Genomic DNA, 57671 nt, shown 5'->3' on the forward strand with positions numbered 1-57671 from the left:
CGTCGAGACCGCGCCCGCGCCGACGGATACGTCGGCCGCCGAAGCGTCGGCCGCCGATGCGTCGGCCCCCGAAGCCCCCGCCGCCGCGGACAAGCCCGCCTCGGCCGAACCGATGCCGGCGCGCGAAGCCAGCAGCACCACGTCCGCGCCCGCCCCCACGCAAGCCGCGCCGCATTCGTCGTCGGCTCTCGTCATCACCAAGCCGCTGCGCTCCGGCCAGCGCGTCTACGCGCGCCACACGGACCTGGTCGTGATCGGCATGGTCAGCCAAGGCGCGGAAGTCATCGCCGACGGCAACGTGCACGTCTATGGACCCTTGCGCGGCAAGGCCATGGCCGGCGCGCGCGGCGACACGTCGGCGCGGATCTTCACCACGCATCTGGACGCGGAGCTGCTTGCCGTGGCCGGCGTGTATCGCGTGGTGGAAGACAAACTGGACCGGACGCTGCAAAACCAGCCGGCGTTGATTCGCCTGGACGGCGATACGCTGCGCATCGAAGCGCTGAAAGCCTGACGGGTTTTTTGCGCGGCGACGCGAACGTCTCAACACATTCTGTAAGAAGCCTTACATCGGCTTTTTGCTTTACGATAACGCGATTTATTCGAACATAAGGGTTTGATCGTCATGACACGCATTGTTGTGGTGACTTCCGGCAAAGGCGGCGTGGGTAAAACCACGACGAGCGCCAGTTTTTCTGCGGGCCTCGCGATGCGGGGCCACAAGACCGCTGTCATCGACTTCGATGTCGGCCTGCGCAATCTCGACCTCATCATGGGCTGCGAGCGTCGCGTGGTGTACGACTTCGTCAATGTGATCCAGGGCGAAGCCACCCTCAACCAGGCGCTGATCAAGGACAAGCAGCTTGAAAACCTGTTCATCCTGCCCGCCTCGCAAACGCGCGACAAAGACGCGCTGACGCAGGACGGCGTGGAAAAGGTCATCAACGACCTGAAGGAAATGGGCTTCGAATACATCGTCTGCGACTCGCCCGCCGGCATCGAGACGGGCGCGCTGATGGCGGCCTATTTCGCCGACGACGCGCTGGTCGTGACCAACCCGGAAGTCTCGTCGGTGCGCGACTCCGACCGCATCCTGGGCATCCTGGCCGCCAAATCCAAGCGGGCAGTGGACGGCGGCGAACCGGTGAAAGAATTCCTGCTGCTCACGCGCTACAACCCCAAGCGCGTCGTCGACGGCGAAATGCTGTCGCTGGGCGACATCGAGGACATCCTGCGCATCAAGCTGATCGGCGTCATCCCCGAATCGGAAGCGGTGCTGCAAGCGTCGAACCAGGGCTTGCCGGCCATCCACCTGAAAGAAACCGACGTTTCCGAGGCCTACAAGGACGTCGTGGCCCGTTACCTTGGCGAAGACAAGGCCCTGCGCTTTACCGACTACGAAAAGCCCGGTCTCCTGAAACGCCTGTTCGGAGGCAAGTAAGCAATGTCCTTCCTGTCGTTTCTGCTCGGTCAAAAGAAATCTTCCGCCTCCGTCGCCAAGGAACGGTTGCAGATCATCCTGGCCCACGAGCGGGGCCGCGGCGACTCGCCCGACTACCTGCCGCAGTTGCAGCAGGAACTTATCGCCGTGATCTCGAAGTACGTGAAGATCAACCCCGAAGACATCAAGGTGCACCTGGAACGCCAGGACACGCTGGAAGTGTTGGAAGTGAAGATCGAGATGCCGCAAAACGAAGCGCCCTGACCGCGCTTGCATCGCGACGATAAAAAAAACGCCTGGCGATGCCAGGCGTTTTGCTTTGGGCGCAGGGGCTTAGTGCTTGCCGACCTGGTCGCCAATCACGCCGCCGATCGCCGCTCCGCCCACCGTCCCCAGGACGCCGCCATTGGTGATCACGGCGCCTGCGACCCCGCCCAATGCGGCGCCGCCGACCGTACTCTTCTGACGATGGCTCATGCCGTCCCAGGACGAGCAACCCGCCATGGCGGCGGTCATGGCCAGTGCCACGCAGATTTTGGAAAGCGATGCGATTTTCATGGTGAGACTCCTATTCTTGTACCCCGGGGCCGCACCATGAACCAGACGCGAGCGCGCGGTCCCCTTTTTGGGTTTGGAACTGTCAGGATCTCAAAATACCGGTGCGGGCGGTGTGAGGTTTGCCCAGGAATTGTGTCAAACGGCGAGTGAATCTTTGCACGCCCCAGGGACAGTGTTGCAGCCCGTACCGGCTATTTGACCAGACGTAACACATCGCGGAAGCGCGGATGCTCGCAGGTCTCCATCCACTCGAAAATCGCCATTTCAGACGTGACGATTTCAGCGCCATGCGCACGCGCGCGGCGCAGCGCCGCATGGTGGTCGGAAGGCTTGCGGGAACCCGCCGCATCCGACACCAGTACAGCCTTGTAGCCCATGTCCGCCAAGCCGATCACGGTTTGCAGCACGCAAATGTGCGCCTCGCAGCCCGCCACCAGGATCGTCTTGCGCGCCGCCGGCAGCCACGCTTCGAAACCGGGTTCGCGCGCGGACGAGAAGTGCATTTTCTGGAACGTGGCCTGCACGACCTCGCGCAGCGGCTCCACCGTGACGCCCAGCATCTTGCTGTGGTGCTCGGTGGCGATCACCGGCACATCCAGCAGCCGCGCTGCCTGCGCGAGCTTGTGCGTGGTGTGCAGCACGGCCTCATGGTCATGAATGACCGGCATCAGCCGGCCCTGCATATCGACGATGAGGAGTGTGGAATCGGAAGCTTGCAGCAGCATTGGATATCTCCGGAAATCCTGCGGATAGCGTGTCGAGTCGAATCAGCGGCCGGGCCTGAGAACCTGCCGACGCAAAGTCAATGATATAGCGGCGGCTCGACGCACAGTTTCAAGTCCATGGCGACGGACCGTAGCCGCTTGTCCCGCGTCCACAGCGATGCGCCCGGAGTCAGCCGCGTGGACGCAAGCAGGTGCAAATCAACATAGCCAATTCCCTTGCCAGACAGTCTTTCGGCGTGGAGGAAATGCAGCGCCTCGTCGTGGCTCGCCCGCACGGCCTGCGGCAAGAGCGTCAGCGCGCCCAACACCAAGTCTCGCTTGTTCAGCGATCCAAGTGCCAGTTCGCCGACGATGAACGGATGCATCAGCACGTATTCATGGTTCAGTAACTTCACCAGCCGAGGCTCGCCGGCCGCCCCCAGATGATCAATCCAGATCGACGTATCAACCAGGATCATCGGACGTCCCGGTTTGCCGCCTGGGAGCCGGCTTCAGCTTGGTCGAGCTGCCGCCCAGTTTGGCCAGACGCTTGGCTGCCTCTTTCTGCACAAGATTGACCAGTGCTTGCTGCACGAGTGCCGACGTCTCCTGGATACCTGTATAGGTCCGCGCCTGCTCAAGCAATTCGTCATCCAGCGTCACCGTGGTTCGCATGTTGCTCTCGCCAGGAAGTGAATAAAAAAGTACATCATTTGATGCGTTTTTTGATTCTATCCCCGCAAAAAAATCCCAGCGCATCGGCTGGGATTTCTCAGACTGCTTTACGGGCCAAAGCTTACTTCAACGCCTTGTAGCGCAGGCGCTTGGGCTTGGCGCCCTCTTCGCCCAGGCGGCGCTTCTTGTCGGCTTCGTACTCTTGGTAGTTGCCGTCGAAGAACACCGCTTGCGAATCGCCTTCGAATGCCAGGATGTGGGTCGCGATGCGGTCCAGGAACCAGCGATCGTGGCTGATGACCATGACGCTGCCGGGGAACTCCAGCAGGGCGTCTTCCAGCGCGCGCAACGTTTCCACGTCGAGGTCGTTGGACGGTTCGTCCAGCAGCAGGACGTTGCCGCCGGCGATCAGCGTCTTGGCCATGTGCAGGCGGCCGCGTTCACCGCCGGACAGCTGGCCCACGACCTTGTTCTGGTCGCCGCCCTTGAAGTTGAAGCGGCCCAGATAGGCGCGCGACGACATTTCGAACTTGCCCACCGTGAGGATGTCGGCGCCGTCGGCCACCGCATCGAACACCGTCTTCTTGTCTTCCAGCGCATCGCGCGACTGGTCCACGTAGGCCAGCTTCACGGTCTGGCCGATGTTGACTTCGCCCGAATCCGGTTGCTCGCGGCCCGCGATCATGCGGAACAGCGTCGACTTACCGGCGCCGTTGGGGCCGATGATGCCGACGATGGCGCCCGGCGGCACCTTGAAGCTGAGGTTGTCGATCAGCAGGCGATCGCCGTAGGCCTTGCTGACATTGTTGAATTCAATGGCCTCGTTGCCCAGGCGCTCGCCCACCGGAATGAAGATTTCCTGGGTTTCGTTGCGCTTCTGGTATTCGTAGGACGACAGTTCCTCGAAGCGGGCCAGACGCGCCTTGGCCTTGGCCTGGCGGCCCTTCGGGTTCTGGCGCACCCACTCCAGTTCTTTCTTGATGGTCTTCTGGCGGGCGGATTCCGAGGACTCTTCCTGCTTCAGGCGGTCTTCCTTCTGCTCCAGCCACGAGCTGTAGTTGCCCTTCCACGGAATGCCGTAGCCGCGGTCCAGTTCCAGGATCCATTCGGCGGCGTTGTCCAGGAAGTAGCGATCGTGGGTCACGGCGACGACCGTGCCGGGGAACTTGTGCAGGAATTGCTCAAGCCACTCCACGCTTTCGGCGTCCAAGTGGTTGGTGGGCTCGTCCAGCAGCAGCATGTCGGGCTTGGACAGCAGCAGGCGGCACAGGGCCACGCGGCGCTTTTCACCACCCGACAGGTTGCCGACGATGGCGTCCCAGGGCGGCAGGCGCAGCGCGTCGGCGGCGATTTCCATCTGGTGTTCGATATCGTCCGAACCGCTGGAGGCGGCAGCCGAGATGATGGCTTCGAGTTCGGCCTGCTCGGCGGCCAGCGCGTCGAAATCGGCGTCCGGCTCGGCGTAGGCGGCGTAGACTTCGTCCAGGCGCTTCTTGGCGGTGACGACGGCGCCCAGGCCCTCTTCGACCGACTGGCGCACCGTGTGCTCGGGATTCAGTTGCGGTTCCTGCGGCAGATAGCCGATGTTCAGGCCCGGCATGGGAATGGCTTCGCCTTCGATCTCTTTATCGACGCCAGCCATGATCTTCAGCAGCGTCGACTTGCCCGAGCCGTTCAGGCCCAGCACGCCGATCTTGGCGCCAGGAAAAAACGAAAGCGAGATGTCACGCAGAATCTGCCGCTTGGGCGGCACGATCTTGCCGACGCGGTTCATGGTGTAGACGTATTGGGCCATGGGCTCGTATAAGGAAAGAAAGCTGATGAACCGTCGATTGTAGGCCGGAACCCTGACAGGCGCGCGTCAGGCCCCGGCGGAAGCGTTCAACCCGCCGCTTTGCCCGGGCGCAGCCCCAGCCGCGGGGTCCGCATTTGCGCCAGCATCACGCCCGCCAGCGCCAGCGCGCCGCCCACGATATGGAAGACGTGTGGCTTTTCGTCCAGGAAAACTGCCGCGATCGCCACCGTGCCCACCGGCATCAGGTTCAGGAAGATGCTGGCCCGGTTGGGCCCCAGGTGCTTCACGCCCTGCATCCACAGGAACGGCGCAAAGAGAGACGGGAAGACCGCGGCATACAGCACCAGCGGCACGTTGTCGGCATTCAGCGGCGACGGCGCGGCCATCAGGAAGGCCGGCAGCTGGAACAGCACGCCGAACGCCACCTGCACGTACAGCGACTGCCACGGCCCGACCGGCAGGCCCCAGCGGCGCAGCAGCACGCCATACAGCGCATAGGCCAGCGCAGCCAGCCCCATCAGCAGGTCGCCGGGGTTCGCGCCCACCGAGAGCAGGCGCGCCGGGTCCCCTTCGCCGATCAGCAAGGCCAGCCCGGCCAGCGACACCAGGCCGCCCAGCATCGCCATCACCGTGGGGCGCTGGCGCAGCACCACCGCGCCCACCGCGATGGTCAGCAGCGGGATCATGGCCGTGATGATGCCCATGTTGGTGGCCGTGGTGCTGGACGCCGCCACATAAGCCAGCCCCTGGTACAGCGCCATCCCCAACCCGCCCAGCACGGCGAACTTGGGCAGGTACGGCACGATGAGGCGGCGCTGCGCCCATACCCCCGGCAAGGCGAACGGCGTCAGCATCGCGCCGGCGATCGCCCAGCGGTAGAAGCCGATGACGGCGGGCGAGATCACGTCGGCGGCCATCTTGGTCACGATCATGTTGACCGACCAGATCAGGGCCGCCAGCAGGGGGAACAGCAGGTAGCGGGCGGGAATGTGGGGCGTGTCGCGCGTCATGGACGAGTCTTGCAGGGTAAGGACAGGCGGCCAGTGTAGGCGCTGTCCGAGACGGCGTATATAATGAAAAACAGACAAACTCGCACGAACTTCCGACATGGAACTGGCCGAACCCGCGCCCATCCTGGCCGGCCACCTGCCCTATCCGCTGGCCTGCCGCATCCTGCATTTCACGCCGCATTCCAGCATGCAGCGCCACAGCTCGCCCTGGGCGGAACTGAATTTCGCGCTGTCGGGCATCATGGAAATTGGCATCCACGGCGTCACCTACCTGTCGCCGCCACAATACGCCATCTGGATACCCCCGCATGTGGAGCACTGCTGCCAGAACGAAGGCGAAGTGCATTACGCCTGCATCGACATCCCGGCCGAGGCCTGCGCCGGCCTGCCCGATACGCCTTGCACGCTGGAGATCAGCGCCATCACGCGCGCAGTCCTGGCCGACTTCGAACGGCGCGGCATCCGCTATCCGGCCACGCCCGAAGACCGGCGCCTGGCGCAGATCGTCATCGACCAGCTGCGCCAGGCCCGTGCTTACGCCAGCTACCTGCCGTCAAGCACCGATCCGGTGCTGGCCCCCATTCTGTCGGCGCTGCAGCGCAGCCCCGGCGACAAGCGCGGCGCCGCCCACTGGGCCGCCAGCGCGGGCATCACCGAGCGCACGCTGCTGCGCCATTGCCAGCAGCACCTGGGCATGTCGTTCAACGACTGGCGCCAGCGCCTGCGCGTGGTCTCGGCCCTGGGCATGCTGGACGCGGGCCGCCCCGTGCAAGCGGTGGCCCGCGAACTGGGCTACAGCACGCCGTCCGCCTTCATCGCCATGTTCCAGCGCCTGACCGGCGAATCCCCCGACAGCGCCCGCAGACGCAGCGCCGCAGCCCCCGCCTGACGACGCTGACGGCGTCGTCATCCAAGCGTCCGATGCATTGCAACGCCGATCGCGCGACAATAACGCCTCACCTCATGTATCTTGCCGTGCCGTCGCGGCTTCATCGCGCCCAGGAATCCTCTTCATGTCCGCCTCTGCCACCCCTCCCGCCTCCGTGACCCGCTTCAGCACATCCGAACTGGACATGCTGGCCAAGACCGCCGACGCGCTCAGCGCCTATCTGGGCAAGCCCGTCCTGGCCGAAGTGATCCTGGGCGACGAAGGCACCGAATGGGTCACCTACGGCGTGCCGCTGGACGAAAACGCCAAAGCCGAAGAAGACCAGACCCACGTCCAGCTAGGCGGCCCCGGCGCCCGCATCCTGGGCAACCGCGGCGGCCTGCCCCACGCCGACGACGACTCCTACGACTGCCTCTACCTCTGGGCCGTCCAGATTTCCATGAACGAAGGCGAACGCTTCGTCAAACTGGACCACGACGGCGAAGAATCCGCCTGGTCCGACAGCCTGGAAGACGTGCTGCCCTTCGCCCTGACGGAAGCACCGCAACCGGAGCCGACCGAGGACGAGGAAGAAGACGAGGATGAAGACGACGAAGACGACGAAGACGACGACACGCCCTACGAGCGCGTGGAAGAGCCGCGCCATTGATTTGATGCAGCCCGGCGCCGCCGGGTGACGGGTTGCGCGCGATAGTCGCCAGCGCCACGGCAAAGGCAGATCAAACCGAGATCCGCCCCTCCTCCACGGCATGGCAAGCCACCACCGACACCCCCGCCAATCGGGCCACGGGCGCCTCCGCCCGGCACCGGTCATTCACATGCGGACAGCGTGGATGAAACGTGCACCCTGACGGCGGATTCAGCGGATTCGGCACTTCCCCGGCCACCGCGGTGCGCGGCTTGCCCGCCCCGTTGATATCCGGAATCGCCTCCAGCAGCATCCGCGTATACGGATGCCGCGGCCGCGCGAACAACTCGTCGCGCGGCGCCACCTCCACCATCCGCCCCAGATACATCACCCCCACCCGGTCGGCCACGTGATGCACCACCGCCAGATTGTGGGAAATGAACAAGTACGTCAGCCCAAGCTTGCGCTGCAGATCCTTCATCAGGTTCAGCACCTGCGCCTGCACCGACACGTCCAGCGCCGACGTCGGCTCATCGCACACCAGGAATTCCGGATTCACCGCCAAGGCCCGCGCAATGGATATGCGCTGACGCTGGCCGCCCGAAAACTGATGCGGATAGCGCCCCTGGTCCGCCGGGTCCAGACCGACCTGCTTGAGCAGTTCGCTGACCCGCGCCACGCGCTCGTCCGGCGTCATCTGCGTATGCGTCAACATCGGCTCCGCGATGATGCGGCCCACGCGCCAGCGCGGATTCAAGCTGGCATAGGGATCCTGGAAGATCATCTGCAACCGCTTGCGCAAGGCCCGGCCGCCAGGCTCCGACATGCGCGACAGCGGCTGCCCGTCGAAACGGATATCGCCGCGCGTCAGGCCATACAAGCCCACCAGCATCCGCGCGACCGTCGATTTTCCACAGCCTGATTCGCCCACCAGCGCCAGCGTTTCGCCCCGGGCGATCTCGAACGACACGCCGTCCACCGCCCGCAGCATCACTTTCGGCTTGCCCGCCAGCTTGCGTTCCAACCACGGCGGCGACACATCGAACCAGCGCGCCGCGTCCTTCACTTCCACCAGGGGCGCGCTCATGCTGCCTCCTCCGATCTTTTGCCGCCAGGCTGCCCCAAGGCAGAGGCATCCCCGTCATGCAACCAACAGGCCGCGCGGGACGTGCCCGCCGGCAGCAACTCGGGACGCTCCACCGCGCATCGCGGCAAACGCTGCCCGCAACGCGGATTGAACGCACAGCCCGCCGGAATCGCATTCAGGCGCGGCATGCTGCCGTCGATCTGAACGAGGCGGTCCCGATGGCCTTCCAGCGACGGGATCGACCCCATCAGGCCCGACGTATAGGGATGGCGCGGCTTGTGGATCACGTCCGCCACCGGGCCGATCTCGGCCACGCGGCCCGCATACATCACCGCGACGCGGTCGGCAGTTTCCGCGATCACGCCCATATCGTGCGTGATCAGCATCACCGCCGTGCCGTGTTCGCGGCACAGGCGCTTGAGCAGTTCGATGATCTGCGCCTGGATGGACACGTCCAGCGCGGCGGTCGGCTCGTCGGCCACCACCAGCTTGGGTTCGGCCGCCAGCGCCAGCGCGATCACCACGCGTTGCCGCATGCCGCCCGAGAACTGATGCGGATAGTGGTCGATGCGCTCGCGCGATGCCGGGATGCCGGTGGACGCCAGCAGATCGACGGCGCGGTTGCGCGCCTGCGACCACGTCATGTCCAGGTGCGTGACGATGGTCTCCGCCAACTGCCGGCCCACCGTGTACAACGGATTCAAGGACGTGAGCGGGTCCTGGAACACCGCGCCGATTTCGCGGCCGCGCACGCGGCGCATCTGCTCGTCGGGCAGGTTGTCGATGCGGCGGCCGGCCAGCAGGATCTCGCCTGCGGCAATGCGCCCGGGCGGCTCCAGCAGGCCGATGATGGACGCGCCGGTCAGCGATTTGCCGGCGCCCGATTCCCCCACCACGCCCAGGACTTCGCCCGCCTGGATGGAAAAGGACACGTCGTCCAAGGCGCGTAGCGTGCCGCGGCGCGTGGGGAACTCCACGCGCAGATTGCGGACTTCTAGAAGTGCGCTCATGGTTACCTCAATTCAGCCGCGGGTTGAGCGCATCGCGCAGCCAGTCACCCAGAAGGTTGACCGACAGCACCAGCAGCACCAGCGCCGCGCCCGGGAAAATGGTGATCCACCATTCGCCGGAAAACAGGAAATCGTTGCCGATGCGGATCAGCGTGCCCAGCGACGGCGCCGTCGGCGGCACCCCCACCCCCAGGAACGACAGCGTCGCCTCGGTGATGATGGCGGTGGCCAGGTGCACCGTGGCCAGCACCAGCACCGGCCCCAGCACATTGGGCAGCACATGGCGGAACATGATCACGGGCGACGCCACGCCGATCACGCGCGCAGCCTGCACGTATTCGCGGTTCTTCTCCACCAGCGTGGAGCCGCGGACCGTGCGCGCATACTGCGGCCAGCCGGCAAGCGCGATGGCGCCGATCAGCACCGGGAAGGCGATCAGCTCATGCATCTCGCGCGGGACGGCGGCACGCGCCACCCCGTCGATCAGCAACGCGATCAGGATCGCGGGGAACGACAGCTGCACGTCGGCGATCCGCATGATGAACGCATCGATGCGCCCGCCCGCATAACCCGAAATCAGCCCCAGCACGATGCCGATCAGCATGGACAGCACCACCGACGCCAGACCGATCAGCAGCGACACGCGGGTGCCGTACAGGATGGCCGAATACAGGTCCCGGCCCTGGCTGTCGGTGCCCAGCAGATAGGTCTGCTGGCCGTTGGCCTCCCAGGCGGGCGGCAGCAACGCGTCCAGCAATTCCACCGTGGTCAGGTCGAAGGGGTTGTGCGGCGCGACCCAGCCGGCTCCGAACGAGCCGATCAGCAGCGTCGCCAGCATCAAAGTCGCCACGATGGCCACGGGCGCCCGGCGCCAGGCCCAGGCAAGGTCGCTGTCCCACCAGCGTTTCAGTACGGCGCGCATCAGTGAGCTCCCCCGGCACGGGTCATGCCCGAACGCAAGCGCGGGTCCACGACGAAATACAGAAGATCGACGATCAGGTTGATCACCACGAACACCAGCGCGATCAGGCACAGGTACGCGGCCATGACCGGCACGTCGGCGAATTGGACCGCCTGGATGAACAGCAGGCCCATGCCCGGCCACTGGAACACGGTCTCGGTGACGATGGCGAAGGCGATGATGCCGCCCAGCTGCAGGCCGGTGATCGTGATGACCGGCACCATCGTGTTCTTCAGCGCATGGCCGAAGTGGATGGCGCGGCGCTTCAGGCCACGGGCGCGCGCGAACTTGATGTAGTCCGAACGCAGCACTTCCAGCATTTCCGAGCGCACGAGGCGCAGCACCAGCGTCATCTGGAAGAGCGACAAGGTGATGGACGGCAGGATCAGGTGCTTCCAGCCGGTGGCCGTGAAGAGGCCCGACGTCCACCAGCCCACGCTGACGGTATCGCCGCGCCCGTAGCTGGGCAGCCAGCCCAACTGCACGGAGAACACCAGGATCAGCAGGATGCCGATCAGGAAGGTGGGCAGCGACACGCCCAGCAGGGAGCCCGCCAGCAGCATCTGGGACACCAGGCTGTTGCGCTTGAGCGCCGTGTACACGCCCAGCGGCACGCCCACGACCAGCGCCAGCAAGGCCGCCACCATGGACAGTTCCAGCGTGGCCGGCAGGCGGGATTTCAGCAAGGTGGAGACCGGTTCGCTCTGCCGCAGGGAGATGCCGAAATTGCCCTGCGCGGCGTTGACCACGAAATGGCCGAATTGAACGATGGCGGGCTCGTTCAGCCCCAGGCGTTCACGCAGCTCGATGCGTTCGGCATCGGTGGCGTCCTGCCCCAGCATGATGGTGACAGGGTCGCCGACGTATTGAAAAAGCACGAAGGCCAGTAGCGCGACGGTGAGCATCACCGCTACGGCCTGCAACAGGCGACGCAGTATGAAAGCAAACATAGGCGGGAAAAACCAAAAGCAAAACGGCGGGAGCCGGGTAGGCTCCACGCCGTCTGGTTAGCCGGGATCAGTCAACCTTGACCCAGTCGGCAACAAGGCGATTGTCGGCGCGGTGGATGACCGTGACGTTCTTGCGCATCGCCCAGGGGATGACCTGGTCATGCAGCGGGATGTGGCCGAAGTCCTTGGCATGCCCTTGCAGCACGGTGATGATGTCGGCGTCGCGCTTGGCCGGATCGGTTTCGGTCTTGATGCGATCGATGATCACGTCAAGTTCCTTGTTGCTGTAGCCGCCCAGGTTGTACATGCCGTCCGCGCCTTCGCCCTTGGTGCGGATCAGGTTCTGCAAGGAGTACATGGCGTCGAACGTGGGCACGCCCCAGCCGAACAGGAAGGCGCTGGTGTCGAACGACTGCACCTTCGGGAAGTACGTGGAACGCGGCATGGCGTTCATCGTGGCCTTCACGCCGACCTTGGCCCACATGCCGACCACGGCCTGACAGATGGCCTCGTCGTTGATGTAGCGGTTGTTCGGGCAGTCCAGCGTGAAGTTCAAGGTGCCGTCGTAGCCGGCGTCCTTCAGCAGCGCGCGGGACTTCTCGGGATCGTAGGGCACGCGCTTGTGCACCGATTCCGCCCAGCCGTGCACCTGCGGCGCGATCATCGTGCCGGTCGGCGCGGACAGCCCGCGCATCACGGCGCGCTTGATGGCGTCCACGTCGATGGCGCGGTACAGCGCTTCTCGCACGCGGATGTCCTGGAACGGGTTCTTGCCCTTGATGTTCGAGTATTGGAGTTCCGGACGCTTCTGGTCCAGGCCCAGGTAGATGGTGCGGTATTCGTTGCCTTCCACCACCTTTTGCGACTGGCGCAGGCGCTCCAGATCCTGGGCGGCCGGGTCCAGCACGAAGTCGATCTCGCCCGACAGCAGCGCGGCAGTGCGGGTGGCGTTCTGCTTGATCGGCGTGAACACCACTTCGGTCACGTTGCCGACCTTGCCGGCCTTGTTCCACCAGTCCTTGTTCTCTTCAAAGACCGTACGCACGTCCACTTCGCGCGACTTCAGCTTGTAGGGGCCGGTGCCGTTGGTGTTGCGCGCGCCGTAGGTCTCTTCTTTGTTGACGTAGTCCTGCGGCTTGGCGATGTTGTTCTTTTCCGACCAGGCCTTGTTCATGATGAACACGTTGGTCAGCTGGCGCAGCAGCACGGGGTTGGGCGCCGACGTCTCGATCTCGATCGTCAGGTCGTCGACCTTGCGCGCTTCCTTGATGCCCGTGGTGTAGGCCTTGTAGTTCGACGTGGGCGCCATGGCGCGGTGGATCGAGAAGACCGCATCGTCCGCCGTGAAGGCGGCGCCGTCATGGAACTTCACGCCCGGGCGCAGCTTGAAGCGGTAGAGGGTGGGCGACAGCTGTTCCCACTCCGTCGCCAGGCGCGGCACCACCTTGAACGTCTTGTCGTAGTCCACCAGCGGTTCGTAGATGTAGCTGTTGGCGGCGATCGTCATGCCTTCGTTCTGCGAATGCGGATCGAAAGTAAGGATGTCGCCCTGGGCAGCCCAGCGGAAGGACTTGGCCTGCCCGATCGAGGGCACAGCCACGGCGGCGGCGATCGCGATAGCAATCAAGGTGCGGCGCATAGGGGTTAACTCCTGACATTAGTCTGAATACCGGCGCGAGTGTGCCTACGCGCCAGACCCCCGTCAATTCAGGGTTTATGCGTACCGGAGACGGTTTTTATAGAGGGGAAGTAATGAGGGACATATATGCTTGTAACAAAATAATTGAAGCGAACACTGTTCGAATGCGCGCTTGCAACGGACTTACTCGTCCGCGTCGATCGGCAGTTCAAGTGGCACATGCTCCGTCATCAGCACGCCCAGCATCTCGATCAGCAGCGCGGCCCGCTCCTCGCCGAAAGGCGCCAGCACCGCTTTCTGGTGCTGCAGCGCCTGTTCGCACAAGGCGGCGATCAGGTGGGTGCCCTTGGTAGTGATGCAGACACGCGTCTGGCGGCGGTCCGCGCGCACGCCGGTGCGCGCCACCAGCCCTTCGGCCTCCATGCGCTGCACCACCTTGCTCAAGGTGGGCTGCTTGGTGATAGCCAGAACCGCCAGCGTGCCGATGGTTTCGCCGGGGCTGCCTTCCAGGCTGGCCAGCACCCGCCATTCGGTCACCGACAACCCCGCCGCCTTCACCTGCAGATGGAATTCGGCCGAAATGCGCTGGCTGGCCTGCGCCAGCAGATAGGCCAGATAGCCATCGACGAAACGCGGCCCCGCCGCGCCCCGACCTGTCAGAAGCGTGTCCCGCTGCTTGTCCAACCGCATGTTGCTTTGCTCCCACGCACCGAATTCATATTTGGCCGATGGCCCAAAAGCGCATTGCACCACGACGGCGCAACCCCGCGCCATGATGGGCCGCAATGCTGTTGCGCAGCACAGGGTATACCCCGAATCGCAACCCGTTTTTGCACCATGACGGCGCTGAAATGCCGCCATGGAACTAGAGAACAACCAGTATATACACCCTTGTTTTAGCGTGATATTTTTTGATTTCCATGAAATTTCATCTTTTTTGTTGACAGCTAAAACGTTGACTCCTAAAGTATTTTTCAGATGAAAGTTTCGTGACGTGGTGATGCTGCAAAGCAGCAAGGCTTGAGGACCGGCATGCCGGCCCGCACAGGAGTTCGAGATGGCTGAAAGGTCTTTCAAGAAAGAAGTCCAGCAGTTGCGCATCGGCGAAGGCGAAGAGTTTCGCGGCGAGGGCATTCTTGCCGTCACGAAAGGGCTGCTGCAATCCGGCGTGGGCTATGTGGCGGGCTACCAGGGGTCGCCGATCTCGCACTTGATGGACGTGCTGGCCGACGCCAACGACATCCTGCAGGAATTGGGCGTGCACTTCGAGGCCAGCGCCTCGGAAGCCACCGCCGCCGCCACGCTGGCCGCCTCCGTCATGTACCCGATCCGCGGCGCCGTCACCTGGAAATCCACCGTGGGCACCAACGTCGCCTCCGACGCGCTGGCCAACCTGGCCTCCGGCGGCGTCACGGGCGGCGCGCTGGTCATCGTGGGCGAAGACTACGGCGAAGGCTCGTCCATCATGCAGGAACGCTCGCACGCGTTCGCCATGAAGTCGCAGATCTGGCTGCTGGACCCGCGCCCCAACCTGGAAAGCATGGTCCGGGCCGTGGAAGACGGCTTCGAATTGTCGGAAGCCAGCAAGACGCCCGTCATGCTGCAGCTGCGCATCCGCGGCTGCCACGTGCATGGCCGCTTCATCGCCAAGGAAAACAAGCGGCCCGCCTTCTCGCTGGCCGAAGCGCTGGAAAACCCGGCGCGCGACACCAGCCGCATCGTGCTGCCGCCCGCCTCGTTCCTGCACGAACAGGAAAAGATCAAAGACCGCTGGCCCGCGGCCATCCGATACATCAAGGAACACAAGCTCAACGAGCACTTCGACGGCGACCAGCAGGACATCGGGCTGATCCTGCAGGGTGGCCTGTACAACGGCGTCATCCGTTCGCTGCAGCTGCTGGGCCTGGCCGACAACTTCGGCAACAGCCGCATCCCACTGTATGTCATGAACGTGACCTATCCCGTCATCGAAGACGAGGTCATCGATTTCTGCCGCGACAAGCGCGCCGTGCTGCTGCTGGAAGAAGGCCAGCCCGACTACATCGAACAGAACCTGCACGCGGTGCTTCGCAAAGCTGGCGTCGACACCCACCTGTCCGGCAAGGACGTGCTGCCGATGGCCGGGGAATACACCACCCAGGTCATGCGCGACGGCGTGCGCGAATTCCTGAAGCGCCATCGCCCCGAATCGCTCCAGACGCACCCTGCCGTGGCGGCGGACGCCGAAGCCGGCGCGCGCCAGCTGGAAATCACCGAAGTCTCGCGCCCCAAGGCGCCCAAAGCGGCCACGCCCGCCGAACAGCCCATCACTTTCCACAAGCAGGTCGACGGCCTGGCGTCGGTGGTACCGCCGCGCCCCGCCGGCTTCTGTACGGGCTGTCCGGAACGCCCCATCTTTTCCGCGCTGACGCTGGCGCAGGAAAAGCTCGGCCAGCACCATATCTCCTGTGATATCGGCTGCCACCTGTTTTCCATCCTGCCGCCCTTCAACCTGGGCGCCACCACCATGGGCTACGGCCTGGGCGCCTCCAGCGCGGCGGCCTTCAACGTGCCCGCCGCCAAGCGCCCGATCTCGATCATGGGCGATGGCGGCTTCTGGCATAACGGCTTGTCGTCGGGCATCGGCAACGCGGTGTTCAACAAGTACGACGGCGTCATCGTCATCGTCGACAACTTCTACGCGTCGGCCACCGGCGGCCAGGACATCCTGTCGTCGCGCGCCGAGAACCCCGACCGTTCCACCAACAATCCCATCGACCATGCCGTGCGCGGCGTGGGCGTGAAATGGGTGCGCACGCTGGACCACACGTATGACGTCGCACGCGTGCGCGCCACGATCGAAGAGGCGCTGACCACTGACATCAAGGGGCCCAAGGTCATCATCGCGCAGTCCGAATGCATGCTGAACAAGCAGCGCCGCATCAAACCGCTGTTCAACAAGGCGGTCAAGGAAGGCAAACGCGTCGTGAAGGAACGCTTCGGCGTGGACCCCGACGTGTGCACGGGCGACCACGCCTGCATCCGACTGTCGGGCTGCCCCTCGCTGTCGGTGAAAGACAGCGGCGACCCCTTGAAGGAAGACCCCGTGGCGCATGTGGAAAGCAGCTGCGTCGGCTGCGGCAATTGCGGCGAAGTCGCCCATGCCGCCGTGCTGTGCCCGTCTTTCTACCGCGCCGACATCGTGCACAACCCGACGGGTAGCGACCGCTTCCTGGCCCGCATGCGCGGCGCGGTCATCGGTTTCCTGCAACGCCGCCGCGCGGCGCGCCTGGCCCAATACGCCCTGTAAGGAAGACAGCTTCATGAACCCGGTGGCACTGCAACAAGGCAACCCGATCAAGATCGCCATCCTGGCCATGGGCGGCCAGGGCGGCGGCGTTTTGGCCGACTGGATCGTCGACATGGCCGAACACGCCGGCTGGTGGGCGCAAACGACGTCGGTGCCGGGCGTGGCCCAGCGCACCGGCGCCACGATCTATTACCTGGAACTGCTGCCCGAGGCCGACGTGCAGCGCGCCGGCCGCGCGCCCGCGCTGGCGCTGATGCCCACGCCGGGCGATGTGGACCTGGTGGTGGCCGCGGAACTCATGGAAGGCGGGCGCGCCATCCAGCGCGGCCTGGTCACGCCGGAACGCACGGTGCTGCTGTCTTCGTCGCATCGCAGCTACGCCGTCAGCGAAAAGTCCGCCCCGGGCAACGGCATCGCCGATCCCAACAAGGTGCTGGAGGCCGGCCGCGCCGCCGCCAAGCGCTTCCTGTGCTTCGACCTGCAAGACCTGGCGGACCGCGCCGGCAGCGTCATCAGCGCCAGCCTGTTCGGCGCCGTCGCCGGCAGCGGCGCCCTGCCCTTTTCGCGCGAAGACTATGAGGCCACCGTGCGCCGCGCCGGCCTGGGCGTGGACGCCAGCCTGCGCGCCTTCGCGCTGGGCTTCGACGCGGCCCGCGACGCGCCCGCGCAACCCGCCGCCATCGACCTGGCGCGCCCGGTCCCCGACGTGCCCGACCGCGCCGCCAGCCCCAAGGCGCAGGGGCTGCTGGACACCATCAAGCGCGACTTCCCCGCCTGTGCGCAGCCGATGCTGACGGCCGGCGTGCGCCGCCAGCTGGAATTCCAGGACGCCGCCTACGCCGCCGACTACCTGCGCCGCATGAAGGCGCTGCGCGACCTGGACGCCCAATATGGCGGCGACGCCCGGCAGTGGGCGCTGACCTGTGCCGCCGCCCGCTACGTGGCCACGGCCATGGCCTACGACGACGTGATCCGCGTGGCCGATCTGAAGACGCGCGGCACGCGTTTCGACCGCGTGCGCCGCGAAGTGGGCGCGCGCCCCGAACAACTGGTCATGACGACCGACTACATGCACCCCCGGCTGGAAGAGATCTGCGGCACGCTGCCCACGCGGCTGGGCCGTTGGCTGGAAGGCTCCAGGGCGTTCGGCGGCTTCGTCGAACGCCGGCTGGGCAAAGGGCGGCTGATGCAAAGCAGCACGTTAAGCGGCTTCCTGATGCTGTATTCACTGGCCGGCATGCGGCGCTTCCGCCGCAGCACCTTGCGCCATCAGATCGAATCCGCCGGCCTTGAACAATGGCTGGAGCTGGTCGCGCGCCTGACGCCGCAGGACTATGCGCTGGCGGTAGAGACCGTCAACTGCCGCCGCCTGGTCAAGGGCTATAGCGACACGCACGTGCGCGGCGGCGGCAAGTACCGCCAACTGCTCGCCGCGGCCACGCAACTGGTGGGCCGCCCCGATGCCGCCGACACCTTGCGCGCGCTGCGCGACACCGCGCTGGCCGACGAGAAGTGCGGCCCCATGGAACGCCAGCTAGCCGAAAAACTGGCCGCCTGACAAGAACACCGAACGAGACAAACGCCGTGCAGACACTCAAACTGATCGTCCGGGAAGTCCGGCAAGAGTCGCCGCTGATCCGGTCCTTCCGCCTGGCCCGCGAAGACGCCGGCCCGTTGCCCGCCTTCGGGCCCGGCGCGCACCTGAAAGTGACGGTGCCCGGCCTGCGCGACCCGCGCTGCTATTCGCTGGTGCAGCTGGCGCCCGAGGCCGGGCAGTTCGCCCAGCCCGTGGAGTACCGCTTGGGCGTGCGGCTGGAAGCATCCAGCCAGGGCGGGTCCCGCCACATGCATGCGCTGGCGGAAGGCGACGTGCTGACCGTCGAAGGCCCGAAGAACGATTTTCCGCTGCATGAATCGCCTGCCGGCGACGACCCCGTGGTGCTGATCGCGGGCGGTATCGGCATCACCCCGGTGGCGTCCATGGCCGCGGCGCTGAAAGCCGCCGGCCGCGCCTTCCATCTGCACTACTGCGGCCGCAGCAAGGACCAGTTGGCCTTCCTGCCCGAACTCGATGCCCTGGCGGGCGGCGACCTGACCGTGCATGCCGACGACGACCCGTCATGCCGCTTGGACCTGCACGCGCTGCTGGCGTCGGCCTCGCCGCGCCAGCATCTGTACGTCTGTGGGCCCAAGGGCCTGATCGACGCCGTCATCCACGAAGCGCGCGCGCGCCACTGGCCCGACGCCCATATCCATTTCGAACTGTTCGTCACCGCCGCCCCGCAGGCCGGCGACCAGGCGTTCGACGTCGAACTGCGCCAATCGGGCCGCACGCTGACCATCCCCGCCGACAAGACCATCGTCGACGTCATGGAGGAAGAAGGCTGCGACCCGATGTACGACTGCAAGCGCGGCGAGTGCGGGGTCTGCCAGGCCACGGTGCTGGAAGGCGAACCCGACCATCGCGACTATTACCTTTCGGACACGGAAAAGGCCAGCGGCAAGATCATCCAGATCTGCATCTCGCGCGCGAAATCGGCGCGCCTCGTGCTGGACCTTTAAGGCTGGACAAGGAAGCGACCATGGCCAAATACCGCGACAACCCCGACGCCATCCGCGCCCTGCTGCGCGACACGGAAGTCCACAAGGACCTGTTCATCGACCAGGAACTGTTCGACCTGGAGATGGAACGCCTGTACGCCAACACCTGGGTCTTTGTCGGCCACGACAGCCAGGTGCCGAACCCGGGCGACTACATCACCACCACGGTCGGCAACCAGCCCGTGGTGATGGTCCGGCACAGCGACAAGAGCGTGCGCGTGCTGCACAACCGCTGCCCGCACAAGGGCACGATGGTGGCGGGCGAAGCCTGCGGCAACACCGGCAAGTTCTTCCGCTGCCCCTACCACGCCTGGACCTTCAAGACGGACGGCAGCCTGCTGTCGATCCCGCTGAAGAAAGGCTACGAAAACACCGGGCTCGAGAACTGCGAAGCCAGCCAGGGCATGGCGGCCGTCAAGGACGTGAAGAACCATCGCGGTTTCGTGTTCTGCCGCCTGAACCCGGAAGGCCAGTCGTTCGAGGACTTCTTCGGTGAATCGCTGTCTACCCTGGACAACATGGTCGACCGCTCGCCCGAAGGCCGGCTGGAAGTCGCCGGCGGCGTGCTGCGCTACATGCATCGCTGCAACTGGAAGATGCTGGTCGACAACCAGACCGACACCTGCCATCCCATGGTGGCGCACGAATCGTCGGCCGGCACGGCGGTGAAGGTCTGGGAACAGGCGCCGGAAGGCACGCCCAAGCCGATGGCCGTGGAACTGTTCGCGCCCTTCATCTCGCCCTACGAGTTCTTCGAGAACATGGGCATCCGCGTGTGGGAGAACGGCCACGGGCACACCGGCGTATCGGACTCCATCCACGCGTCCTATTCCGGCGTGCCGGGCTATTGGGAGGCGATGGTCTCAGCCTACGGCGAGGAACGCGCCAAGCAGATCCTGGGCGACGTCCGCCACAACACCGTGTACTTCCCCAACATCATGGTGAAAGGCCCGATCCAGACGCTGCGGATCTTCAAGCCCGTCTCCGCCGACCGCACGCTGGTGGAATCGTGGACGTTCCGCCTCGTCGGCGCGCCCGACCTGCTGCTTGAGCGCACGCTCATGTACAACCGGCTGATCAACGCGCCCACCTCGGTCGTCGGTCATGACGACCTGGAAATGTACGAACGCGCGCAGGACGGCCTGAATTCCCGCGCACGCGACTGGGTGAACGTCGGCCGGCTGTACACGCCGGGCGAAGCCGGCCAGAAGAACGTGACCACCAACGGCACCAACGAATGGCAGATGCGCAACCAGTACCGCGCGTGGGGCCGTTACATGACCGGACCGGAGTCGGTATGAGCGCAAGCGACCGCGAGTTGATCGATTTTGTCTACACCGAGGCGCGCCTGCTGGACGAATTGCGCTTCGAGGACTGGCTGGACCTGTACACCGAAGACGGCTACTACTGGATGCCGCTGACGCACGGCCAGACCGACCCGAAGCTGCACGCTTCGCTGATGTACGAAGACAAGCTGCTGCTGCGCGTGCGCGTGGAACGGCTGGCCGGCCAGCGCACGTTTTCGCAGCAGCCGAAAAGCCGGTGCCATCACCTGCTGCAGGCGCCCACGGTCGAACACGGCCATCCCGAGGCCGCGCCCGGCGAGGGCCGGCATGTCGTGCGCACCGCCTTCCACTATGTCGAAACCCGTCAGGACGCGCAGACGCTGTACGCGGGCTGGACCACGCATCACCTGGTAGAACAGGACGGCGCACTGCGCATCCGCTTGAAACGCGTTGACCTCGTCAACTGCGATGCCGCCTTCGGCAATATCCAATTGTTCATGTAGGAGCGGCTTGTGAGCACCACGGTCCATCAGGCTTTCCGCGACACCGCGCAGCGACACGGCGCCCAGCCCTTCCTGTGCATCCTGCCGGAAACGGCCGGCATCTACGGCATCGAGGCGGGCGAGCTTTCCTACGCCAAGGCGGCGGATGCCATCGAATCGCTGCGCGCCGCCTATGAACGCGCGGGCTACGGGCACGGCCACCGCGCCGGCCTGCTGCTGGAGAACCGCCCGTCGTTCTTCCTGCACTGGTTCGCGTTGAATGCGCTGGGCGTGTCGGTCGTGCCGATCAACCCCGACCTGCGCGCCGCCGAACTGGAATACCTGACGGGCCATTCCGAGATCGCGCTGGCCGTCGCCTTGCCCGAACGCCACGCCGATCTGCTGGCGGCCGCCGCCCGCGCGGACCGCCCCTTGCGCGTGATGGGCCCGGACGACGTGCCGCCCGCCGCGCCTTTCGCGCCGCCGCTGGGTGACGCCGCGCCGACCGAACTGAGCGAATGCGCGCTGCTCTACACGTCGGGCACCACCGGCCGCCCCAAGGGTTGCATCCTGCCCAACCGCTACTTCCTGCACGCGGGCGGCTGGTACGCCCGCATCGGCGGACTGGCCGCGTTGCGGCCCGGCCAGGAACGCATGCTGACCCCGCTGCCGCTTGTCCACATGAACGCGATGGCGTATTCGGCCATGGCCATGGTGCTGACGGGCGGCTGCCTGATTCCGCTGGACCGCTTCCACCCCAAGACCTGGTGGAGCAGCGTGCGGGAATCCGGCGCCACCGTCCTGCATTACCTGGGCGTCATGCCCGCCATCCTGATGAAGGCGCCGCCGTCGGGCACCGACCTGCAACCCGCCATCCGCTTCGGGTTCGGCGCAGGCGTGGACCGCAAGCTGCACGCGCCGTTTGAAGCGCGCTTCGGCTTCCCGCTGCTGGAAGCGTGGGCCATGACCGAAACCGGGGCTGGGGCCGTCATCATCGCCAACCAGGAGCCGCGCCACATCGGCACCAGCAGCTTCGGCCGCGAGGAAGACGACGTGGACGTGCGCATCGTGACCGACGCCGGCCAGCCGGCCGCCGCGGGCGAGCACGGCGAATTGCTGGTGCGCCACGCCGGCGGCGACCCCCGCTACGGCTTCTTCGCCGGTTACCTGAAAGACGAGGCCGCCACCGCCGAAGCCTGGCAGGACGGCTGGTTCCATACCGGCGACATCGTGCGCCGCGAGGAAGACGGCGCGCTGCGTTTCGTCGACCGCAAGAAGAACGTGATCCGCCGCAGCGGAGAGAACATTTCGGCCGTGGAAGTGGAAAGCGTGCTGATGCAGCACCCGCTGGTCAAGGCCGTGGCGGTCGCCGCCGTGCCCGATCCCGTGCGCGGCGACGAGGTGCTGGCCTGCGTGGTGCCCGAATCCCTGCCGGCGGACGCCGCCGCCATGGCGGAGGCCGCGCGCGGCATCGTGCAGTGGTGCCTGGAACAGCTGGCGTACTACAAGGCGCCCGGGTACGTGGCCTTTGTGGACAGCCTGCCGCTGACCACCACCAACAAGATCCAGCGCGGCGAGATGAAGGCGCTGGCGCCGACGTTGCCCGGCACCGCCAGTTGCGTGGACACGACCGGCATGAAAAAGCGCCAGGAGGCGCCGCGATGAGCCGCCTGGGCTATGACGGCATCGTGGCGGCCCTGCCCGTCACGATCCCGTACGAACGCTACTCCACGCACGCCGCCCACTGGTGGCTGGGACGCGCGCTGGGCGCGCTGATCCGGCAGGCGGGCGTGGCCAAGGCCGATGTCGACGGCCTGTGCGTGTCCAGTTTCACGCTCGCGCCCGACACGGCAGTGGGCCTGGTCCAGCATCTGGGCATGAGCCCGCGCTGGCTGGACCACATCCCCATGGGCGGCGCCAGCGGCGTGGCGGCCCTGCGCCGCGCGGCTCGCGCCGTGCAGGCCGGCGACGCGAACATCGTGGCCTGCATCGCGGGCGACACCAACCATGTGGATTCCTTCCGCAACACGGTCAGCCAGTTCTCGCGCTTCGCGCAGGACGCCGTCTACCCCTATGGCGCGGGCGGACCGAACGCCAGTTTCGCGCTGCTGACCGCGAACTACATGCGCGCGACCGGCGCTACGCGCGAAGACTTCGGCAAGCTGTGCGTGGCGCAGCGCGACAACGCGCTGCGCTATCCGCACGCGCTGATGAAAAAGCCGCTGAGCTTGCAGCAATACCTGGACGCGCGGGTCATCACCGACCCGATCCACCTGTTCGACTGCGTGATGCCCTGCGCGGGCGCCGATGCCTTCCTGGTAATGCGTGAAGAACAGGCCCGCGCGCTGAACCTGCCGTATGCCCGCATCCTGTCCACCATCGAACGGCACAACGCCTGGATCGACGATCCGATCCAGACGCGCGGCGGCTGGACCCTGGACATCGACGAACTCTACGGCCAGGCCGGCGCCACGCCCGCCGACATGGACTTCCTGCAAGCCTATGACGACTACCCCGTCATCAACCTGATGCAGATCGAAGACCTGGGTTTCTGCGAAAAAGGCGCCGCGCCGGAATTCGTCCGCGACAACACCTTCACCGTCGACGGCAGCTTCCCCTTCAACACCAACGGCGGCCAGCTGTCGGTGGGCCAGGCGGGCGCGGCGGGCGGCTATCTGGGCATGGTCGAGGCGCTGCGCCAGCTTGCCGGCACGGCCGGTGGCACCCAGGTGGCCGATGCCCGCATCGGCATGGTCAGCGGCTTCGGCATGATCAATTACGACCGCGGGCTGTGCACCGCCGCGGCCATTCTGGCCAGGAGCGACGCATGACCGAGCCGCTAGCCAAGCCGCCCCGGAAGAACCCGGTTGCGCGCACCCGCCAGCCCACGCTGCCGCCCGGCTGGCGCAGCCGCAGCGCGTTGGGGTTGACCGCCGCCGCCGCCGAGGGCCGCTTCGACCTGCAGACCTGCGCCGACTGCGGCGCGGTCCAGTACCCGCCCCGCGAGGTCTGCGGCCATTGCCTGTCCGAGCACCTGCCGTGGCGCCCGGCCGATCCCAACGGCGTGCTGCTGGTCAGCACCGTCCTGCACCACAGTAACGACCTGTACTTCCGCGAACGCCTGCCGTGGCGCGTGGGCACCGTGCGCATGGACGCCGGCCCCTCCGTCGTGGCCCACGTCCACCAGGACTGCGCCGACGGCGCGCGCGTGCGGCTGACGCTGAAACTGGACCGCGGCGGTCAGGCCGTGATGATCGCCCTGCCAGAAAGGAATACCCCGAACATGGAAGACGACAAGACCTTGCGCGAGACCTCGTGCGATCCGAAGTTCCGCCGCGCGCTGGTCACGGACGGCAAGTCCGCGGTCGGCCAGGCGGTGGCGCGCGCCCTGCTGGACGCGGGCTGCCCGGCCGTGTTCCTGGGCGATCCCCAGACCTGGAAGCGCGACGACGCCTTCGACGCCCTGGCCGCCGACCCGCGCGTGCAGACCGTCGCGCTGGACGTCACCGACACCGATTCGGTCGAACGCGTCGCCGCTTCGATCGGCGGCAAGGTCGAGATCCTGGTGAACACCGCCGATCTGGAACGTGAAGGCGGCCTGCTCGGCCGCAAGGACGTAAACACCGCGCGCGACGCCATGGACGTGAACGTGCTGGGCCTGATGCGGCTGGCGCAATGCTTCGGCCCGGCGCTGTGCGGCCGCGCCGCCGACGGGGTGAACAGCGCGACCGCCTGGGTCAACGTGCTGTCCATCTACGCGCACATGAACCTGCCGGCGCGCGGCATGTGGTCGGCATCCAAGGCCGCCGCGCTGTCGCTGGCCCAATGCCTGCGCGCCGAAATGCGCGGCGCGGGGGTGCGGGTGGTGAACGTGTTCCCCGGCCCCGTGGACCACGAATGGGAACAACGCACGCCCCCGCCGCGCGTGGCGCCCGCCGCAATCGCCGCCGCCATCGTGCGCGCGCTGAAGGACGGCATTGAAGACGTGTACGTCGGCGACGTCGCGCAGGAATTCCGCGCCCGGCTGGCCGAGAACCCCAAGGGACTGGAACGGGAACTGGGCGCCTGACGGCCCCTTTCCCGATAACGCACGAACCAAGAGGAACAACAGCATGAGCCAGAACATTCTTGCCCAATTCATGTCGGAACTCGTGTCGGGCCGCATCGGCCTGGTGGACCTGACCGAAACACTGACGCCGGAATTCCCCACCATCGTGCTGCCGCCGGAATTCGGCCAGGCATGGCCGTTCCGCATGGAAGAGATTTCGCGCTACGACGAACGCGGCCCGGCCTGGTACTGGAACAACTTCTCGTGCTCGGAACACACGGGCACGCACTTCGACGCGCCGGCCCACTGGGTCACGGGCAAGGACCAGCCCGACAACACCGTGGACACGATCCCCATCGAGTCTTTCATCGCCAGCGCCTCTGTCATCGACTGTTCCGCCGAAGCCCGCGACAACCCGGACTTCCTGTTGACCATCGACTTCGTGAAGAAGTGGGAAGAGACGCACGGCCGCATCCCGGCACGCTCTTGGGTGCTGATGCGCACCGACTGGTCCAAGCGCGCCAAACCCGCCGAATACCTGAACATGCAGGCGGACGGCGCGCACTCGCCCGGCCCCGACGCCGACGTCGTGCCGTGGCTGATCAAGGAACGCGACGTACACGGCTTCGGCACCGAATCCGTCGGCACCGACGCCGGGCAGGCCCATCACCTGAATCCGCCCTACCCCTGCCACTACTACATGCACGGCAACAACCGCTACGGCCTGCAGTGCCTGACGAACCTGGATCAACTGCCGCCCACCGGCGCGGTGATCTTCTCGGCGCCGCTCAAGATCCGCAGCGGCTCGGGCAGCCCCCTGCGCGTGCTGGCGCTGGCGCCCAAGGCCTGACCGGCCGCGGCCACAACGAACAAAGGGATTCCATGACACAAGCGAATGTTGCCCTCGTCACCGGCGGCAGCGCCGGCATCGGCGCTGAAATCTGCCGCAGCATGCTGGACGCGGGCTACGAAGTGATTTCGATGGCGCGCCGCGCCGCCGACTTCACCCACCCGCGCCTGCACAACATGCAGGTGGACCTGCTGGACGCGGATGCCACCGCGCAGGCCGGCCGTGAGGCCGCCGCCAAATTCCCCATCAGCCACGTCATCCACAACGCGGGCGTCATCTGGCCGAACCTGCTGCCGCAGGTCACGCAGGAAGAGCTGCACGGCCTGACGCAGATCCATCTGGGCGCCGCGATATCCCTGGTGCAGGCGGCGCTGCCCGGCATGCAGGAACGCCAGTTCGGCCGCATCGTGATGATGTCGTCGCGCGGCGCGCTGGGCCTGCCCACCCGCACCGCCTATTCGGCCACCAAGGCCGGCATGGTCGGCATGGCGCGCACCTGGTCGCTGGAATTGGCGCCTTACGGCATCACGGTCAACGTGGTGGCGCCCGGCCCCATCCAGACGGACATGTTCTACGAAGTGATCGAACCCGGCAGCGAACGCGAAAAGCAGCTGGCCAACGGCATCCCGGTCAAGCGCCTGGGCCGTTCGGACGATGTGGCGCGCGCCGTGATGTTCTTCGCCGACCCCGCCAACAGCTTCGTCACCGGACAGACTTTGTTTGTGTGCGGTGGCGCCAGCGTCAGTTCCATCACCATCTGACCAAGCGCGGCGTCCCTCTGTCGTCGGGTTTTAACGGATAGGTAAGCATCAGTACCACGTCTACAGTGCTCATCCTTGCGTGTTAGAAATTTTAAGCAACAAGTAATTCCCGCAGTTCCCCGTTTTCTCCGCTTTTCAACCGCACGCCCATTGCTCCCTATCCGGAGGTTTTGCCATGCTGTCGAAGAAACTCCCCCTGGCCGCGGCCGCCGCCGTCGCCGCCCTGTTCGCCCTGCCCGCCCTGGCCCAAGTCAAAGTGGGCGTCGTCACGTCGTCCACCGGCCCCACCGCGCTGGTCGGCATTCCGCAGAAGAACACGGTGCCGCTGCTGCCCAAGAAGATCGGTGACCTGACCATCGAGTACATCTCGCTGGACGACGCCAGCGATTCCACCAACTCGGTCACCGCCTTCAAGAAGCTGATCTCGGAGCAGAACGTGGACGCGCTGATCGGCCCGTCGGGTTCGCCCAACGCCATGGGCGTGATCCAGTTCGCCGCGGAAGCCGGCGTGCCGATGCTGGCCCCGGTAGGCACGGCAGCGGTCGTGCTGCCCATGAACGAACAGAAGAAGTGGGTGTTCAAGACCACGCAGAACGACGACATCATCGCCCGCGCGCTGGTGGACCACATGGTCAAGACTGGTGTGAAGACGGTCGGCTTCATCGGCCTGAACGATCCCTACGGCGAGAACTGGTCCAAGGTCTTCTCGGGCCTGGCCGCCGAAAAGGGCATCAAGGTCACCGCCAACGAACGCTATCTGCGCTTTGACAGCTCGGTCACCGGCCAGGCGCTGAAGATCCTGGCCGCCAAGCCGGACGCCGTGCTGGTGGCCGCCCCCGGCGCCGCCAGCGTGCTGCCGCAGACGACCCTGTTCGATCAGGGCTACAAGGGCAAGTTCTACCAGACTCACGGCGCTGCGTTGCCCGACTTCCTGAAGCTGGGCGGCAAGAAGGTCGAAGGCACGGTGCTGGCCGCCAGCCTGATGCTGGTGCTGCCGGAGATGCCGGACAGCAACCCGTCCAAGCAGGTCGCCAGCGACTACATCGCGGCCTACGAAAAGCTCAACGGCTCCAAGCCCGCCACCTTCGGCGCCAACGTCTACGACGCCGGCCTGCTGCTGGAGAAGGCCGTGCCGTTGGCGGAAAAGGCCGGCAAGCCGGGCACCAAGGAGTTCCGCAGCGCGTTGCGCGATGCGCTGGAACAGACCAAGGAGCTGGTGGGCACGCAGGGCGTCTACAACATGAGCGCCGCCGACCACAGCGGCTTCGACGACCGCGGCCGCGAACTCATCACCGTGAAAGACGGCAACTGGACGCTCGTCAAGTAACGCCACGGACCACGCATGAATGCTCAGATCGCCTTGATACTTGGGCAGGACGGCATCACCAACGGCGCCATTTACGCGCTGTTGGCCTTGTCGATCCTGCTGGTCTTCACCGTTACCCGCGTGCTGTTCATCCCCCAGGGCGAATTCGTCGCCTTCGGCGCGCTGACCATGGCGGCCATCCAGGCCGGCAAACCCGTGCTGCTGGTCTGGCTGCTGCTGGCGTTCGCGCTGGCTGAGGCCGCCGCCGACCTGGTGGCGCGCGCCAGGCGCCCGGGCCGCGCGCGGGGCCTGTGGCGCATCGCGGCCAAGGCGATCTATCCGCTGGTGCTGGCGGCGCTGCTGTATCGGCTGCCGCTGGCGCAATTGCCCATGTCGGTGCAGGCGCTGCTGACGCTGCTGCTGGTGGTGCCGATGGGCCCGCAGCTGTACCGGCTGTTCTACCAGCCCATCGCGTCGGCCTCGACGCTGGTGCTGCTGATCGTGTCCATCGCCGTCCATCTGGCGCTGGTCGGCCTGGGCCTTCTGGCTTTCGGCGCCGAAGGCGCCCGCACCGCGCCGTTCAGCGACGCGAGCCTGGCGCTGGGCCCCATCAATATCAACAGCCAGGCGCTGTGGGTGGTGGCGGTATCGGCGGTCCTGATCATCGTGCTGTACCAGTTCTTCGAACGCTCGATGTACGGCAAGGCCTTGCGCGCGGCCGCCTTCAACCGGCTGGGCGCGCGGCTGATGGGCATTTCCCCCATCTTCGCCGGCCGCGCCACCTTCTTCCTGGCGGCGTTGATCGGCACGGTGTCGGGCATCCTCATCGCCCCCATCACCACCATGTATTTCGACTCCGGCTTCATGGTCAGCCTGAAGGGCTTCGTGGGCGCCATCATCGGCGGGCTGGTCAGCTATCCGCTGGCCGCGGCCGGCGCCATCCTGGTGGGTCTGATCGAAGCCTTCTCGTCGTTCTGGGCCAGCGCCTACAAAGAAATCATCGTGTTCACGCTGATCATCCCCGTGCTGCTCTGGCGCTCGCTGAAAAGCCATCACGTCGAGGAAGAAGACGAATGACCCCCCGCATCATCCTCTTCGTGTTCCTGGCGCTGCTGGCGCTGGGGCCGCTGGCCTTGCCGCCGTTCTATGTGACCTTGCTGAACTACATCGGCCTGTATGCGCTGGTGGCGCTGGGCCTGGTGCTGTTGACCGGCGTGGGCGGCCTGACAAGTTTCGGGCAGGCCGCCTTCGTGGGCGTGGGCGCCTACACGACGGCGCTGCTGACCACCCGCGCGGACTCCTTGCCGGCCTGGCTGGCCTGGTTGGGCGCGTCCCCCTGGCTGACCTTGCTGGCCGGGCTGGCGCTGACGCTCGTCATCGCCTATCTGCTGGGCGCGATCACGCTCAAGCTGTCGGGTCACTTCCTGCCGCTGGGCACCATCGCCTGGGGCTTGTCCTTGTACTTTGCCTTCGGCTCCGTCGAAGGCCTGGGCGGCCACACCGGCATTCCTGACATCCCCGCGATCAGCGTGTTCGGCTGGTCGCTGAACCAGGGCGGCAGCATCTATTACCTGATCTGGGCGTTCCTGCTGGTGGCCGTATGGTCCACGCAGAACCTGCTGGATTCGCGTGAAGGCCGCGCCATCCGCGCGCTTAAGGGCGGGCGCGTGATGGCCGAATCGATGGGCGTGGACACCGCGCGGTCGCGCATGGTGATCTTCATCATCGCCGCGCTGCAGGCGTGCGCGTCCGGCTGGCTGTACGCGCACATGCAGCGCTTCGTGAACCCCAACCCGTTCGGCCTGCAGATGGGCATCGAATACCTGTTCATGACCGTCATCGGCGGCGCGGGCCACGTCTGGGGCGCGCTGGTCGGCGCGGGCGTGTTCACCGTGCTCAAGCAATGGCTGCAAGACTGGCTGCCCAAGCTGCTGGGCCAGACCGGCAACTTCGAGGTCATCGTCTTTGGCTTCGGCATGGTGCTGCTGCTGCACCGCGCCCGCAGCGGCCTGTGGCCGGTGCTGACGCGCTGGGTCCGCGTGAAAAAGCCCGTGCGCCGGCTGGACATGGAGGCGGAACCCCTGCCCCGCAAGCCCATGCCGCCGCGCGGCGAGGTCGTGCTGAAGGCCGTGGACGTGACGCGCAAGTTCGGCGGCCTGGTCGCCAACAACGCCATGAACCTGGAGATCCGGGCGGGCGAGATCCTGGCGCTGATCGGCCCCAACGGCGCCGGCAAAAGCACGATGTTCAACCAGATATCGGGCGTGGACACGCCGACGTCTGGCCAGGTCACGCTGCTGGGCCACCTCGTGGCGGGCGCCGGCGCGCGCAGGATCGCGCGGCTGGGCCTGTCGCGCACGTTCCAGCACGTGCGCCTGCTTTCCCGCATGAGCGTGCTGGAGAACGTGGCCATCGGCGCCCACCTGCGCGGGCATCGCGGCGTGCTGCCGTCCGCGTGGCGGATGGACCGCCCCGAGGAAGCGCGCCTGCTGGCCGAGGCCGCGCGCCAGGTCGAGCGCGTGGGCCTGGGCAAGCATCTGCATGACGAAGCCGGTTCGCTGGCGCTGGGCCAGCAGCGCATCCTTGAGATCGCGCGCGCCCTGGCCTCCGACCCGTGCATCCTGCTGCTGGACGAACCCGCCGCCGGCCTGCGCTATCAGGAAAAACGCGAACTGGCCGAACTGCTGAAGAAATTGCGCGCCGAAGGCATGGCCATCCTGCTGGTCGAGCACGACATGGACTTCGTGATGGGCCTGGTGGATCGCGTGGTGGTCATGGACTTCGGCGAGAAGATCGCCGAAGGGCTGCCTGCCGAGATCCAACACAATCCCGCGGTGCTGGAAGCCTATCTGGGCGGAGTGGAATGATGACTGCGAAACTGCTGGAAGTACGCGACCTGCATGTCGCCTACGACAAGGTGGAGGCCGTGTCCGGCATCAGCCTGGCCGTGGGCGAAGGCCAGATCGTGACCGTGATCGGCCCCAATGGCGCCGGCAAGACGACCCTGCTGTCCGCCATCATGGGCGTGTTGCCCTCCACCGGCCAGATCCTGTTCGGCGGCAAGGCGCAGGCGCACGCCGAGATCGAGGAAATGGTGGCGGCCGGCATGAACCTGGTGCCGGAAAAGCGCGAGCTCTTCGCAGAGATGACCGTGGAAGACAACCTGATGCTGGGCGCATTCCACCGCTTCCGCTGCGGCCAGCGCGACCACGACAAGACGCTGGCCGAGGTCTACGAGTTGTTTCCCCGCCTGAAGGAACGCCATGCGCAATTGGCCGGCACCCTGTCCGGCGGCGAACGCCAGATGTTGGCCGTAGGCCGCGCGCTGATGGCCAAGCCGCGCCTGCTGATGCTGGACGAACCCAGCCTGGGACTGGCGCCACGCATCGTGCGGGAAGTGTTCCGCATCGTCGCGCGGCTGCGCGAGATGGGCGTGTCCATCCTGCTGATCGAACAGAACGCCCGCGCCGCGCTCCAGGTGGCCGATTACGCGTATGTGCTGGAGACCGGCACGGTCACGCTAGAGGGGCCGGCGGCGGAAGTCGCGGTGGACCCGCGCGTGGTCGAGGTGTATCTGGGGCTGGGCCACGGCGCGCCGGCGGCGGCGCCTGCTTGAGCGCTAGGCGACGCCGCGCCGGCGGTCGCGGCGGTACAGCGCGTAGCCCAGGGGCCACATCGCCGCCACCATGAAGGTCGCGGCGGGGTTCGTCAGCCGGTAGGCCTGGACGGCCGTGGGCACGCCGGAATGCTTCAGGTGCAGGCGGAAACGCGTATAGCGCGCGGCCGCCATGATGAACTCGCGCGGCCGGAAGCGGAAGAATTCCAGGTGGTGCTGCAGCATGTCCCAGGCCAGCAGGTACAGGCCCTGCGCATTGTTGGCCACCGACACGGCCCCCTGGCTCAGGCCCCCGGGCGTGTCGTGATAGGTGCGCACCACGCGGTTGATGAAGCGGCTGAGATAGCCCGCGCGCGCCACGGCCCACCACACCAGGCTTTCCGGCACGAAGCCCGCGACGTCTTCGGGAAAGGGGTACTTCCTGAGGATATCGGTGCGCATACAGCCGAATTTCTCGCCCTTGATGCGATAGCGGAAATACACATCGACGGCCGTGCTGTCGAACACGTCCTGCGGATAGCGGTCGCCGACGATGCTGCCGTCGGGGCGTGCGCACAGGCCGGTCACGGCCACATAGGAATCGCGCCGCGCGGGCGGAATGCTCTCCCAGGCGTCCTTGAACGTGGCCAGCGCGTCCGGCGGCATTTCATCGTCGCTGTCCAGGCCGACGATCAGGTGGCCGCGCGCCTCGCGGACACCGCGGTTGAAGGCGGTCTTCTTGTGCTGGTTGTTCTGCCAGATGTAGCGGATCGGGAAATCGGCGCGCGTCTGCCATTCCAGAATGGAATCGTGGGTGTTGTCGGTGGAACCATCGTCCACCACCACCCATTCGAAATCCCTGAATGTCTGCCGGGAAAGCGATTCATACACCCGGTGCAGCGTACCCGCCCGGTTGTAGGTGGGCGTCAGAACGGTGAAAAACGTTGGTGTATCGGTCATGCCTGCTGTGCCCCTTTGCGATCGCCATGCCACCGCTGCGGTCTTGGTCTAACTGTTTTCGCCTGAAGTGTAGGGGATATGCCAGCACGAACCGATGCCGGCGCATTCGAATTTGCAATCAAATCTGTCAACCTCTGCGTTTTTGGCGATTATTCCGGACCTTTATGCGTTGGGCGGCGTACGGGAGTGGCGTAAACTCGGGCGGCCAAATCCGGAATGCCTATGGAAGCTTCGAACGTCCAGCTCAATGACATCGCCTTGTTCGTCGAGGTTGCCAAGCGCAAGAGCTTCAGTCTGGCCGCGCGCGCGCTGGACATGCCCACGTCGACGCTGTCGCGCCGCATCAATGAACTGGAGCGCGCGATCGGCCTGCGGCTGATCAACCGCAATACGCGCAGGCTGGACCTGACCGAGGCCGGCGCGGCCTACATGCGCCGCTGCCAGGGCCTGATCGACGAAGCCCGTCTGGCGCACGAGCAACTGCTGTCGCTGTCGGGCGGCCCGACGGGCAACCTGCGGGTGTCCATGCCCTACAGCCTGGCGATCTGGCTGCTGCCGGAAACCATCAACGACTTCACCGACCGCTATCCCGAAGTGGAGTGCGAGTTCGACCTGAGCATGATGACGGCGTCAGACGCCCAAGGCACGCCCTTCGACGTGGTGCTGCGCTTTGGCCGCGACACCGACTATCCGTTGTCCACGGTGGACACGGGCAATGGCAACGGCGCGGCCGTTCCGCGCAGCGACGGCGCCGTGGTGCAGGAACTGGTATCCCTGGACAACTACCTGTATGCGTCCGACCGCTACCTGGAACGCTACGGCGAACCCAAGACGCCCGCCGACCTGACGCAGCACCAATGCCTGCGGACCACGATCGACGACGCGCATTCGCACTGGACCCTGCACAACGGCACGGTCAGTGAAAGCGTGCCGGTCAGCGGTCATCTTGCCGCCAACAACATGAGCATCGCCGGCACCCTGGCCGGCCTGGACCTGGCCATCACGCGCATGCCGCACTGCCAGGCGCTGGATCCGATCATCAAGCGCAACTCGTTGCGGCGCGTGCTGCCGGGCTGGTCGGTGGACCCGATCTCGATCTACGTGGTGTATCCGTCAAGCATCCAGCCGGCGAAAACCCGGGCGTTCATGGAATTCATCAAGCCGAAGCTGGGGCCGACCGTCGATTGAGGTCGGACTTTCAACCTTCTGCCTTCGACCGCAAGACGAAAAAAAACCCGCTTGGCAAAAGCCAGCGGGTTTTTTCAGATCAGGGCGTTGATTAGACGCGCTTGATCTTTTCCAGCATCTTGAAAACACCCTTGGGCGACTTGACGAACAAGCGCTTGAAAGCCTTGCCCAAGCAACGACGTTCCAGGGTGTTACGACGCACGCGTTTGCGTTCAGCCATGTTGATTCTCCTGTTGAATTTGCGGAAAGTGGCCCGCACAACCGGAAATAGGGCTGGCGGAAAAAATTCGGATAACTTGCCATTTTAGCCTGAAATCCCCAGGCCGCGCCAATCAGGGCGGAAAACGGGGTGTAGCGGCCGTGACGTGATCCGTCCCTGTCAGTGGCCGCCCCGGTTCGCCCCTAACCTGCCAGCGACTTCAGCCGTTCCTGGACCTGTTCCGCGCGGGGCAGCGGATCGACTGCACCATAGCCCAGTGTCGACAGCGCTGCCGCGGCATTGGCGTAGCGCACGGCGTCTTCCCAGGAATCGCCCTGGCAACGGCGCGCAAGGAGACTGCCCGCGAAGCAGTCGCCGGCGCCGGTGGCGTCGACCGCATCCACCCGCAAGGCCGCGACCGGCGTGCGAGTGTGGCCGTCATCGATGATGGAGCCGTCCTTGCCCAGTTTCAGCACCACCACGCCCGCCGCGCCGCCGTCGCGGATCCAGTCCAGCGTGCGCTCGGGGTCGTCGTTGCCGGTCAGGTGCTGCATGTCGTCCATGCTGGGCAGGAACAGGTCGGCTTCGCGCATGGTTTCGCGCAGGACGGCGCGGGCGCGGTCCACCGGCCACAGGCGCAGCCGCAGGTTCGAATCCAGGCTGACCTGCGCGCCCGCGGCATGCGCGCGGGCGATGGCGGCAAAAACCGTGTCGCAGGCGCTGGTGCTGATCGCCATGCTGATGCCCGACACGTGCAGGAAGCGGCTGCGCTCGATCAGGCCGCTTTGCAGCAGCGCCGGCGTCATCAGGCTGGCGGCCGAGCCGCGCCGCAAATAGCTGAACGCGTGGCCGTCCGGGCCGTGTTGCACGAAATACAGGCCGGTGTGCGCGTCATCGTCCGTCTGCACGCCCGCCGTGTCCACGCCTTCGGACCGCCACAGGTCCAGGAACTGGGCGCCGAACGCGTCGTTGCCCACGCGGGTCAGGTAGGCGCAGCGCGCGCCTTGGCGGGCCGCCGCGATGACCGCATTGGACGTATCGCCGCCAAAGCCCTGCAGGTATTGCAGCTGGCCTTTGTGCGTCTGGTTCAGTTCGACCAGCGGTTCGCCCAGCGCGACGATGTCGAAATCAGCCATGGGCGGCCTCGCGGGTACGGGTGATCTGGGCGACCAGGGCCGCCGTGTCGCGCGCGGCGAACGCGGCCTTGTCGTACAGGTTGCTGCCGATGCCCACCAGCCCGGCGCCGGCCGCGAAGTACGCGCCCATGTTGTCCTGGGTGATGCCGCCCGTGGGGCAGAAGATCGTGTCGGGGTAGACCGACTTCAACGCGGCCAGGTGCTTGGGGCCGCCGGTGTCGGCCGGGAACACCTTCACCACGTCCACGCCGGCGCGGCGGGCGGCCAGCACTTCGGTGGGCGTGAACGCGCCCAGCAGGCACAGGGCGCCAGCGGCGTGCGCCATGTCCACGATCTCGGTGGCCAGGGCGGGCGACACCAGGAAATCGGCGCCGGCCACCAGCGCGTCGCGGGCCTGGGCTTCGTCCAGCACGGTGCCCACGCCCAGCAGCAGGCTGGCGCCGTGCTTGTCGCGCAGCGCGCGCACCAGGTCGGTCACGCCGGGAATCGTCCAGGTCAGCTCCAGCGTGGTGCAGCCGGCCGCTACGGCGACTTCGGCGGCATAGGCGGCGGTGGCCGCGTCCGTATAACGCAGCACGGGCACGACCCGGGCGGCCAGCAGGGCGGAAAGCTTGGAGGCGATGGGAGCGGATGCGGTCATGGAATTCCTTTGAGGCGGGCGGTCAGACGCCGCCGGACGATGCCGGCAGGACGGCGAGTTTGGCCGCGGCGGCGTCGCGCAGCCGCAGCAAGGGATCGATATAGGCGGCTTGCGGGTCATCGCGCCGCCGGAACAGCAAGGTGCTGACGCTGACGCCCGCCACGGGCCGGCCGGCCGCGTCGCACAGCGCCACGCCGTAGCAGACGATGCCGGCTTCGTTTTCTTCGTTGTCCATGGCGTAGCCACGCGCGCGGTCGCCGTCCAGCACGGCGCGCAGGGCCGGCAGGCTGGTCACGGTGCCCGGCATGCGCGCCGGCAACGGCAGGTCGCGCAGCAGGCGCTCGCGGGCCGTATCGTCCAGGGCGGCCAGATAGGCCTTGCCGACCGCGCTGGAATGCAACGCCACCGACGAGCCCACGCGCGACACCATGCGCACCGGGCCGGGGCTTTCCAGTTTGTCGATATAGATCATCTCCTGGCCGGCGGGCACCGCCAGATGCACGGTTTCGCCGGTGGCGTCGCGCAGCGCCTGCAGGTCGGGCGCCAGCGCGGCGCGCAGGTCGAACTGCGACCACGCGCCGCTGGCAAGCGACATCAGGCGCGTGCCCAGGCGGTAGGCGCCACCGGTTTCCGCCAGCATGCCCTGCTCGGCCAGCGCCGCCACGATGCGATAGACCGTGGGACGCGGGTAGCCGCAGCTGCGAGCGAGCGAGGCCGCCGTGGGCGGCTCGGGCGCATCGGCCACCGCCTGCAGCACCGTCATGAATTTGGCGAACGCCGCAGCGCCCGCGACCTTGGTTTCCGACAAGAACGTCCCCAAATAGTGGCAACCGGCCTTTAACTATGAACAAACAGATTTCGCAAGGCAAACAGCGCGAATATCAGACGAATCTGCGATACTGTTTATTTGTACAGTTAGTGATCCCGTGATTGTCCATATTATGGACTCGTGACTCACTATGTAGGCAATTATTCCATATCGCCGCGCTCGAAACCAGCGAAGGGTCATCGCTCGGGCAGGCGGCTTCCTCAGGCTACGATACCGTCCATGAGCTCCCAAATCCGCATCGTTGGCGCACGCCAGAACAATCTCAAGAACCTGGACCTGACCATCGCCACCGGCGAGTTGGTCGTCGTGACGGGCGTGTCGGGCTCCGGCAAGAGTTCGCTGGCGTTCGACACGCTGTACGCCGAAGGACAGCGGCGCTACGTGGAAACCTTCTCGCCCTATGCGCGCCAGTTCCTGGACCGCATGGACAAGCCACAGGTTGACCGCATCGAAGGCATCCTGCCGGCCATCGCCATCGACCAGACCAACCCGGTGCGCAGCTCGCGCAGCACGGTCGGCACGATGACCGAACTGAACGATCACCTGAAGCTGCTGTTTGCGCGCGGCGCCCGGCTGTACTGCCGCGGCTGCGGCAAGGTAGTGCGCCGCGACACGCCGGACTCCATCTACCACTCGCTGGCCGAACGCGCTGCGGTGGCCGGCGACCCGCGCCTGGTGGTGACCTTCCCCATCGCCGTGCCCGCCAACTTCACCGAAGACGAAGTGCGCGGCTTTCTCGAGCAGCAGGGCTATACCCGCGTACACGCCGAGGAAACCGCCGTGCCACGCGCCACCGCCCCGGCCAAGGGCGCGAAGGGCGCCAAGAAGGGCAAGGCAGCCAAGGATGCCGGCGAAGCACGCCGCATCCTGCACGTCATCCAGGACCGCTTCCGCTTCGCGGGCACCGAGCGCGAACGCGTGATGGAAGCGCTGGACACGGCGCTGCGCATGGGCGCCGGGCACTTGGCCGTCTACGTCATGGACGCCGAAGGCGCCGACGCGGCGATCTGGAAATACAGCGACCGCCTGCATTGCGCCGACTGCAACATCGAATACACCGACCCGCTGCCCAGCAGCTTCTCGTTCAATTCGCCGCTGGGCGCCTGCGAGTCCTGCCGCGGCTTCGGCCGCGTGATCGGCATCGATTTCGGCCTGGTGATCCCGGACGAGAACAAGACCCTGCTGGAAGGCGCGATCAAGCCGTGGACGACACCCTCCTATAAGGAATGCCAGGACGAGCTGCAGAAGTACGCGCCGCGCGCGGGCGTGCCGCTGGGCGTGCCCTGGAAGTCGATGAGCGAAGAGCACAAGCGCTGGGTACTTTACGGCACCCCTGACTGGAAGGGCGGCAACGACGCCTGGAAGCACCAGTGGTACGGCGTGCAGCGCTTCTTCGACTGGCTGGAAACCAAGGCCTACAAGATGCACGTGCGCGTGCTGCTGTCGAAGTACCGCAGCTACACGCCCTGCCCCACCTGCAACGGCGCGCGCCTGAAACCCGACGCGCTGCTGTGGCGCCTGGGCACCAAGGAAGAGGCCGACACGGTGCTGCCGCCGGAAGACGGCCGCTACCAGCGCTTCATGCCGGTCGGCGCCGACTGGACGCGCGACCAGCTGAACCATCTGGGCGGCCTGTCGATCCATGACGTGATGCTGCTGCCCATCGAGCGCGTGCGCCGTTTCTTCGACGAGCTGTCGTTTTCGGGCGCGCTGGACGCGGCCACCGACCTGCTCATGACCGAGGTGCGGGCGCGCCTGAAGTTCCTGTGCGACGTGGGCCTGGGCTACCTGACGCTGGACCGCCAGAGCCGCACGCTGTCGGGCGGCGAAGTGCAGCGGATCAACCTGACCACCGCGCTGGGCACCTCGCTGGTGAACACGCTGTTCGTGCTGGACGAGCCGTCCATCGGCCTGCACCCGCGCGACATGCACCGCGTGGTCGAAGTCATGCACCGGCTGCGCAACGCCGGCAATACGCTGGTGGTGGTGGAACACGACCCACAGGTCATGGTGGCGGCTGACCGCATCATCGATATCGGCCCCGGCCCCGGCGAACGCGGCGGCTACATCGTTTTCGACGGCACGCCCAAGCAACTGCGCGCGGCCGACACGTTGACGGGCAATTACCTGGGCGGGCGCCAGCGAGTGGAAGCGCCGCGCCCGATGCCGGTCGCCAAGAACACGCCCCGGCTGCTGCTGGAAGGCGTCAACGCGCACAACCTGAAGAATGTCTCGGTGGAATTGCCGCTGGGCCGGCTGGTCTGCGTGACCGGCGTGTCCGGTTCAGGCAAGTCCACACTGGTGCAGGACGTGCTTTACCCTGCACTGCTCAAGCAGAAGGGCAAGCCGTCGGAAGCGCCGGGCGCCTTCGAGCGCCTGCTGGGCGCCGAGCAGATCGCCGACGTCGTCATGGTGGACCAGACCCCCATCGGCAAGACAGCGCGCTCCAACCCCGCCAGCTATGTGGGCGCATTCGACGCCGTCCGCAAGCTGTTCGCCCAGGCCCCGCTGGCGCGCGAACGCGCCTACACGGCCGGCACGTTCAGCTTCAACGGCGGCGACGGCCGCTGCCCGACCTGCGGCGGCACCGGCTTCGAGCACGTGGAAATGCAGTTCCTGTCCGACGTGTACCTGCGCTGCCCGGATTGCGACGGCAAGCGCTTCCGCCCCGAAGTGCTGGAAGTGCGCGTCGAACACCTGGGCAAGAGCGCATCCATCGACGAAGTGCTGGCCATGACGGTCAGCGAAGCGCTGGACTTCTTCAAGGGCCTGCGCGACGTGCAGACAGGCCTGGCGCCGCTGGCCGACGTGGGCCTGGAATACGTGCGGCTGGGTCAGCCCGTGCCGACGCTGTCGGGCGGCGAGGCGCAGCGCCTGAAGCTGGCCGGCCACCTGGCCGAAGCCGCGCGCAGCGGCATTTCCACCGCCAAGGTCGCCAAGAAGGGCAGCCTGTTCCTGTTCGACGAGCCCACCACCGGCCTGCACTTCGACGACGTCGCACGGCTGATGCGCGCCTTCCGCAAGCTGCTGGCGGCGGGCCACACGCTGCTGGTCATCGAACACAACCTTGACGTGATCCGCGCGGCCGACTGGCTGATCGACCTGGGCCCGGAAGGCGGCGACGCCGGCGGCCTGGTGCTTGGGGTGGGCACGCCGCAAGACCTGATGGACAACCCCGCGTCCCACACGGGCGCCGCGCTGCGCGACTACGAGGTCAGCATCCTGCCGACCGACGTGGTCGTGACCAGCGATGCCGACGCGCAGGAAGTCGAGCAGGCCGGCCTGACGGCCCGCATCGCCGAACCCGCCGCGGCCTATGGCGAGGCGGACGGCACGGGCGAAGGCACGCCGCTGCAGTCCGTGATGCGGGCGCGCCGCCAGGGCAACATGGCGATCGAGATTCGCAACGCGCGCGAACACAACCTGAAGAACATCAGCGTCGAGATCCCGCACGACAAATTCACCGTGATCACCGGCGTGTCCGGCTCGGGCAAGTCCACGCTGGCCTTCGACATCCTGTTCAACGAAGGCCAACGCCGCTACCTGGAATCGCTGAACGCCTATGCGCGCGCTATCGTGCAGCCGGCCGGCAAGCCGGATGTGGACGCCATCTTCGGCATCCCGCCCACGGTCGCCATTGAACAGCGCACCAGCCGCGGGGGCCGCAAGTCCACCGTGGCCACGATGACGGAAATCCACCATTTCCTGAGGCTGCTCTATGTGAAGCTGGGCACGCAGTACTGCCCGGACTGCAATGTGGCCGTCGAACCGCAGAACACGGACCAGATCGTGGCCCGCCTGCTGCGCGACCACAAGGGCGAGCACATCGGCCTGCTTTCCCCACTGGTCACGGCCCGCAAGGGCTATTACACGGACCTGGCCAAGTGGGCCGGATCCAAGGGCCATTCGCACTTGCGCGTGGATGGCGAGTTCATCCCCGTGGCCCCGTGGCCGCGCCTGGACCGCTATAAGGAACACACCATCGAACTGCCCGTGGCGGACGTGGTGGTGGACCCCGCCAACGAGGCCGACCTGCGCGCCGCGGTCAAGAGCGCGCTGGAAAACGGCCAGGGCGTGATGTCGGTGGTGTGGCCGGTGAACAAGCTGCACGAAGCGCTGAACAGCGAACTGCAGCAGCAGCACTTCTCGGTCAAGCGCGCGTGCCCGTCTTGCGGCACCAGCTTCCCCGAACCCGATCCGCGCCTGTTCTCGTACAACTCCAAGCACGGCTGGTGCACGGGCTGCTTCGGCACGGGCCTGCAATTGCAGGGATTCGACGAAGAGCAGACCGGCGAGGAAACCGCCTGGAACGCCTGGTATGAAGGCGAGGCCGGCGCTTGCACGCAATGCGACGGGCAGCGCCTGAACCGCGTGGCGCGCGCCGTGCGCTGGCGCGACAAGTCGATCGCCGAACTGGCGTCGCTGCCGGTGTCGGACGCGCACACCTTCTTCACGGGACTCGTGGCCCGCGGCCGCGAAGGCGAGATCGCCCGCGACATCCTGTCCGAAATCCGCGGCCGCCTGAACTTCATGCAGGAAGTGGGTTTGAACTACCTGGCGCTGGACCGCGCCGCCCCGACGCTGTCCGGCGGCGAGGCGCAGCGCATTCGGCTGGCCGCGCAGCTGGGCTCCAACCTGCAAGGCGTCTGCTATGTGCTGGACGAGCCCACGATCGGCCTGCATCCGCGCGACAACCGCATCCTGCTGAACGCATTGGCCCGCCTGGAAGAAAACGGCAACACGCTGGTGGTGGTCGAGCACGACGAAGACACGATCCGCCGCGCCTCGCACGTGATCGACATCGGCCCGGGCGCGGGCATCCGCGGCGGCCGCGTCGTGGCCGAAGGCTCCGTGCAGGACTTGATGGACGCCCCGGAATCCATCACCGGCCGGTATCTGAAAACACCGCTGCAACACCCGCTGCAAGGCCGTCGCCCGGTCGAAGCCGACACGCCGATGATCGAGATCCGCGGCGCGCGCCTGCACAACCTGCGCAGCGTGGACGCCAAGATCCCGGTGGGCCGCCTGAGCGTCGTGACCGGCGTGTCCGGTTCCGGCAAGTCGACGCTGGCGCGCGAAGTGCTGCTGGACAACCTGAGCCAGGCTGTTTCGCAAGGCAAGTCGCCGGGCTGGGCGGGCTGCGAAAGCATCAAGGGATGGGAAGCCATCGACCGCGTGCTGGAAGTGGACCAGACTCCCATCGGCAAGACGCCGCGCTCGTGCCCCGCCACCTATGTGGGCTTCTGGGACGACGTGCGCAAGCAGTTCGCCGATACCCGCGAAGCCCGCATGCGCGGCTGGACGGCGGCGCGCTTCTCGTTCAATACCGGCGACGGCCGCTGCCCGATCTGCGAAGGCCAGGGCATGCGCACCATCGAAATGAATTTCCTGCCGGACGTGAAGGTGCCGTGCGACGCCTGCTACGGCGCGCGCTTCAACAGCGATACGCTCAGCGTGCAGATGCGCGGCAAGAACGCCGGCGAACTGCTGTCCATGGAAGTGGACGACGCCATCGGCTACTTCGCGGCGCACCCGAAGATCCACCGCCCGCTGCAGCTGATGCAGGACGTGGGGCTGGGCTACCTGACGTTGGGCCAACCGTCGCCCACCCTGTCGGGCGGCGAGGCGCAGCGCATCAAGCTGGTGACCGAGCTGTCCAAGGCGCGCCTGACCGACGGCCTGATCAAGACCGGCCGCGCCTCGCGCATCCCGCACACGCTGTACGTGCTGGACGAGCCCACGGTGGGCCTGTCCATGGCCGACGTGGAGAAACTGATCCATGTGCTGCACCGCCTGGTGGAAGCGGGCAACACGGTCGTCGTGATCGAGCATAATCTGGACGTCATCGCCGAAGCCGACTGGCTGCTGGACCTGGGCCCCGAAGGCGGCATGGGCGGCGGCAAGCTGGTTGCCGAAGGCTCGCCGGAACATGTGATGACCCTGGCCGACCACTCCCACACCGGGCGCGTCCTGACGGAGTTCCTGGCGCAACAACAACCGCAGTAACACGCATGGATTGTCGTTTTGAAGACCGGCTGGCCGGCCGCGCGCTGCGGTTCGAGGGCTTTTGCTCCCGGATCGAAGCACGCGCCGCGGCCGACGTCGCCCCCGCGCTGGCGGCCATCGAGGCCGCGCGCCGGCAAGGGCGATGGGTCGCCCTGTTGCTGGATTACGAACTGGGCGAATGGCTGTTGCCCGAAACCGTGCTGGCCGCGCCCGCCGGCCCCTGGACGCCCCCGCGCGACGACGGCCGCCCGCGCCTGACCGCGCTGGTGTTCGACCGCAAGGTGGACGAAGCCCCCTGGGGGGCGCCGGACGCTGGCAGCGCGCCCGCCTCCATCAGCCTGCCCCAACCGCGCATGACCGAAGCCGGCTACGTGCGCCAGGTCGACGCCATCCGCGGCCTGATCGGCGACGGCGAGCTGTATCAAGTCAACTTCACGCAACCGCTCGACCTGCAATACCAGGGCGACCCGGCCACGCTCTACCGCCGCATCGCCGCCCGCAACCCGGTGGCCCACGGCGCGTTCATCCAGGACGGCGACCGCACGGTGCTGTCTTTTTCACCCGAACTCTTTGTCCGGCGCGAAGGCCCGCGCCTGACGACCCGCCCGATGAAAGGCACCGCGCCGCGCCATCCCGATCCCGCCGAGGATGCGCGGCTGGGCCAGGAACTGCTGGCCAGCGAAAAGAACCGCGCGGAAAACCTGATGATCGTGGACCTGCTGCGCAACGACCTGGGCCGGCTGGCCCAGCCCGGGTCGGTCAAGGTGGACGCGCTGTTCTCGCTGGAACGCTACCCCACCGTCTGGACCATGACGTCCACCGTGTCGGCGCTGGCGCCGGACGCCACGCTGCAGGACGTGCTGACCGCCCTGTACCCCTGCGGCTCCATCACCGGCGCGCCCAAGGTGGCCGCCATGCGGCGCATCCGCCAGATGGAAGCCGCCCCGCGCGGCCTGTACTGCGGCAGCGTGGGCTGGCTGGCGCCGGACGGCGATTTTTCGTTGAACGTGGCGATCCGGACCCTGGTGCTGGACCCGGCCGGCGGCGGCGTCTACAGCGTCGGCGGCGGCATCGTGCACGACTCGGATCCCGCCGAGGAATGGCAAGAATGCCACTGGAAGGCGCGCATCCTGCGCGCCTGACGGCGCAAACCCCGCCAGCGGTAGTAGCATAGAGCGCGGCTCCGCCCGCCAATTCCCAGGAGAGTCCCATGCAACCCGAATTGATCGAGACCATCCTGGTCGATGCCGAGCAACGCGTGCCCCTGCTGGCCCGCCACTTGCAGCGCCTGGAGGCGTCTTGCAAGGCGCTGGGCTACGTATGGGGCGGACGGTCGGTGGAAGGCGACATCATGATCGCCGCGATGGGCCTTGTCACCCCCGGCCCGCACCGGCTGCGCCTGCTGGTCGCGCGCGACGGCTCCCGCCATATCCAGACCGCCCGGCTGCCGCCGCTGCCCGCCGTCCAGGAGGTGATGCTGGCGCCCGAGACGCTGCGGTCCTCGGAACCGCTGCTGCGCTACAAGACCACGCACCGCCCCTGGTACACGAAAACCATCGAGTGGCTGCCGGCGCACCCGCATATCTTCGACCTGCTCTACCTGAACGAGCGCGGCGAACTGTGCGAAGGCAGCCGCAGCAACGTGTACCTGCGCATGGACGGCCATTGGTACACCCCGCCGGTGGACAGCGGCTGCCTGCCCGGCGTGCAGCGCGGCGAATTGCTGGACACGGACAACGTGAAGGAACGCGTGCTGACCCTGGCCGACCTGCACGCCGCCGACGAGATCCGCCTGTCCAACGCCCTGCGCGGCTGGTTCACGGTCACGCTGCGGGAAGCCTGAGCCCCGCTCTCGCGCTGGCCGCCCAAGTCCTGACCCCGCTCAATCGGCGAACTCGTCCACCACCACTTGGCGCAGCCACTGGTTGGCGGGTTCGCGGTGGCTGCGGGCGTGCCAGAATACGTTGATGACGGACTCCGGGATCTTCACCGGACAGGGCGCCGTCGCCAGTCCGAACGGCTGGCAGGCGCAGTCGGCGAAGCGCCGCGGCACCACCGCGATCATGTCGGTGGCGGCCAGCACCGGTCCCACCGCCATGAAATGCGGCACCGTCAGCCGCAGGCGGCGGCGGATGCCCGCTTGCTCGATCACCTCGTCCACCACGCTGTGGCCCGTGCCTTCGGACACAATGGCCACATGCTCGGCCGCGCGGAACTGCCTGGCCGACACGCCCGAGCGGGCCAGCGGGTGGTCGCGCCGGAATATGCACACGTAAGGCTGGCTGAACAGCTTGCGCTGGAAGAAGCCGCTTTTCAGGCCCGGCAGGAAACCCATGGCCAGGTCGATCCGGCCGCGCTCCATCTCGTCTTTCACGTCGATCGACGTCGTGCGCACGGTCCGGATCGTGACGCCCGGCGCCGCGCCATCCAGCGCCCGCATCAGGCGCGGCAGGAAATAGGTTTCGCCCACGTCGTTCACGCCGATCACGAAGGCCCGTTCGCTGTGCGCCGGGTCGAAGCGCGCCCGCGCGCTCAACGTGACGTGCAGCGCGCCCAGCGCGTCGGCGATGGGCTGGGCCAGCGATTCCGCATAGGGCGTGGGCACCATGCCGCGCGACGTGCGCAGGAACAACTCGTCGCCCAGCAGTTTGCGCAAGCGGCCCAGCGCATTGCTGACGCCGGGTTGCGAAATGCCCAGGCTTTGCGCCACGGCGGACACTCGGCCGTGCTTCTGCAGTTCATTGAAGACGACCAGCAGATTCAGGTCCACGTCTTTCAGGTTCATGCGCTTGTCTCCACCAATATTGATTCTGGTGATTTGTCTTATCAAGCAGATTCTATTTATTTATTCCACGGCCTGCCCGATGATGAGGCGACAACTGCCAGCGCCCACGCCGCGCCGGCCCTGCCCGCCTCCGGCGGACAGACGAAAAATGGAGACAAACCATGCATGCCACCACGCCCTGTAGACCGGGCGGCCACGCAGCAGGCCGCCCATGAACGCCGCTGAACAACCGCTTGCCTTCGTCCCGCCCTGGCAGGGCGACGGCTCCCACCGCATCCCGTTCGGCGTCTACACCGATGCCGCGCTGCACCAGCGCGAGCTGGAACGCTTCTTCTACCGCGCGCACTGGAGCTACGTGGGCCTGGAAGCCGAAATCCCCAACCCGGGCGACTTCAAGCGCACCGCGGTGGGGGAACGGTCCGTCATCCTGCTGCGCGACAACGACGGCCAGGTGCGCGTGGTGGAAAACGTGTGCGCCCACCGCGGCGTGCAGTTCTGCCGCGAACGGTCCGGCAACCGCAGCGAATTCGTCTGCCCCTACCACCAATGGAACTACGACCTGCAGGGCAATCTGATCGGCGTGCCTTTCCGGCGCGGCGTGAAGCAGGACGGCAAGGTGAACGGCGGCATGCCGCCTGACTTCAAGCCCGAAGAACACAGCCTGACCAAACTGGCCGTGGCGTGCCGCAACGGCGTGGTGTTCGCCTCGTTCGACCATGGCGTCGAGCCGCTGGAAGACTACCTGGGCCCGGACATCCTGCACTACTTCGACCGCGTCTTCGACGGCCGCGAACTGGTGATCCACGGCTACAGCCGCCAACGCATCCCCGGCAACTGGAAGCTGATGCAGGAGAACATCAAGGACCCCTATCACCCGGGCCTCCTGCACACCTGGTTCGTCACTTTCGGCTTGTGGCGCGCGGACAACCGGTCGGAACTGAAGATGGACCGGCACTTCCGCCACGCCGCCATGATCTCCACGCGCGGCCAGGGCGGCAAAGGCAGCGTCACCAGCGGCGTGTCCAGCTTCAAAGAGCAGATGTCGCTGAACGACGACCGCTTCCTGGATATCGTGCAAGAACCCTGGTGGAACGGCCCGACCGCCGTGCTGATGACGCTGTTCCCCAGCGTCATCATCCAGCAGCAGGTGAATTCGCTGTCCACCCGCCACATCCAGCCTGTCGGCCACGATGCGTTCGACTTCGTCTGGACCCACTTCGGTTTCGCCGACGACACGCCCGACATGACGCGCCGGCGCCTGCGCCAGGCCAACCTGTTCGGCCCGGCGGGTTTCGTGTCTGCCGACGACGGCGAGGTCATCGAGTTCTCGCAAGCGGGTTTTCAACAGAAACCGTGGCACCGCAGCGTGGCGGAACTGGGCGGCAAGACGGCCGAGAACACCAGCCACATGGTGACCGAAACGCTGATCCGCGGCATGTACGCGTATTGGCGCCGCGTGATGGAGGCATGACGATGCTGGACTTTCCGCTCTACTACCAGCTGACCCGCCTGTACGCCGACTACGCCGCCGTGCTGGACGCCGGGGAATGGGAGAAATGGCCGGACTTCTTCCTGGAGGACTGCACCTACAAGGTGCTGCCGCGCGAAAACCACGAGCGCGGCTATCCGCTGGCGACGATGGCCTTTGAAAGCCGCGGCATGCTGAAAGACCGCATCTACGGCGCCACCGACACGATCTTCCACGATCCGTATTACCAGCGCCACGTCGTGGGCGCGCCGCGCGTGCTGTCAGCCGATGGCGGCCGCATCGAATCCGAAGCCAGCTACGCGGTGTTCCGCACCAAGCCCAGCCAGCTGACCACGGTCTTCAACGTGGGACGCTACCTGGACGTGGTGCGCCAGACGCCCGAGGGCCTGAAATTCGAATCGCGGCTGTGCATCTTCGACAGCGAACTGATCCCGAATTCGCTCATCTACCCCATCTGACCAGGAAAGCCGCTATGAGTACCCAATGGATCAAGGCCATCGCCCGGGCCGATGTGCCGGACGAAGACGTCATCGCCGTGCAGGCGGGCGGCCGCGAGATCGCGCTGTATGGCGTCGATGGCGAGGTCTACGCCACCTCCAACCTCTGTACGCACGGCAACGCCCGCCTGTGCGACGGCTTCCTCGAGGGCCACGAGATCGAATGTCCCCTGCACCAGGGCCGCTTCGACGTGCGCGACGGCCGGGCCCTGTGTTCCCCCTTGCGGGAAAACGTGGCGGCCTATCCGGTCAGGATCGAGGACGGGATGGTGTTCGTGGCGCTGTGAGGCGAAGGCCGTGAGGCCGGATGGCGACTGGTTCGCGGTGACACGGCCACCGGCTGGCGTTCAGATCGCCAGCCGCAACGCCTCGTTGGCGGCCGCCATGCCCATGGCGGCCGTTACCGTCACGACCGAGCCGTAGCCCGCGCACGACAGCCCTTGCGGCGCGAGGTTCTGGCCTGAGGCGCCCATGTCGTCTTCGCCCTCGACCGGGCGGGTCCAGGCGTCGGGAAGGATGGCGGGCTGGTCGAACCACAGCGCATGGATACCCATCTTGGGCACGCGCTTGAGCGCCTTGCCGTTCTGGTCGGAGGCGCGCGGAAAGCCATGCTCGCGGCGCAGCTTGTTGCGCAGCTTGGCCAGCAAGGCGTCGTTCACCGCAGCCGACAGGTCCCCTGCCCGCAACGCCAGCGGATCCGTCTTGCCGCCGGCGCCGCCACACAACAGCATCGGCACGCCCAGCGCCCGAGCATGCAGGATCATGGCGATCTTGGCCGTGGCCTGGTCGGTGCAGTCGATGATGACGGTGTAGGGCCCGGGCAAGACGTCGGCGACGTTCTCGGGCGACACGAAGTCGTCCACCCGCGTCAGCCGGCATTCCGGATTGATCGCCAGCACCCGTTCGGCCATGGCATCCACCTTGGATTGGCCCAGCGTGGACGACAGCGCATGAATCTGCCGGTTGACGTTCGATTCGGCGATGTGGTCCAGGTCAATGAGGGTCAATGCCCCGACCCCGCAACGCGCCAGCGCCTCGACCGTCCAGGAACCGACGCCGCCCAGGCCGGCGACCGCGACGTGCGCGTTCTGCAAGCGTGCGGGGGCTTGAGGGCCGTATAGACGGGACAGGCCGCCGAAGCGGCGGTCGAGGTCGGCGGGGGGGATCGGGTGATCGGGGGAGTTCATGGGGGGTATTTTATAGGGCGGGGCGTTGTTGGTGTTTGGGCGCCGGCGTTGTGCTTCGTAGGTCGCCCATCGTCGCGGTTGGCGTGCGGGCGCGCGCCCACGATTGCGGTCCGGAGCCTTCGCTCCGGACTGTCCCCGTCGTCATCTTCGTCCAGGCCTACGGCCTTCCCTTCAGATTCCCTCGGGCGCATCAAGGTTGCGCGCCCGCACGCCAACCGCGACGACGGGCTGCCGCCGTCTTGGGTCGGTGCGCTGCTAGACCTGTATGCAATGACGAGTCTTGCGATGCCCGCCAAATTGCGGCCGCGCGGGCGGCCACAATTGGCATACACGCCAATTGACGTCGTCGCGCAGGTCGCTTGCGCGATTGCCGGCAAGGGCAATCACTTCCGACCGCCACCTTGACGCGAACATCCCCGGGTACACGCGAAGCGTCATCATCCCGACGCAAGACGCCGTGAAAGCCCCAAAAGGCCGCCCGCGCGGCCGTCCTGGGGCGAGGCCCGCAAGATCTTTCACCACCCACCCAGCGCGGAAGGGAACCCCAAGCACGCAGTTCTCGCCGGTTGACGTCAGATTTCAATTGGTGGAGCCCGGTGTGGCGGTGGGGCGGGGTGCGCGGGGAGTCGATGCGCCCGAGGGAATCTGAAGGGAGGGCCAAAGGCCTGGACGAAGATGACAAGGGGGGAGTCCGGAGCGAAGGATCCGGACCGCAATCGTTGACCCGCGCGCCCCGCCACACCGCCACGCCGGGCGGCTCAAGGACCTCAACATCACCCAACAACGATATCAACGAACCACAACATCATCCCCGCCCAGCGCCCGATAAACCGTCACCTGGTTCACCAACCGGTTCAGCCCGTTCTCGTCCCGCGCAATCTCCGCCGTCCGGCGCTTCTCCTGCGCATCCAGCCAATCCTTCAACGACACGGCCCCCGCCCGGTAACGCACTTCGTACAGGCGTTCCGCGTCGCGCGCGGCCCGCAACGACACCGCCAGCTGCTCGGCCTGCAAGCCCAGTTGCGTCCGGTTCGACAGCGCGTTCTCCACGTCCGCCATCGCCTGATACAGCGACTGCCGGAAGTTGACGACACGTTCTTCGTAGTCGGCCTTGGAGATCTTGATGTTCAGCTGCATCTGGTTCCATTGCAGGAACGGCAGCGTCAGGCCCACGCCCAGGGACGCGACGGGGTTTTGCAGGATATTGGATAGCGTCGGGCTGGCGGTGCCCACCGCGCCCGTCAGCGTCACCGGCGGGTAGAAGCTCGCGCGGGTGGCGTCCACGGTCGCCAAGGCCTCGCGCAAGCGCAGTTCCGCCGCGCGCAGGTCCGGGCGGCGGCCCAGCAGATCGGCCGGCACGCCGGCGCGCGCTTCGGGCAAGGGGTACTGCGGCAGGCGGGCGGGGTCGGCCATGCTGCGGTCCGGCGGGCCGTCGAACAGGATAGTCAGCGCATTCGTGTATTCCACGCGCTGCTGCACCAGCAGGGTGTGCGCCGCCTGCTGGCTGGCCACGGTCTGCTCGGCTTCCGCCAATTCCAGGGCGGACGCGCCGCCCGCCGCATATTGCGCGCGCACCAGGTCCTGCGTGCGGCGCGCGTAGGCGATGCTTTCTTCGCTGCTGGCGATGCGCTGGTTGATGAAGGCCGTCTGCCAGTAGAGCGTGGCGGTAGTGCCCACCAGCGACAAGGCCGCCGATTGGCGGTCCTGTTCGGTGGCCAGCGCTTCCCATTGGGCCGCATCGCGCTGGCGCGACAGCTTGCCCCACAGGTCCACCTCGTAGCTGACGTTCAGCTCGGCGGCGTTGGTGCGCGTGATGGCGCGGTCGCCATACAAGTTGCGGTTGCGCGCCACGTTGGCGTTGCCGCCCAGCTGCGGGATCAGCTGGTCCTCGGTCAGCCCCGCCTGGTACTGGGCACGGCGCACCCGGACCGCCGCGGCGGCCAGGTCGTTGTTGCGCGCCAGCACGGCGTCGAGCAGCCCGTTCAAGACCGGGTCGTTGAAGTTGCGCCACCAGGCGCCGCCCTCGGCCAGCGGCGCTTCGGCGGCGCCCGGCGTGGCGTGCGTCCAGGCGGCCGGCGTCTGGGTCAGCGGCGGCGCGTAGTCGGTGCGCAGCAGGCTGCCGCAACCGCCCAGCGCCAGAAGCAGCGCCAGGGCGAAGGGTGTGCGAATCAGGGAAACCGCTTTCATCGTCCTCATTCCCGGGCCAACGCCTCGACGGGATCCAGGCGCGCCGCATTGCGCGCCGGCAAATAGCCAAAAAGCACACCGATCAGCGTCGAGCACGTGAATGCCGCCACCATCGATGCCGTGGAATAGATCATCTGGAACGAACCGCCCGTGGCCTTGGACACCAGCACGCCCAGCACCAGCGACAGGATGATGCCCAACGCCCCGCCGATCAGGCAGACCAGCACCGCTTCGATCAGGAACTGCTGCATGATGTCGCTGCGCCGGGCGCCCACCGCCATGCGCACGCCGATTTCGCGGGTGCGCTCGGTGACGGACACCAGCATGATGTTCATGACCCCGATGCCGCCCACCATCAGCGAAATCAGCGCGATCAGGGACACCAGCAAGGTCATGGTGGCCGTCGTGCGCTCGATGGTCTTGCGGATCGCGTCCGTGTTGAACACGAAGAAATCCTTCACCACGTGGCGGCGCATCAGCACCCGCTCGATGGCGCGTTCGGCCGCGGCGGGCGGCGTGGCGTCGTTGACGCGCACCGTGATGCTCTTCAAATGCTGCTGGCCCAGCACGCGCGACAGCGCCGTGGTGTAGGGGATCCAGACATTCAGCGAATCGTTGTTGCCGAAGACGGATTCCTTTTTCTCGGTCACACCGATCACCCGAGCCGGCATCGACCCCAGGAACACCACCTGGCCGATCGGTTCCGTGTGCGACCCGAACAAAGTCCGCCGCGTGCCTTCGTCGATCACCACTTCCTGCGCCCGGCGCACCACGCTGGTCTCGTCGAAAAACTTGCCCTGCGCCAGCTTGACGGCGCGCACGCGGAAGTACTGCTCGCCCACGCCCTGGATCGACCCGTTCACGGACACGTTGCGATAGCGCAGCGTGTTGCTGGTGACGACTTCGGGCGTGACGCTGTCCACATAGGGTTCGCGCGCCAGCGCGTCGGCGTCGGCGGCGACCAGCGTGCGGATGGTGGCGGCCTTTTCGTCGCCGAAGTCCTTGCCGGGGAACACCTCGACCGTATTCGTGCCGATGGCGCTGATGTCATCCAGGATCTTGCGCCGCGACCCCTCGCCCAGCGCCACCACCGACACCACGGCGGCGATGCCGATGATGATGCCCAGCATGGTCAGCGACGTGCGCAGCCGGTGCGCATTCATGGACAGCAGGGCCATGCGCAGCGCTTCGCCGCAACGGTCCAGGTACGACTGCCAGGCGGGCCGCTTGGGCAGCTCCGGCGGCGCGTCGCGTTCGGCGTCCACCCGCGGCGCGTCGGGATTGCGCTTGTCCGCGACGATCTCGCCGTCGCTGATTTCGATGATGCGCTGCGCGTGGCGCGCCACATTCATATCGTGCGTGACGATGATGATGGTGTGGCCGGCCGCATTCAACTCTTCGAGGATGCGCAGCACTTCCTGCCCGGTGTGCGTATCCAGCGCGCCGGTGGGTTCGTCGGCCAGGATGATGTCGCCGCCGTTCATGAGCGCGCGCGCGATGCTCACGCGCTGCTGCTGGCCGCCCGACAACTGGCCCGGGCGGTGTTCCGACCGATCGCCCAGCCCCAGCCGCTTCAGCAGTTCCTCGGCGCGCTCCATCCGGGCCTCGCGGCGCTTGCCGGCGTACACGGCCGGCATTTCCACATTGCCCTGCGCGGTCAGGTCCGACAGCAGGTGGTAGCGCTGGAAGATGAACCCGAAGTGCTCCCGCCGCAGCTCGGCCAGTTCGTCGGGGTCCAGCTCTCCCGTGCTGCGGCCGCTGACCCGGTAGTCGCCGCGGGTCGGGCGGTCCAGGCAGCCCAGGATGTTCATCAGCGTGGACTTGCCGGAACCGGACGCGCCCACGATGGCGACCATTTCGCCGGCCTCGATGGTCAGGTCGATGTCTTTCAGGACGGCGATGGTCTGCTCGCCCGCAGGGAATTCGCGGCGTACCCCGGAAAGCGAGATCAGCGGCCCGCTCATGTCAGGCTCCCGGCGCCGCGGCGGCCGCAGGCGAGGAATCCGCCGTCACGACCCGCTCGCCTACCTCCAGCCCTTCCAGCACCTGCGCCTGCACATTGTTGTTCATGCCGATCTTGACCTGGCGCAGCTCGGTCTTGTTGTCTTTCAAGACCACGCGCACGGCATAGCGTCCGTCCGACCCGCGCTTGCCCAGCGCCGAGGCCGGCACCACGACGGCGTCCTTGGCTTCGCCCAGCACGATGAAGACTTGGGCCGTCATCGAAATGCGCAGTTTTTCGTCCGGATTGGGCACGTCGAACAAGCCGTTGTAATAGACGGCGGCGGTCGTCGAACTGCCGGAGGAGGACGTGAGCGACGACGTGGCGTCCTCTTTCTGGATGGAGTCCGGCGCGGGTTCCACTGCGCGCAGCTTGGCCTGGTAGCGTTGATCGGGTTCGCCCAGGATCGTGAAGTACACGGGCAGGCCGGCCTTCACGCGGGTCACGTCGGCTTCCGATATCTGGGCCTTGATCGTCATGGTGTCCACCTGCGCCACCTTGATGATGGTCGGCGCGCTCTGGATGGAGTTGACGGTCTGGCCTTCCTTGGTCACCACCGCCACCACCATGCCGTCGATCGGCGAGACGATGCGCGTGTAGCCCAGATTGACCCGGGCGGTGTCGACCTGGATTTCAGCCTGCGCGATCTGCGCATCCAAAGACGCGATCTCGGCGCGCGTCACGGCCAGCGTGGCCTCGGCCGTCTCGTAGGCCTCGCGCGAACTGGCGTCGGCCGCCAGCATCTGGCGCTGGCGCTTGAAGGCCAGTTCGGCCTGCTTCAGCGTGGCGACCTTGGCCGCGCGTTCGGCGCGCCGCGTCTGCAGCGCCGCTTCGGCGTTGCGCAGTTCGTTCTGCTGGGTCAGGTCGTCGATCTCGGCGACCAGTTGGCCCTTCTTGACGCGATCGCCCAGTGCCACTTTCAGGGACTTCAACTGGCCGGTCGCCTGGGCGCCCACGCTGACGCGTTCAATGGCGTCGATGGTGCCGCTGGCCAGCACGCTGTCCTCAAGGTTCGCCCGGCTGACCTCGCCCACCGCGAAGGTGGGCGGCGGCGGCGCCGAGAAAAAGGCGGCGCGCAGGGCGAACGCCACAAGCAGGACGACGACGGCGATCAGCGCATAGCGCTTGAACTTGCTGCGGGACTTTTTCATTGAACCTGATGATAGGTGGCTAGGGCCGCGAGCCCGCGCCGGTATTGCGAAGCATAGGTGCCCATCCTAAACGGGCGCCCGGACCAAACGACGGCCAATCTGTGGCAAAACGGTGAAAAACAGTAAAGCGCTACCGGTACGTCAAGCGTCCGCCGGATTGTTCCGTTGCGAGAACGATACAACGACTGCGGCGCATCCGCGGAACCGCCCTTCGCGCACATGCGGCGAACGTGCCGACATCTTGCGCCGTAAGCACGCGACTTGCCCGCTAGATGGCGCCTATCTTGTCGCCACGACTGGAAACAATTTGCGGCACTGCAAAAAAACCGCGCCTCGACATAGCCCGACGATCCGCACAGAATGAATGCAGTTACGCCGTGTCTACCTCCAACAGATCCCCCTCCTCGCCTTCCAGTTCCCCGGAATTTTCCGGGGCGGTGCTGCTGTGTCTGCTGGCAATGATGAACCACGTGGCACTGACAGGGGGACGGATCACCGTTTCGCTGACAGCGCTGCAAATGGGCCTGTCCACCTTCAAGGTGGGCACGCTGGTCGCCGTGTTCGCCGTGCTGCCGATGCTGTTCTCGGTGCGCGCCGGACGCTGGGTCGACCGGGTGGGCATCGTGCGTCCGCTTGTCATCGGGACGTCATTGGTGGCGATCGGCACCGCTTTGCCCTTTATCTCGCAGACGCAGACGGCGCTGCTGATCGCATCCTGCTGTATCGGCATCGGCTTCATGCTGCACCAGGTCGCCACGCAGGACCTGCTGGGCCACGCCGAACCCGTGCAACGCCTGCGCAACTTCTCGTTCATGTCGCTGGCGTTGGCCGGGTCCGGGTTTTCCGGGCCGCTGATCGCCGGGCTGGCGATCGACCACCTGGGCACGCGCACCGCCTTCGGCCTGCTGGCCCTGGGCCCGATCCTTTCAGGAATCGGCCTGTATGCGATGCGCCACCAATTGAAAGCGGTGGATTCCAAACTGGCGGGCACCAAGGAGGCCGAGCGCCGCCGGGTGACCGAACTGCTGGCCGTGCCGGCGCTGCGCCGCATCCTGATGGTCAACACCATCCTGTCCGGCGCCTGGGACACCCATTTGTTCGTCGTGCCCATCTTCGGCGTCGCGATCGGCCTGTCGGCCACCACGATCGGCATCATTCTTGCGTCGTTCGCGGCGGCAACGTTCGTCATCCGCCTGGTATTGCCGCTGATCATGCGCCGCGTCCGGTCCTGGACGCTTGTCCGCGTGGCGATGGCCACGGCTGCCATCGATTTCATGCTTTACCCGCTGTTCACCGACGTTAGCATCCTGATCGTGCTGTCGTTCATATTGGGCCTTGCCTTGGGGTGCTGCCAACCGAGTATGCTATCCCTGCTGCACCAGCATTCGCCCCCAGGCCGCGCCGCCGAGGCCGTCGGCCTGCGGATGGCGCTGATCAATGGGTCACAGGTGTCCCTGCCGTTGACCTTCGGGGCGCTGGGTGCGGTAATTGGCGTCGCCCCCTTGTTCTGGGCCTATTCGCTGGCCTTGATGGCCGGCGGCTGGGCCAACCGCAATCCCCCGCTCGAGTCTGACCGGAAGCCGTAGTCGTGAATACGCAGTCCTCTCCTCCCACCATCGCCGGCGCCAGCCTGCCCTTTCGCCTTTGGACGCCCGAGGAAAGGCAGGCATCGCTGGATCAGGCCTTGCAGCATTGGCAATCCGGGGAAGACGTCTGGGTATATGGGTACGGATCCCTGATCTGGCGCCCCGATTTCGACTTCATGGAGCGCCGGCTGGCGACTTTGCGCGGGCACCACCGGGCCCTGTGCCTGTGGTCGCGCGTGAACCGCGGCACCCCGGAATGCCCGGGCCTGGTGTTCGGCCTGGACCGCGGCGGCTCCTGCCGGGGCGTGGTCTACCGCCTGGCCGGCAACCAGGTCCCCGCCTATTTCCCCGCCCTCTGGGAACGCGAGATGTCCACCGGCGCCTATCTGCCGCGCTGGATCAACTGCACGACCGACGCCGGCCCCGTCCGCGCGCTGGTCTTCATCATGAACCGGGACAATCCGGCCTATATCCGCGCCCTGCCCGACGCCGAGCTGCTGGCCATCGTGCGCCGGGCAGCCGGCCGCTACGGCCCGTGCACCGACTACGTGGTCCAGACCGCCCAGGCGCTGCGCGCCGCCGGCATCCATGACGCCCGCCTGGACGCCATCGCCCGCCGGCTGGAGCTGGAAGGACGACCCCTGCCCGAAGGCGCCTGACCGCTGCCGCCCGCGCCGCTGCGGGAAACATGCCTGAGACCTGCGCGGGGTCAATAAGGGAGCGATGCCTCAAGCGGTATAAACTCCCTGTTATCAACGCTGAATCCCACGCCTCATGTCCGTCTCCGATCTGCGTCAAAGCTACGAAAAGAACGTCCTGCTGGAAAGCCAGGCCGCCGCCTCCCCGTTCCAGCAGTTTGCCCGCTGGTTCGACGAAGCGCTGGCCGCCAAGGTGCCGGAACCCAACGCCATGACGCTCGCCACGGTAGACGCCGGCGGCCAGCCCAGCGCCCGCATCGTCCTGATCAAGGGCTTTGACGAGCACGGCTTCACGTTCTTCACCAACTACGAGTCCCGCAAGGGCCAGGACCTTGCGGCCGAGCCGCGCGCCTGCCTGCTGTTCTTCTGGCAGCCGCTGGAACGCCAGGTGCGGATCGAAGGCGTGGTGGAGAAAGTCGCCGCCGAAGAATCGGACGCGTACTACCAAAGCCGCCCCGCCGGTTCGCGTATCGGCGCGTGGGCCTCGCGCCAAAGCCAGCCCATCACCCGTGAAGCGCTGGAAGCCCGCGAGCAGGAATTCCGCGAACGGTTCGGCGACCAGCCGCCGCGCCCGCCGCATTGGGGCGGTTACCGCCTGAAGCCCACCGCTTTCGAATTCTGGCAAGGCAGGCCGTCGCGCCTGCACGACCGACTGCGCTATGTCGCCGACGGCACGGCCTGGAATATCGAACGCCTGTCGCCTTGATGCCGGGCGCCTCGCGCGCCCGCCCGACTTAACGATTGCATGCCCGCCTCCTCCCCTGATTTTGACGCCTCGTTCTTCCGTACCGCGCTGGGCCGCTATGCCACGGGCGTAACGGTGGTCACCGCCGCCGGCCTTGATGGCGCACCCATCGGGCTGACGGTCAGCTCGTTCAATTCGGTGTCGCTGAACCCGCCGCTGATCCTCTGGAGCCTGTCGCGCGGTTCGTCCTCGCTGGCGGCCTTCGAGCAGTGCGAACGCTATGTGGTCAACGTGCTCAGCGCCGAGCAGATCGCGCTGGCGCGGCGCTTCGCCACCGGCAAGACGCCGGACCGCTACGCCGGACTGACCGTGCACCACGCGCCCGGCGGCACGCCGATGCTGGACGGCCACTGCGCCGCCTGGTTCGAATGCCGCAACCGCAGCCGCTATGAAGAGGGCGACCACATCATCATGGTGGGCGAAGTCGAGCGCTGCGGCCACAGCAGCGAACCGCCGCTGGTGTTCCATGCGGGCGGCTTCGACCTGACCCCGGCCGGATCGCGGTCCGAAAGGAAAGCCTCATGAGCGTCGATGTCGATTGCGTCGTCATCGGCGCGGGGGTGGTGGGCCTGGCGATCGCCCGCGCGCTGGCCCAGTCGGGCCGCGAAGTGCTGGTGGCGGAGGCCACGGAAGCCATCGGCACCGGCACCAGCTCGCGCAATTCGGAAGTCATCCACGCGGGCATCTATTACCCCGCGGGCAGTCTGAAGGCGCGCCTGTGCGTGCGCGGCAAGCATCTGCTGTACGCCTACTGCGCCGAACGCGCCATCCCGCACAAGCGGCTGGGCAAACTCATCGTGGCCACCGACCGCGAGCAGGCC

General features: G+C 66.5%; 53 protein-coding genes (1 of these 53 running past the window's edge). 31 read left to right on the plus strand and 22 right to left on the minus strand.

The features are described 5' to 3' along the window. From minC to minE, 3 genes are all read left to right on the plus strand, one after another. Positions 1-514, plus strand: a 514-nt coding sequence (gene minC, locus A9973_RS13320; RefSeq protein ID WP_255469150.1) for a septum site-determining protein MinC, incomplete at its 5' end; no start/stop codon positions are given. A 111-nt stretch (positions 515-625) separates the two neighbouring features. Beyond that, the gene (gene minD / locus A9973_RS13325; RefSeq protein ID WP_183014240.1) at positions 626-1441 is read left to right on the plus strand and encodes a septum site-determining protein MinD; all 816 of its coding nucleotides are present in this window, start codon (positions 626-628) and stop codon (positions 1439-1441) included. 3 nt (positions 1442-1444) lie between these two features. Next, positions 1445-1705, plus strand: coding sequence for a cell division topological specificity factor MinE (gene minE / locus A9973_RS13330; RefSeq protein ID WP_006226437.1), 261 nt, complete (start codon positions 1445-1447; stop codon positions 1703-1705). 69 nt (positions 1706-1774) lie between these two features. Here minE and A9973_RS13335 read toward each other — a convergent pair whose 3' ends face one another. From A9973_RS13335 to A9973_RS13360, 6 genes are all read right to left on the minus strand, one after another. Beyond that, on the minus strand, positions 1775-1999 hold the full coding sequence (locus A9973_RS13335; protein WP_039882797.1) for a glycine zipper 2TM domain-containing protein: 225 nt from the start codon (positions 1997-1999) through the stop codon (positions 1775-1777). Positions 2000-2190: 191 nt separating this feature from the next. Further along, on the minus strand, positions 2191-2724 hold the full coding sequence (locus A9973_RS13340; RefSeq protein WP_183014241.1) for an isochorismatase family protein: 534 nt from the start codon (positions 2722-2724) through the stop codon (positions 2191-2193). Between the two features lie 77 nt (positions 2725-2801). Further along, entirely contained in the window at positions 2802-3182 is a 381-nt protein-coding gene (locus tag A9973_RS13345; RefSeq protein WP_183014242.1) for a type II toxin-antitoxin system VapC family toxin, read from the minus strand. Continuing rightward, the gene (locus A9973_RS13350) at positions 3169-3462 is read right to left on the minus strand and encodes a type II toxin-antitoxin system VapB family antitoxin (protein WP_255469151.1); all 294 of its coding nucleotides are present in this window, start codon (positions 3460-3462) and stop codon (positions 3169-3171) included. Before A9973_RS13350 ends, A9973_RS13345 begins: the two co-directional genes overlap by 14 nt. A gap of 37 nt (positions 3463-3499) precedes the next feature. After that, positions 3500-5173 (minus strand): energy-dependent translational throttle protein EttA, encoded by a 1674-nt coding sequence (gene ettA, locus A9973_RS13355; RefSeq protein ID WP_183014243.1) that lies wholly within the window; start codon positions 5171-5173, stop codon positions 3500-3502. 86 nt (positions 5174-5259) lie between these two features. After that, on the minus strand, positions 5260-6183 hold the full coding sequence (locus A9973_RS13360; protein WP_183014244.1) for a DMT family transporter: 924 nt from the start codon (positions 6181-6183) through the stop codon (positions 5260-5262). A 97-nt stretch (positions 6184-6280) separates the two neighbouring features. Between A9973_RS13360 and A9973_RS13365 the strand changes: the two genes are divergently transcribed. Further along, positions 6281-7072 (plus strand): helix-turn-helix transcriptional regulator, encoded by a 792-nt coding sequence (locus A9973_RS13365; protein ID WP_183014245.1) that lies wholly within the window; start codon positions 6281-6283, stop codon positions 7070-7072. A gap of 124 nt (positions 7073-7196) precedes the next feature. Further along, a complete protein-coding gene (locus A9973_RS13370; RefSeq protein ID WP_183014246.1) occupies positions 7197-7721 on the plus strand; it encodes a hypothetical protein in 525 nt (174 codons plus the stop codon). Positions 7722-7791: 70 nt separating this feature from the next. Here A9973_RS13370 and A9973_RS13375 read toward each other — a convergent pair whose 3' ends face one another. The 6 genes from A9973_RS13375 to A9973_RS13400 form a co-directional block, all read right to left on the minus strand. Further along, complete coding sequence (locus A9973_RS13375) at positions 7792-8787, minus strand: ABC transporter ATP-binding protein (protein ID WP_183014247.1); 996 nt, start codon at positions 8785-8787, stop codon at positions 7792-7794. After that, entirely contained in the window at positions 8784-9797 is a 1014-nt protein-coding gene (locus tag A9973_RS13380; protein WP_183014248.1) for an ABC transporter ATP-binding protein, read from the minus strand. The genes A9973_RS13375 and A9973_RS13380 overlap by 4 nt, the downstream gene beginning before the upstream one ends. A gap of 7 nt (positions 9798-9804) precedes the next feature. Next, positions 9805-10719, minus strand: coding sequence for an ABC transporter permease (locus tag A9973_RS13385; protein WP_183014249.1), 915 nt, complete (start codon positions 10717-10719; stop codon positions 9805-9807). After that, complete coding sequence (locus A9973_RS13390; protein ID WP_183014250.1) at positions 10719-11708, minus strand: ABC transporter permease; 990 nt, start codon at positions 11706-11708, stop codon at positions 10719-10721. Before A9973_RS13390 ends, A9973_RS13385 begins: the two co-directional genes overlap by 1 nt. Positions 11709-11775: 67 nt before the next feature. Continuing rightward, positions 11776-13347 (minus strand): ABC transporter substrate-binding protein, encoded by a 1572-nt coding sequence (locus A9973_RS13395; protein ID WP_183014251.1) that lies wholly within the window; start codon positions 13345-13347, stop codon positions 11776-11778. A 183-nt stretch (positions 13348-13530) separates the two neighbouring features. Next, complete coding sequence (locus A9973_RS13400) at positions 13531-14037, minus strand: MarR family winged helix-turn-helix transcriptional regulator (RefSeq protein WP_183014252.1); 507 nt, start codon at positions 14035-14037, stop codon at positions 13531-13533. Positions 14038-14404: 367 nt separating this feature from the next. On the opposite strand from A9973_RS13400, the gene A9973_RS13405 reads away from it, so the two are divergent. From A9973_RS13405 to A9973_RS13470, 14 genes are all read left to right on the plus strand, one after another. Then, positions 14405-16636, plus strand: coding sequence for an indolepyruvate ferredoxin oxidoreductase subunit alpha (locus A9973_RS13405; protein ID WP_183014253.1), 2232 nt, complete (start codon positions 14405-14407; stop codon positions 16634-16636). 13 nt (positions 16637-16649) lie between these two features. Further along, entirely contained in the window at positions 16650-18194 is a 1545-nt protein-coding gene (locus A9973_RS13410) for an indolepyruvate oxidoreductase subunit beta family protein (protein WP_183014254.1), read from the plus strand. Between the two features lie 26 nt (positions 18195-18220). Next, positions 18221-19198, plus strand: coding sequence for a PDR/VanB family oxidoreductase (locus A9973_RS13415; RefSeq protein ID WP_183014255.1), 978 nt, complete (start codon positions 18221-18223; stop codon positions 19196-19198). Positions 19199-19218: 20 nt separating this feature from the next. Next, positions 19219-20538 carry an aromatic ring-hydroxylating dioxygenase subunit alpha gene (locus A9973_RS13420; protein ID WP_183014256.1) on the plus strand — a complete coding sequence of 440 codons (1320 nt, stop codon included), beginning with the start codon at positions 19219-19221 and terminating at the stop codon, positions 20536-20538. Then, a complete protein-coding gene (locus A9973_RS13425; RefSeq protein WP_183014257.1) occupies positions 20535-21026 on the plus strand; it encodes an aromatic-ring-hydroxylating dioxygenase subunit beta in 492 nt (163 codons plus the stop codon). Before A9973_RS13420 ends, A9973_RS13425 begins: the two co-directional genes overlap by 4 nt. A 9-nt stretch (positions 21027-21035) precedes the next feature. Then, on the plus strand, positions 21036-22670 hold the full coding sequence (locus tag A9973_RS13430; protein ID WP_183014258.1) for an AMP-binding protein: 1635 nt from the start codon (positions 21036-21038) through the stop codon (positions 22668-22670). Further along, on the plus strand, positions 22667-23836 hold the full coding sequence (locus tag A9973_RS13435) for a thiolase family protein (RefSeq protein ID WP_183014259.1): 1170 nt from the start codon (positions 22667-22669) through the stop codon (positions 23834-23836). The genes A9973_RS13430 and A9973_RS13435 overlap by 4 nt, the downstream gene beginning before the upstream one ends. Next, positions 23833-25074, plus strand: a complete 1242-nt coding sequence (locus A9973_RS13440; RefSeq protein ID WP_183014260.1) for an SDR family NAD(P)-dependent oxidoreductase — start codon at positions 23833-23835, stop codon at positions 25072-25074. Before A9973_RS13435 ends, A9973_RS13440 begins: the two co-directional genes overlap by 4 nt. A 43-nt stretch (positions 25075-25117) precedes the next feature. Then, positions 25118-25903, plus strand: a complete 786-nt coding sequence (locus A9973_RS13445) for a cyclase family protein (protein WP_183014261.1) — start codon at positions 25118-25120, stop codon at positions 25901-25903. A 32-nt stretch (positions 25904-25935) separates the two neighbouring features. Further along, a complete protein-coding gene (locus A9973_RS13450) occupies positions 25936-26664 on the plus strand; it encodes an SDR family NAD(P)-dependent oxidoreductase (protein WP_183014262.1) in 729 nt (242 codons plus the stop codon). 175 nt (positions 26665-26839) lie between these two features. Further along, positions 26840-27991: an ABC transporter substrate-binding protein gene (locus A9973_RS13455; protein WP_183014263.1), complete on the plus strand. Its 1152-nt coding sequence runs from the start codon at positions 26840-26842 to the stop codon at positions 27989-27991. 15 nt (positions 27992-28006) lie between these two features. Then, positions 28007-29047 (plus strand): branched-chain amino acid ABC transporter permease, encoded by a 1041-nt coding sequence (locus A9973_RS13460; RefSeq protein WP_183014264.1) that lies wholly within the window; start codon positions 28007-28009, stop codon positions 29045-29047. Beyond that, positions 29044-30837: an ATP-binding cassette domain-containing protein gene (locus A9973_RS13465; RefSeq protein WP_183014265.1), complete on the plus strand. Its 1794-nt coding sequence runs from the start codon at positions 29044-29046 to the stop codon at positions 30835-30837. Before A9973_RS13460 ends, A9973_RS13465 begins: the two co-directional genes overlap by 4 nt. Continuing rightward, positions 30837-31586: an ABC transporter ATP-binding protein gene (locus tag A9973_RS13470; RefSeq protein ID WP_183014266.1), complete on the plus strand. Its 750-nt coding sequence runs from the start codon at positions 30837-30839 to the stop codon at positions 31584-31586. The genes A9973_RS13465 and A9973_RS13470 overlap by 1 nt, the downstream gene beginning before the upstream one ends. A gap of 3 nt (positions 31587-31589) precedes the next feature. Here the strand turns inward: A9973_RS13470 and A9973_RS13475 are convergent, their stop codons facing one another. Continuing rightward, on the minus strand, positions 31590-32525 hold the full coding sequence (locus A9973_RS13475; RefSeq protein WP_183014267.1) for a glycosyltransferase family A protein: 936 nt from the start codon (positions 32523-32525) through the stop codon (positions 31590-31592). A gap of 222 nt (positions 32526-32747) precedes the next feature. Here A9973_RS13475 and A9973_RS13480 point away from each other — a divergent pair, with 222 nt between their 5' ends. Continuing rightward, on the plus strand, positions 32748-33713 hold the full coding sequence (locus A9973_RS13480; protein ID WP_183014268.1) for a LysR family transcriptional regulator: 966 nt from the start codon (positions 32748-32750) through the stop codon (positions 33711-33713). Between the two features lie 91 nt (positions 33714-33804). On the opposite strand, the gene A9973_RS31145 is transcribed toward A9973_RS13480, so the two are convergent. From A9973_RS31145 to A9973_RS13495, 4 genes are all read right to left on the minus strand, one after another. Further along, positions 33805-33933 carry a hypothetical protein gene (locus A9973_RS31145; protein ID WP_006226408.1) on the minus strand — a complete coding sequence of 43 codons (129 nt, stop codon included), beginning with the start codon at positions 33931-33933 and terminating at the stop codon, positions 33805-33807. Between the two features lie 182 nt (positions 33934-34115). Further along, positions 34116-35048 (minus strand): sugar kinase, encoded by a 933-nt coding sequence (locus tag A9973_RS13485; protein WP_183014269.1) that lies wholly within the window; start codon positions 35046-35048, stop codon positions 34116-34118. Beyond that, the gene (locus A9973_RS13490) at positions 35041-35688 is read right to left on the minus strand and encodes a bifunctional 4-hydroxy-2-oxoglutarate aldolase/2-dehydro-3-deoxy-phosphogluconate aldolase (RefSeq protein WP_183014270.1); all 648 of its coding nucleotides are present in this window, start codon (positions 35686-35688) and stop codon (positions 35041-35043) included. The genes A9973_RS13485 and A9973_RS13490 overlap by 8 nt, the downstream gene beginning before the upstream one ends. Before the next feature lie 22 nt (positions 35689-35710). After that, positions 35711-36496, minus strand: coding sequence for an IclR family transcriptional regulator (locus A9973_RS13495; RefSeq protein ID WP_183014271.1), 786 nt, complete (start codon positions 36494-36496; stop codon positions 35711-35713). 240 nt (positions 36497-36736) lie between these two features. On the opposite strand from A9973_RS13495, the gene uvrA reads away from it, so the two are divergent. The 3 genes from uvrA to A9973_RS13510 all read left to right on the plus strand — a co-directional run bounded on the left by uvrA (position 36737) and on the right by A9973_RS13510 (position 44366). Continuing rightward, positions 36737-42523: an excinuclease ABC subunit UvrA gene (gene uvrA / locus A9973_RS13500; protein ID WP_183014272.1), complete on the plus strand. Its 5787-nt coding sequence runs from the start codon at positions 36737-36739 to the stop codon at positions 42521-42523. A 5-nt stretch (positions 42524-42528) separates the two neighbouring features. Further along, positions 42529-43665, plus strand: a complete 1137-nt coding sequence (locus A9973_RS13505) for an aminodeoxychorismate synthase component I (RefSeq protein ID WP_183014273.1) — start codon at positions 42529-42531, stop codon at positions 43663-43665. 68 nt (positions 43666-43733) lie between these two features. Beyond that, on the plus strand, positions 43734-44366 hold the full coding sequence (locus A9973_RS13510; protein WP_183014274.1) for an aminotransferase class IV family protein: 633 nt from the start codon (positions 43734-43736) through the stop codon (positions 44364-44366). A gap of 39 nt (positions 44367-44405) precedes the next feature. Here A9973_RS13510 and A9973_RS13515 read toward each other — a convergent pair whose 3' ends face one another. Next, positions 44406-45308 (minus strand): LysR family transcriptional regulator, encoded by a 903-nt coding sequence (locus A9973_RS13515; RefSeq protein ID WP_183014275.1) that lies wholly within the window; start codon positions 45306-45308, stop codon positions 44406-44408. 211 nt (positions 45309-45519) lie between these two features. Between A9973_RS13515 and A9973_RS13520 the strand changes: the two genes are divergently transcribed. Genes A9973_RS13520 through A9973_RS13530 form a run of 3 tightly spaced genes read left to right on the plus strand, consistent with a single transcriptional unit; the run spans position 45520 to position 47581 of the window. Continuing rightward, positions 45520-46779 carry an aromatic ring-hydroxylating dioxygenase subunit alpha gene (locus tag A9973_RS13520; RefSeq protein ID WP_183014276.1) on the plus strand — a complete coding sequence of 420 codons (1260 nt, stop codon included), beginning with the start codon at positions 45520-45522 and terminating at the stop codon, positions 46777-46779. Positions 46780-46781: 2 nt separating this feature from the next. Further along, on the plus strand, positions 46782-47255 hold the full coding sequence (locus tag A9973_RS13525; protein WP_183014277.1) for a nuclear transport factor 2 family protein: 474 nt from the start codon (positions 46782-46784) through the stop codon (positions 47253-47255). A 14-nt stretch (positions 47256-47269) separates the two neighbouring features. Continuing rightward, the gene (locus A9973_RS13530; protein WP_183014278.1) at positions 47270-47581 is read left to right on the plus strand and encodes a non-heme iron oxygenase ferredoxin subunit; all 312 of its coding nucleotides are present in this window, start codon (positions 47270-47272) and stop codon (positions 47579-47581) included. 60 nt (positions 47582-47641) lie between these two features. Here A9973_RS13530 and A9973_RS13535 read toward each other — a convergent pair whose 3' ends face one another. From A9973_RS13535 to A9973_RS13550, 4 genes are all read right to left on the minus strand, one after another. After that, positions 47642-48481: a ThiF family adenylyltransferase gene (locus tag A9973_RS13535; protein WP_183014279.1), complete on the minus strand. Its 840-nt coding sequence runs from the start codon at positions 48479-48481 to the stop codon at positions 47642-47644. A 789-nt stretch (positions 48482-49270) separates the two neighbouring features. After that, positions 49271-50668 carry an efflux transporter outer membrane subunit gene (locus A9973_RS13540; protein WP_183014280.1) on the minus strand — a complete coding sequence of 466 codons (1398 nt, stop codon included), beginning with the start codon at positions 50666-50668 and terminating at the stop codon, positions 49271-49273. 5 nt (positions 50669-50673) lie between these two features. Next, positions 50674-52632, minus strand: a complete 1959-nt coding sequence (locus tag A9973_RS13545) for a MacB family efflux pump subunit (protein WP_183014281.1) — start codon at positions 52630-52632, stop codon at positions 50674-50676. 1 nt (position 52633) lies between these two features. Then, complete coding sequence (locus A9973_RS13550) at positions 52634-53821, minus strand: efflux RND transporter periplasmic adaptor subunit (protein ID WP_183014282.1); 1188 nt, start codon at positions 53819-53821, stop codon at positions 52634-52636. Between the two features lie 377 nt (positions 53822-54198). Between A9973_RS13550 and A9973_RS13555 the strand changes: the two genes are divergently transcribed. The 5 genes from A9973_RS13555 to A9973_RS13575 form a co-directional block, all read left to right on the plus strand. Then, entirely contained in the window at positions 54199-55407 is a 1209-nt protein-coding gene (locus tag A9973_RS13555; protein WP_183014283.1) for an MFS transporter, read from the plus strand. 2 nt (positions 55408-55409) lie between these two features. Beyond that, positions 55410-56066, plus strand: a complete 657-nt coding sequence (locus tag A9973_RS13560) for a gamma-glutamylcyclotransferase (RefSeq protein ID WP_183014284.1) — start codon at positions 55410-55412, stop codon at positions 56064-56066. 115 nt (positions 56067-56181) lie between these two features. After that, positions 56182-56811: a pyridoxamine 5'-phosphate oxidase gene (pdxH, locus tag A9973_RS13565; RefSeq protein ID WP_183014285.1), complete on the plus strand. Its 630-nt coding sequence runs from the start codon at positions 56182-56184 to the stop codon at positions 56809-56811. Positions 56812-56850: 39 nt separating this feature from the next. Continuing rightward, the gene (locus tag A9973_RS13570) at positions 56851-57375 is read left to right on the plus strand and encodes a flavin reductase family protein (protein ID WP_183014286.1); all 525 of its coding nucleotides are present in this window, start codon (positions 56851-56853) and stop codon (positions 57373-57375) included. After that, positions 57372-57671 carry the beginning of an NAD(P)/FAD-dependent oxidoreductase gene (locus A9973_RS13575; RefSeq protein ID WP_183014287.1) on the plus strand. 810 nt of this gene lie beyond the right edge of the window, so only the first 300 of its 1110 coding nucleotides appear in the window; it begins with the start codon at positions 57372-57374; the stop codon falls past the right edge of the window. Before A9973_RS13570 ends, A9973_RS13575 begins: the two co-directional genes overlap by 4 nt.

The sequence above is a fragment of the Achromobacter sp. UMC46 genome, from assembly GCF_014170335.1.
GTDB lineage: Bacteria > Pseudomonadota > Gammaproteobacteria > Burkholderiales > Burkholderiaceae_B > Achromobacter.

Excerpts from the sequence above, each read along its gene's own strand:
- minD (WP_183014240.1), top strand. The coding sequence starts at position 626 with ATGACACGCATTGTTGTGGTGACTTCCGGCAAAGGCGGCGTGGGTAAA.
- minE (WP_006226437.1), top strand. The coding sequence starts at position 1,445 with ATGTCCTTCCTGTCGTTTCTGCTCGGTCAAAAGAAATCTTCCGCCTCC.
- A9973_RS13335 (WP_039882797.1), bottom strand. The coding sequence starts at position 1,999 with ATGAAAATCGCATCGCTTTCCAAAATCTGCGTGGCACTGGCCATGACC.
- A9973_RS13340 (WP_183014241.1), bottom strand. The coding sequence starts at position 2,724 with ATGCTGCTGCAAGCTTCCGATTCCACACTCCTCATCGTCGATATGCAG.
- A9973_RS13345 (WP_183014242.1), bottom strand. The coding sequence starts at position 3,182 with ATGATCCTGGTTGATACGTCGATCTGGATTGATCATCTGGGGGCGGCC.
- A9973_RS13350 (WP_255469151.1), bottom strand. The coding sequence starts at position 3,462 with ATGCGCTGGGATTTTTTTGCGGGGATAGAATCAAAAAACGCATCAAAT.
- ettA (WP_183014243.1), bottom strand. The coding sequence starts at position 5,173 with ATGGCCCAATACGTCTACACCATGAACCGCGTCGGCAAGATCGTGCCG.
- A9973_RS13360 (WP_183014244.1), bottom strand. The coding sequence starts at position 6,183 with ATGACGCGCGACACGCCCCACATTCCCGCCCGCTACCTGCTGTTCCCC.
- A9973_RS13365 (WP_183014245.1), top strand. The coding sequence starts at position 6,281 with ATGGAACTGGCCGAACCCGCGCCCATCCTGGCCGGCCACCTGCCCTAT.
- A9973_RS13370 (WP_183014246.1), top strand. The coding sequence starts at position 7,197 with ATGTCCGCCTCTGCCACCCCTCCCGCCTCCGTGACCCGCTTCAGCACA.
- A9973_RS13375 (WP_183014247.1), bottom strand. The coding sequence starts at position 8,787 with ATGAGCGCGCCCCTGGTGGAAGTGAAGGACGCGGCGCGCTGGTTCGAT.
- A9973_RS13380 (WP_183014248.1), bottom strand. The coding sequence starts at position 9,797 with ATGAGCGCACTTCTAGAAGTCCGCAATCTGCGCGTGGAGTTCCCCACG.
- A9973_RS13385 (WP_183014249.1), bottom strand. The coding sequence starts at position 10,719 with ATGCGCGCCGTACTGAAACGCTGGTGGGACAGCGACCTTGCCTGGGCC.
- A9973_RS13390 (WP_183014250.1), bottom strand. The coding sequence starts at position 11,708 with ATGTTTGCTTTCATACTGCGTCGCCTGTTGCAGGCCGTAGCGGTGATG.
- A9973_RS13395 (WP_183014251.1), bottom strand. The coding sequence starts at position 13,347 with ATGCGCCGCACCTTGATTGCTATCGCGATCGCCGCCGCCGTGGCTGTG.
- A9973_RS13400 (WP_183014252.1), bottom strand. The coding sequence starts at position 14,037 with ATGCGGTTGGACAAGCAGCGGGACACGCTTCTGACAGGTCGGGGCGCG.
- A9973_RS13405 (WP_183014253.1), top strand. The coding sequence starts at position 14,405 with ATGGCTGAAAGGTCTTTCAAGAAAGAAGTCCAGCAGTTGCGCATCGGC.
- A9973_RS13410 (WP_183014254.1), top strand. The coding sequence starts at position 16,650 with ATGAACCCGGTGGCACTGCAACAAGGCAACCCGATCAAGATCGCCATC.
- A9973_RS13420 (WP_183014256.1), top strand. The coding sequence starts at position 19,219 with ATGGCCAAATACCGCGACAACCCCGACGCCATCCGCGCCCTGCTGCGC.
- A9973_RS13425 (WP_183014257.1), top strand. The coding sequence starts at position 20,535 with ATGAGCGCAAGCGACCGCGAGTTGATCGATTTTGTCTACACCGAGGCG.
- A9973_RS13435 (WP_183014259.1), top strand. The coding sequence starts at position 22,667 with ATGAGCCGCCTGGGCTATGACGGCATCGTGGCGGCCCTGCCCGTCACG.
- A9973_RS13440 (WP_183014260.1), top strand. The coding sequence starts at position 23,833 with ATGACCGAGCCGCTAGCCAAGCCGCCCCGGAAGAACCCGGTTGCGCGC.
- A9973_RS13445 (WP_183014261.1), top strand. The coding sequence starts at position 25,118 with ATGAGCCAGAACATTCTTGCCCAATTCATGTCGGAACTCGTGTCGGGC.
- A9973_RS13450 (WP_183014262.1), top strand. The coding sequence starts at position 25,936 with ATGACACAAGCGAATGTTGCCCTCGTCACCGGCGGCAGCGCCGGCATC.
- A9973_RS13455 (WP_183014263.1), top strand. The coding sequence starts at position 26,840 with ATGCTGTCGAAGAAACTCCCCCTGGCCGCGGCCGCCGCCGTCGCCGCC.
- A9973_RS13460 (WP_183014264.1), top strand. The coding sequence starts at position 28,007 with ATGAATGCTCAGATCGCCTTGATACTTGGGCAGGACGGCATCACCAAC.
- A9973_RS13465 (WP_183014265.1), top strand. The coding sequence starts at position 29,044 with ATGACCCCCCGCATCATCCTCTTCGTGTTCCTGGCGCTGCTGGCGCTG.
- A9973_RS13470 (WP_183014266.1), top strand. The coding sequence starts at position 30,837 with ATGACTGCGAAACTGCTGGAAGTACGCGACCTGCATGTCGCCTACGAC.
- A9973_RS13475 (WP_183014267.1), bottom strand. The coding sequence starts at position 32,525 with ATGACCGATACACCAACGTTTTTCACCGTTCTGACGCCCACCTACAAC.
- A9973_RS13480 (WP_183014268.1), top strand. The coding sequence starts at position 32,748 with ATGGAAGCTTCGAACGTCCAGCTCAATGACATCGCCTTGTTCGTCGAG.
- A9973_RS31145 (WP_006226408.1), bottom strand. The coding sequence starts at position 33,933 with ATGGCTGAACGCAAACGCGTGCGTCGTAACACCCTGGAACGTCGTTGC.
- A9973_RS13485 (WP_183014269.1), bottom strand. The coding sequence starts at position 35,048 with ATGGCTGATTTCGACATCGTCGCGCTGGGCGAACCGCTGGTCGAACTG.
- A9973_RS13490 (WP_183014270.1), bottom strand. The coding sequence starts at position 35,688 with ATGACCGCATCCGCTCCCATCGCCTCCAAGCTTTCCGCCCTGCTGGCC.
- uvrA (WP_183014272.1), top strand. The coding sequence starts at position 36,737 with ATGAGCTCCCAAATCCGCATCGTTGGCGCACGCCAGAACAATCTCAAG.
- A9973_RS13505 (WP_183014273.1), top strand. The coding sequence starts at position 42,529 with ATGGATTGTCGTTTTGAAGACCGGCTGGCCGGCCGCGCGCTGCGGTTC.
- A9973_RS13510 (WP_183014274.1), top strand. The coding sequence starts at position 43,734 with ATGCAACCCGAATTGATCGAGACCATCCTGGTCGATGCCGAGCAACGC.
- A9973_RS13515 (WP_183014275.1), bottom strand. The coding sequence starts at position 45,308 with ATGAACCTGAAAGACGTGGACCTGAATCTGCTGGTCGTCTTCAATGAA.
- A9973_RS13520 (WP_183014276.1), top strand. The coding sequence starts at position 45,520 with ATGAACGCCGCTGAACAACCGCTTGCCTTCGTCCCGCCCTGGCAGGGC.
- A9973_RS13525 (WP_183014277.1), top strand. The coding sequence starts at position 46,782 with ATGCTGGACTTTCCGCTCTACTACCAGCTGACCCGCCTGTACGCCGAC.
- A9973_RS13530 (WP_183014278.1), top strand. The coding sequence starts at position 47,270 with ATGAGTACCCAATGGATCAAGGCCATCGCCCGGGCCGATGTGCCGGAC.
- A9973_RS13535 (WP_183014279.1), bottom strand. The coding sequence starts at position 48,481 with ATGAACTCCCCCGATCACCCGATCCCCCCCGCCGACCTCGACCGCCGC.
- A9973_RS13540 (WP_183014280.1), bottom strand. The coding sequence starts at position 50,668 with ATGAAAGCGGTTTCCCTGATTCGCACACCCTTCGCCCTGGCGCTGCTT.
- A9973_RS13545 (WP_183014281.1), bottom strand. The coding sequence starts at position 52,632 with ATGAGCGGGCCGCTGATCTCGCTTTCCGGGGTACGCCGCGAATTCCCT.
- A9973_RS13550 (WP_183014282.1), bottom strand. The coding sequence starts at position 53,821 with ATGAAAAAGTCCCGCAGCAAGTTCAAGCGCTATGCGCTGATCGCCGTC.
- pdxH (WP_183014285.1), top strand. The coding sequence starts at position 56,182 with ATGTCCGTCTCCGATCTGCGTCAAAGCTACGAAAAGAACGTCCTGCTG.
- A9973_RS13570 (WP_183014286.1), top strand. The coding sequence starts at position 56,851 with ATGCCCGCCTCCTCCCCTGATTTTGACGCCTCGTTCTTCCGTACCGCG.